59 protein-coding genes, 4 pseudogenes and 1 other annotated feature are annotated in these 47,288 nt (G+C 38.4%); of the genes and pseudogenes, 23 read left to right on the top strand and 40 right to left on the bottom strand.

All coding sequences use genetic code 11. The annotated features are described in order from the left end of the window. The first annotated feature begins 140 nt into the window (after positions 1-140). The 3 genes from ACFFHF_RS15525 to ACFFHF_RS15515 all read left to right on the top strand — a co-directional run bounded on the left by ACFFHF_RS15525 (position 141) and on the right by ACFFHF_RS15515 (position 1,764). A complete protein-coding gene (locus ACFFHF_RS15525) occupies positions 141-416 on the top strand; it encodes a thioredoxin domain-containing protein (protein ID WP_377058550.1) in 276 nt (91 codons plus the stop codon). 110 nt (positions 417-526) lie between these two features. Continuing rightward, on the top strand, positions 527-1,105 hold the full coding sequence (locus ACFFHF_RS15520) for a CBO0543 family protein (RefSeq protein ID WP_377058549.1): 579 nt from the start codon (positions 527-529) through the stop codon (positions 1,103-1,105). After that, positions 1,102-1,764 carry a phosphatase PAP2 family protein gene (locus tag ACFFHF_RS15515; RefSeq protein ID WP_377058548.1) on the top strand — a complete coding sequence of 221 codons (663 nt, stop codon included), beginning with the start codon at positions 1,102-1,104 and terminating at the stop codon, positions 1,762-1,764. The genes ACFFHF_RS15520 and ACFFHF_RS15515 overlap by 4 nt, the downstream gene beginning before the upstream one ends. Before the next feature lie 17 nt (positions 1,765-1,781). On the opposite strand, the gene guaC is transcribed toward ACFFHF_RS15515, so the two are convergent. After that, positions 1,782-2,765: a GMP reductase gene (gene guaC, locus ACFFHF_RS15510; RefSeq protein WP_160546111.1), complete on the bottom strand. Its 984-nt coding sequence runs from the start codon at positions 2,763-2,765 to the stop codon at positions 1,782-1,784. A gap of 169 nt (positions 2,766-2,934) precedes the next feature. Between guaC and ACFFHF_RS15505 the strand changes: the two genes are divergently transcribed. Both ACFFHF_RS15505 and ACFFHF_RS15500 read left to right on the top strand, forming a co-directional pair. Next, positions 2,935-3,747: an EcsC family protein gene (locus tag ACFFHF_RS15505; RefSeq protein WP_377058552.1), complete on the top strand. Its 813-nt coding sequence runs from the start codon at positions 2,935-2,937 to the stop codon at positions 3,745-3,747. 212 nt (positions 3,748-3,959) lie between these two features. After that, positions 3,960-4,721 (top strand): YqcI/YcgG family protein, encoded by a 762-nt coding sequence (locus ACFFHF_RS15500; protein ID WP_377058547.1) that lies wholly within the window; start codon positions 3,960-3,962, stop codon positions 4,719-4,721. A gap of 28 nt (positions 4,722-4,749) precedes the next feature. On the opposite strand, the gene ACFFHF_RS15495 is transcribed toward ACFFHF_RS15500, so the two are convergent. Next, a complete protein-coding gene (locus ACFFHF_RS15495) occupies positions 4,750-5,322 on the bottom strand; it encodes a cysteine hydrolase family protein (protein WP_377058546.1) in 573 nt (190 codons plus the stop codon). A gap of 124 nt (positions 5,323-5,446) precedes the next feature. Between ACFFHF_RS15495 and ACFFHF_RS15490 the strand changes: the two genes are divergently transcribed. After that, on the top strand, positions 5,447-5,641 hold the full coding sequence (locus tag ACFFHF_RS15490) for a gamma-type small acid-soluble spore protein (protein WP_377058545.1): 195 nt from the start codon (positions 5,447-5,449) through the stop codon (positions 5,639-5,641). Between the two features lie 13 nt (positions 5,642-5,654). On the opposite strand, the gene ACFFHF_RS15485 is transcribed toward ACFFHF_RS15490, so the two are convergent. Both ACFFHF_RS15485 and ACFFHF_RS15480 read right to left on the bottom strand, forming a co-directional pair. After that, positions 5,655-5,981, bottom strand: coding sequence for an antibiotic biosynthesis monooxygenase family protein (locus ACFFHF_RS15485; RefSeq protein WP_377058544.1), 327 nt, complete (start codon positions 5,979-5,981; stop codon positions 5,655-5,657). A 19-nt stretch (positions 5,982-6,000) separates the two neighbouring features. Then, a complete protein-coding gene (locus ACFFHF_RS15480) occupies positions 6,001-6,255 on the bottom strand; it encodes a hypothetical protein (protein WP_377058543.1) in 255 nt (84 codons plus the stop codon). 237 nt (positions 6,256-6,492) lie between these two features. Between ACFFHF_RS15480 and ACFFHF_RS15475 the strand changes: the two genes are divergently transcribed. Further along, positions 6,493-6,618 (top strand): hypothetical protein, encoded by a 126-nt coding sequence (locus tag ACFFHF_RS15475; RefSeq protein WP_340903577.1) that lies wholly within the window; start codon positions 6,493-6,495, stop codon positions 6,616-6,618. A 74-nt stretch (positions 6,619-6,692) separates the two neighbouring features. On the opposite strand, the gene ACFFHF_RS15470 is transcribed toward ACFFHF_RS15475, so the two are convergent. Continuing rightward, a complete protein-coding gene (locus ACFFHF_RS15470) occupies positions 6,693-7,109 on the bottom strand; it encodes a hypothetical protein (protein WP_377058542.1) in 417 nt (138 codons plus the stop codon). On the opposite strand from ACFFHF_RS15470, the pseudogene ACFFHF_RS15465 reads away from it, so the two are divergent. Further along, a pseudogene (locus ACFFHF_RS15465) lies at positions 7,079-7,378 on the top strand (YhcN/YlaJ family sporulation lipoprotein); the annotation flags it as partial. The gene ACFFHF_RS15470 and the pseudogene ACFFHF_RS15465 sit on opposite strands and share 31 nt — an antisense overlap. A 68-nt stretch (positions 7,379-7,446) precedes the next feature. Here ACFFHF_RS15465 and ACFFHF_RS15460 read toward each other — a convergent pair. From ACFFHF_RS15460 to ACFFHF_RS15450, 3 genes are all read right to left on the bottom strand, one after another. Then, on the bottom strand, positions 7,447-8,178 hold the full coding sequence (locus tag ACFFHF_RS15460; RefSeq protein ID WP_377058541.1) for a ZIP family metal transporter: 732 nt from the start codon (positions 8,176-8,178) through the stop codon (positions 7,447-7,449). 204 nt (positions 8,179-8,382) lie between these two features. Further along, on the bottom strand, positions 8,383-9,846 hold the full coding sequence (locus tag ACFFHF_RS15455) for a potassium/proton antiporter (RefSeq protein WP_377058540.1): 1,464 nt from the start codon (positions 9,844-9,846) through the stop codon (positions 8,383-8,385). Positions 9,847-9,860: 14 nt separating this feature from the next. Further along, positions 9,861-10,415 (bottom strand): tyrosine-type recombinase/integrase, encoded by a 555-nt coding sequence (locus ACFFHF_RS15450; RefSeq protein ID WP_377058539.1) that lies wholly within the window; start codon positions 10,413-10,415, stop codon positions 9,861-9,863. A gap of 141 nt (positions 10,416-10,556) precedes the next feature. On the opposite strand from ACFFHF_RS15450, the gene ACFFHF_RS15445 reads away from it, so the two are divergent. After that, positions 10,557-11,441, top strand: coding sequence for a YitT family protein (locus tag ACFFHF_RS15445; protein WP_377058538.1), 885 nt, complete (start codon positions 10,557-10,559; stop codon positions 11,439-11,441). 42 nt (positions 11,442-11,483) lie between these two features. On the opposite strand, the gene ACFFHF_RS15440 is transcribed toward ACFFHF_RS15445, so the two are convergent. Next, entirely contained in the window at positions 11,484-12,155 is a 672-nt protein-coding gene (locus tag ACFFHF_RS15440) for an SOS response-associated peptidase (protein WP_377058537.1), read from the bottom strand. Positions 12,156-12,299: 144 nt separating this feature from the next. Here ACFFHF_RS15440 and ACFFHF_RS15435 point away from each other — a divergent pair, with 144 nt between their 5' ends. Next, a complete protein-coding gene (locus ACFFHF_RS15435; RefSeq protein ID WP_377058536.1) occupies positions 12,300-13,049 on the top strand; it encodes a PAS domain S-box protein in 750 nt (249 codons plus the stop codon). A gap of 71 nt (positions 13,050-13,120) precedes the next feature. On the opposite strand, the gene ACFFHF_RS15430 is transcribed toward ACFFHF_RS15435, so the two are convergent. Further along, positions 13,121-13,627: a GNAT family N-acetyltransferase gene (locus tag ACFFHF_RS15430; RefSeq protein ID WP_340903586.1), complete on the bottom strand. Its 507-nt coding sequence runs from the start codon at positions 13,625-13,627 to the stop codon at positions 13,121-13,123. A gap of 176 nt (positions 13,628-13,803) precedes the next feature. On the opposite strand from ACFFHF_RS15430, the gene ACFFHF_RS15425 reads away from it, so the two are divergent. Further along, complete coding sequence (locus ACFFHF_RS15425) at positions 13,804-14,910, top strand: CAP domain-containing protein (RefSeq protein WP_340903587.1); 1,107 nt, start codon at positions 13,804-13,806, stop codon at positions 14,908-14,910. A 37-nt stretch (positions 14,911-14,947) separates the two neighbouring features. On the opposite strand, the gene ACFFHF_RS15420 is transcribed toward ACFFHF_RS15425, so the two are convergent. After that, positions 14,948-16,306 carry an amino acid permease gene (locus tag ACFFHF_RS15420; RefSeq protein ID WP_377058535.1) on the bottom strand — a complete coding sequence of 453 codons (1,359 nt, stop codon included), beginning with the start codon at positions 16,304-16,306 and terminating at the stop codon, positions 14,948-14,950. A 154-nt stretch (positions 16,307-16,460) separates the two neighbouring features. Here ACFFHF_RS15420 and ACFFHF_RS15415 point away from each other — a divergent pair, with 154 nt between their 5' ends. Beyond that, positions 16,461-16,595: a hypothetical protein gene (locus ACFFHF_RS15415; protein WP_377058534.1), complete on the top strand. Its 135-nt coding sequence runs from the start codon at positions 16,461-16,463 to the stop codon at positions 16,593-16,595. A gap of 45 nt (positions 16,596-16,640) precedes the next feature. On the opposite strand, the gene ACFFHF_RS15410 is transcribed toward ACFFHF_RS15415, so the two are convergent. Beyond that, a complete protein-coding gene (locus ACFFHF_RS15410; RefSeq protein WP_377058533.1) occupies positions 16,641-16,919 on the bottom strand; it encodes a hypothetical protein in 279 nt (92 codons plus the stop codon). A gap of 172 nt (positions 16,920-17,091) precedes the next feature. Here ACFFHF_RS15410 and ACFFHF_RS15405 point away from each other — a divergent pair, with 172 nt between their 5' ends. Then, positions 17,092-17,757, top strand: a complete 666-nt coding sequence (locus ACFFHF_RS15405; RefSeq protein ID WP_377058532.1) for an HAD family hydrolase — start codon at positions 17,092-17,094, stop codon at positions 17,755-17,757. Positions 17,758-17,842: 85 nt separating this feature from the next. Here the strand turns inward: ACFFHF_RS15405 and ACFFHF_RS15400 are convergent, their stop codons facing one another. The 4 genes from ACFFHF_RS15400 to ACFFHF_RS15385 form a co-directional block, all read right to left on the bottom strand. Next, positions 17,843-19,720 (bottom strand): penicillin-binding transpeptidase domain-containing protein, encoded by a 1,878-nt coding sequence (locus tag ACFFHF_RS15400; protein WP_160546126.1) that lies wholly within the window; start codon positions 19,718-19,720, stop codon positions 17,843-17,845. A 393-nt stretch (positions 19,721-20,113) separates the two neighbouring features. Further along, entirely contained in the window at positions 20,114-20,518 is a 405-nt protein-coding gene (locus ACFFHF_RS15395) for a hypothetical protein (RefSeq protein WP_160546127.1), read from the bottom strand. After that, entirely contained in the window at positions 20,515-21,042 is a 528-nt protein-coding gene (locus tag ACFFHF_RS15390) for a hypothetical protein (protein WP_377058531.1), read from the bottom strand. Before ACFFHF_RS15390 ends, ACFFHF_RS15395 begins: the two co-directional genes overlap by 4 nt. 424 nt (positions 21,043-21,466) lie before the next feature. Further along, positions 21,467-22,174: a DNA alkylation repair protein gene (locus ACFFHF_RS15385; protein ID WP_340906217.1), complete on the bottom strand. Its 708-nt coding sequence runs from the start codon at positions 22,172-22,174 to the stop codon at positions 21,467-21,469. A gap of 212 nt (positions 22,175-22,386) precedes the next feature. On the opposite strand from ACFFHF_RS15385, the gene ACFFHF_RS15380 reads away from it, so the two are divergent. The 5 genes from ACFFHF_RS15380 to ACFFHF_RS15360 all read left to right on the top strand — a co-directional run bounded on the left by ACFFHF_RS15380 (position 22,387) and on the right by ACFFHF_RS15360 (position 24,825). Continuing rightward, on the top strand, positions 22,387-22,815 hold the full coding sequence (locus ACFFHF_RS15380; protein WP_160546129.1) for a MarR family transcriptional regulator: 429 nt from the start codon (positions 22,387-22,389) through the stop codon (positions 22,813-22,815). Between the two features lie 20 nt (positions 22,816-22,835). Then, complete coding sequence (locus ACFFHF_RS15375; protein WP_377058530.1) at positions 22,836-23,462, top strand: nitroreductase family protein; 627 nt, start codon at positions 22,836-22,838, stop codon at positions 23,460-23,462. Between the two features lie 117 nt (positions 23,463-23,579). Continuing rightward, on the top strand, positions 23,580-24,128 hold the full coding sequence (locus tag ACFFHF_RS15370; RefSeq protein WP_377058529.1) for a TetR/AcrR family transcriptional regulator: 549 nt from the start codon (positions 23,580-23,582) through the stop codon (positions 24,126-24,128). Positions 24,129-24,133: 5 nt separating this feature from the next. Continuing rightward, positions 24,134-24,460 (top strand): DMT family transporter, encoded by a 327-nt coding sequence (locus ACFFHF_RS15365; protein WP_160546132.1) that lies wholly within the window; start codon positions 24,134-24,136, stop codon positions 24,458-24,460. Continuing rightward, on the top strand, positions 24,457-24,825 hold the full coding sequence (locus ACFFHF_RS15360; protein ID WP_160546133.1) for an SMR family transporter: 369 nt from the start codon (positions 24,457-24,459) through the stop codon (positions 24,823-24,825). The genes ACFFHF_RS15365 and ACFFHF_RS15360 overlap by 4 nt, the downstream gene beginning before the upstream one ends. Positions 24,826-24,828: 3 nt before the next feature. On the opposite strand, the gene ACFFHF_RS15355 is transcribed toward ACFFHF_RS15360, so the two are convergent. From ACFFHF_RS15355 to ACFFHF_RS15325, 7 genes are all read right to left on the bottom strand, one after another. Further along, positions 24,829-25,290 carry a DUF4231 domain-containing protein gene (locus ACFFHF_RS15355; protein ID WP_160546134.1) on the bottom strand — a complete coding sequence of 154 codons (462 nt, stop codon included), beginning with the start codon at positions 25,288-25,290 and terminating at the stop codon, positions 24,829-24,831. 56 nt (positions 25,291-25,346) lie between these two features. Beyond that, the gene (locus ACFFHF_RS15350) at positions 25,347-25,925 is read right to left on the bottom strand and encodes a hypothetical protein (protein WP_377058528.1); all 579 of its coding nucleotides are present in this window, start codon (positions 25,923-25,925) and stop codon (positions 25,347-25,349) included. Positions 25,926-25,934: 9 nt separating this feature from the next. Beyond that, on the bottom strand, positions 25,935-26,846 hold the full coding sequence (locus ACFFHF_RS15345) for a ParA family protein (protein ID WP_160546136.1): 912 nt from the start codon (positions 26,844-26,846) through the stop codon (positions 25,935-25,937). 120 nt (positions 26,847-26,966) lie between these two features. After that, complete coding sequence (locus tag ACFFHF_RS15340; RefSeq protein ID WP_377058527.1) at positions 26,967-27,848, bottom strand: DMT family transporter; 882 nt, start codon at positions 27,846-27,848, stop codon at positions 26,967-26,969. Between the two features lie 268 nt (positions 27,849-28,116). Next, on the bottom strand, positions 28,117-28,542 hold the full coding sequence (locus ACFFHF_RS15335; protein ID WP_160546138.1) for a hypothetical protein: 426 nt from the start codon (positions 28,540-28,542) through the stop codon (positions 28,117-28,119). 140 nt (positions 28,543-28,682) lie between these two features. Next, positions 28,683-29,402, bottom strand: coding sequence for a CAP domain-containing protein (locus ACFFHF_RS15330; RefSeq protein WP_377058526.1), 720 nt, complete (start codon positions 29,400-29,402; stop codon positions 28,683-28,685). Positions 29,403-29,741: 339 nt separating this feature from the next. Further along, positions 29,742-30,239, bottom strand: coding sequence for a hypothetical protein (locus ACFFHF_RS15325; protein WP_377058525.1), 498 nt, complete (start codon positions 30,237-30,239; stop codon positions 29,742-29,744). 340 nt (positions 30,240-30,579) lie between these two features. Here ACFFHF_RS15325 and ACFFHF_RS15320 point away from each other — a divergent pair. Continuing rightward, a pseudogene (locus ACFFHF_RS15320) lies at positions 30,580-30,762 on the top strand (DinB family protein); the annotation flags it as partial. Between the two features lie 256 nt (positions 30,763-31,018). Then, positions 31,019-32,338, top strand: a complete 1,320-nt coding sequence (locus ACFFHF_RS15315; RefSeq protein WP_377058524.1) for a prolyl oligopeptidase family serine peptidase — start codon at positions 31,019-31,021, stop codon at positions 32,336-32,338. 45 nt (positions 32,339-32,383) lie between these two features. Here the strand turns inward: ACFFHF_RS15315 and ACFFHF_RS15310 are convergent, their stop codons facing one another. Continuing rightward, entirely contained in the window at positions 32,384-32,803 is a 420-nt protein-coding gene (locus tag ACFFHF_RS15310) for an RrF2 family transcriptional regulator (RefSeq protein WP_377058523.1), read from the bottom strand. 152 nt (positions 32,804-32,955) lie between these two features. Between ACFFHF_RS15310 and ACFFHF_RS15305 the strand changes: the two genes are divergently transcribed. Beyond that, positions 32,956-33,912, top strand: a complete 957-nt coding sequence (locus ACFFHF_RS15305; protein WP_377058522.1) for an alpha/beta hydrolase — start codon at positions 32,956-32,958, stop codon at positions 33,910-33,912. Between the two features lie 32 nt (positions 33,913-33,944). Here the strand turns inward: ACFFHF_RS15305 and ACFFHF_RS15300 are convergent, their stop codons facing one another. The 7 genes and pseudogenes from ACFFHF_RS15300 to ACFFHF_RS15270 form a co-directional block, all read right to left on the bottom strand. Further along, complete coding sequence (locus tag ACFFHF_RS15300) at positions 33,945-35,198, bottom strand: diguanylate cyclase domain-containing protein (protein ID WP_377058521.1); 1,254 nt, start codon at positions 35,196-35,198, stop codon at positions 33,945-33,947. A gap of 219 nt (positions 35,199-35,417) precedes the next feature. Beyond that, positions 35,418-35,534 (bottom strand): annotated as a pseudogene (locus ACFFHF_RS15295) (histidine phosphatase family protein); the annotation flags it as partial. A gap of 154 nt (positions 35,535-35,688) precedes the next feature. Further along, the gene (locus ACFFHF_RS15290; protein WP_377058520.1) at positions 35,689-36,720 is read right to left on the bottom strand and encodes an NADH:flavin oxidoreductase/NADH oxidase; all 1,032 of its coding nucleotides are present in this window, start codon (positions 36,718-36,720) and stop codon (positions 35,689-35,691) included. A gap of 36 nt (positions 36,721-36,756) precedes the next feature. Then, positions 36,757-37,071, bottom strand: a complete 315-nt coding sequence (gene trxA / locus ACFFHF_RS15285) for a thioredoxin (protein WP_377058519.1) — start codon at positions 37,069-37,071, stop codon at positions 36,757-36,759. A gap of 16 nt (positions 37,072-37,087) precedes the next feature. Continuing rightward, a complete protein-coding gene (locus ACFFHF_RS15280) occupies positions 37,088-37,450 on the bottom strand; it encodes an IDEAL domain-containing protein (protein WP_377058551.1) in 363 nt (120 codons plus the stop codon). Positions 37,451-37,501: 51 nt separating this feature from the next. Further along, positions 37,502-37,801 carry an iron-sulfur cluster assembly accessory protein gene (locus ACFFHF_RS15275; protein ID WP_377058518.1) on the bottom strand — a complete coding sequence of 100 codons (300 nt, stop codon included), beginning with the start codon at positions 37,799-37,801 and terminating at the stop codon, positions 37,502-37,504. A gap of 61 nt (positions 37,802-37,862) precedes the next feature. Next, positions 37,863-38,282 (bottom strand): RrF2 family transcriptional regulator, encoded by a 420-nt coding sequence (locus ACFFHF_RS15270; RefSeq protein ID WP_160546148.1) that lies wholly within the window; start codon positions 38,280-38,282, stop codon positions 37,863-37,865. An 817-nt stretch (positions 38,283-39,099) separates the two neighbouring features. Between ACFFHF_RS15270 and ACFFHF_RS15265 the strand changes: the two genes are divergently transcribed. Then, a complete protein-coding gene (locus tag ACFFHF_RS15265; RefSeq protein ID WP_160546149.1) occupies positions 39,100-39,315 on the top strand; it encodes a hypothetical protein in 216 nt (71 codons plus the stop codon). A gap of 66 nt (positions 39,316-39,381) precedes the next feature. On the opposite strand, the gene ACFFHF_RS15260 is transcribed toward ACFFHF_RS15265, so the two are convergent. The 6 genes and pseudogenes from ACFFHF_RS15260 to ACFFHF_RS15235 all read right to left on the bottom strand — a co-directional run bounded on the left by ACFFHF_RS15260 (position 39,382) and on the right by ACFFHF_RS15235 (position 44,690). Next, positions 39,382-41,073 (bottom strand): 2-isopropylmalate synthase, encoded by a 1,692-nt coding sequence (locus ACFFHF_RS15260; RefSeq protein WP_377058517.1) that lies wholly within the window; start codon positions 41,071-41,073, stop codon positions 39,382-39,384. 46 nt (positions 41,074-41,119) lie between these two features. After that, positions 41,120-41,343 (bottom strand) — a binding site (T-box leader). Positions 41,344-41,443: 100 nt separating this feature from the next. Next, positions 41,444-41,776 carry a nuclear transport factor 2 family protein gene (locus ACFFHF_RS15255; RefSeq protein ID WP_377058516.1) on the bottom strand — a complete coding sequence of 111 codons (333 nt, stop codon included), beginning with the start codon at positions 41,774-41,776 and terminating at the stop codon, positions 41,444-41,446. Between the two features lie 55 nt (positions 41,777-41,831). Beyond that, the gene (locus ACFFHF_RS15250) at positions 41,832-42,929 is read right to left on the bottom strand and encodes a D-TA family PLP-dependent enzyme (RefSeq protein WP_377058515.1); all 1,098 of its coding nucleotides are present in this window, start codon (positions 42,927-42,929) and stop codon (positions 41,832-41,834) included. A gap of 82 nt (positions 42,930-43,011) precedes the next feature. Next, positions 43,012-44,225 (bottom strand): annotated as a pseudogene (locus tag ACFFHF_RS15245) (amino acid permease). Continuing rightward, positions 44,122-44,430, bottom strand: coding sequence for a hypothetical protein (locus tag ACFFHF_RS15240; RefSeq protein ID WP_377058514.1), 309 nt, complete (start codon positions 44,428-44,430; stop codon positions 44,122-44,124). Before ACFFHF_RS15240 ends, ACFFHF_RS15245 begins: the two are co-directional and overlap by 104 nt. Before the next feature lie 110 nt (positions 44,431-44,540). Continuing rightward, positions 44,541-44,690, bottom strand: coding sequence for a hypothetical protein (locus tag ACFFHF_RS15235; RefSeq protein ID WP_377058513.1), 150 nt, complete (start codon positions 44,688-44,690; stop codon positions 44,541-44,543). A 360-nt stretch (positions 44,691-45,050) separates the two neighbouring features. On the opposite strand from ACFFHF_RS15235, the gene ACFFHF_RS15230 reads away from it, so the two are divergent. Next, complete coding sequence (locus ACFFHF_RS15230) at positions 45,051-45,443, top strand: DUF2243 domain-containing protein (RefSeq protein WP_160548050.1); 393 nt, start codon at positions 45,051-45,053, stop codon at positions 45,441-45,443. A gap of 59 nt (positions 45,444-45,502) precedes the next feature. On the opposite strand, the gene ACFFHF_RS15225 is transcribed toward ACFFHF_RS15230, so the two are convergent. The 3 genes from ACFFHF_RS15225 to ACFFHF_RS15215 form a co-directional block, all read right to left on the bottom strand. Continuing rightward, on the bottom strand, positions 45,503-45,883 hold the full coding sequence (locus tag ACFFHF_RS15225; protein WP_160548051.1) for a VOC family protein: 381 nt from the start codon (positions 45,881-45,883) through the stop codon (positions 45,503-45,505). An 88-nt stretch (positions 45,884-45,971) separates the two neighbouring features. Beyond that, a complete protein-coding gene (locus tag ACFFHF_RS15220; protein ID WP_377058512.1) occupies positions 45,972-46,367 on the bottom strand; it encodes a VOC family protein in 396 nt (131 codons plus the stop codon). Between the two features lie 107 nt (positions 46,368-46,474). Beyond that, positions 46,475-46,933, bottom strand: a complete 459-nt coding sequence (locus tag ACFFHF_RS15215; protein ID WP_377058511.1) for an SRPBCC family protein — start codon at positions 46,931-46,933, stop codon at positions 46,475-46,477. Between the last annotated feature and the right edge of the window lie 355 nt (positions 46,934-47,288).

Below are 47,288 nucleotides of genomic sequence, written 5' to 3'. Positions count from 1 at the left end.
CAGGTCTAATTGTAAATAAATTTCCAAATGGATGGAGCCACCTTTGTTGGGTATTTACTTTTTTGGCTCTAAATAGAGAATATAATTAAACTGAAAATTACGAAATTATTTATGCAACACTAGTGGATTTAGATGTAAATATGTATATTGTTAGTGGCGATAGCCCTGATCAGCAATTACAGTTATATCAAGCATTAGTGGACATGTTCGGTAGTAGCATCCCTTTCCTATCTGATCCTCAATTAGAATTGATCAATTTATTTGGGATGAAAAATGGTGACATGGCTTATAGAGGCTATGGAATGTTGAACAGTGATGGTGAGGTCGTATTTCATACGATTAATGACCTTTGGGGTGAGGAGTTTGACAAAACTTTAAAGGAAATTAAAAATGAGTACGCAGGTATCTCAAACTAGCTATTTTTTGACCGTAGATGTTTCTACGGTCTTTTTATTCGTCTTTAATATTAAAACATGAAATTGGGCAAAAATAGAATCTATAGATAGATGAGCAGGTGGTGGTTTTTATGGAAACTATTGAAGAAAACCTGGAAGACGTACGGTTCTTAGAAGATGAGTTATTTATGCTTGATGCTAGAGGATGGCTAGAGAATGAATTTTTAACTTGGGAATGGTGGATCTTACTCTGTTTTTTTGTTGTTCCATGGATTTTCTGGTTTATTATGAAAAAGAGAAAATGGTTTGTGGAGTCTCTCCTCTTCGGTATGATCGTGATGAATGTGACACTTCTTTTGGATACTGTGGGAATGCAGTTGTCCTTTTGGGAGTATCCGGTGGAGTTTCTGCCCGTCATACCAAGGGGATTTCCATTTGATGTTTCCATGGTACCTGTAGCTTTTATCCTATTATTTCAATATTTTCAAACATGGAAGTCCTTTATTATTGCTCAAATCATCATGGCAGTCGCTTTCGCCTTTATCGGTGAACCCTTTTGTGAATGGCTTCAACTCGTTCGGTATTTCAAATGGAATTACTTGTATTCATTCGTTTATTACATTATTCTTGGTATTGTCGTCCGAGCACTTATTTTAAAATGTATGATGGTTTCAAAGCGCTATTATGAAAAAATATGGAGTCCTTCATGAAATTAAAAACACAACTACTCATCGCATTGATAATCAGCCTATTTTCTTTACTAGCATTTAGTGTAATGGCTCTTTTAGTAAGAAGAAATACGATTGTTTCTTTTGATAGCAACATCATTTCGTATGTTCAAGGTCTTGAGGCTCCTTGGTTGACCACGATTATGAGATTTTTCACATTTATCGGGGATACCATACCAGTGATCCTCCTTTCACTTGTCAGTCTCTTTCTTCTATATAAGGTTCTGAACCACCGAGCTGAGCTTATTCTGTTTATCGCCGTTATTGGAGGGGCAAATATCCTTTTTCTTACCTTAAAAATGTTCTTTCAACGGGCAAGACCTGATTTGCATCGCCTAGCGGAAGCGACTAATTATAGCTTTCCAAGTGGTCATGCGACAATGGCTTTCGCTTTATATGGAGTATTGACCTTTCTTTTATGGCGTCATATCAATACTTCTTTCAAAAGGACGATTCACATAATTGTGAGTAGTATCGTGATCCTTTCCATAGGTATTAGCCGAATTTACCTTGGTGTTCATTATCCGAGTGACATTTTGGCGGGGTATTTTATTAGTGCTTTTTGGCTTACGTTAGCCATTGGATTTTTTCAGCGTTATATGGATAAAAGAAAAAGGAAAGTGAGCAGTCCCTCTGGGTAATGCTCACTTTCCTTTTGTTAATAAACCTTATCTCCGTTAAAGATCGAATTCTTCACGATCACATAATCGACCGTTCGAATGGCTGACAGCTTGTTTCCTCCTGCATAGGAAATGGATGATTGTAAATCTTGCTCCATTTCAATCAACGTATCTTTTAATGCGCCTCTGAATTCCACGTGCATTTTCTTTCCTTCGACATTTTTTCGTTCACCCTTTTGAAATTCAGAGGCAGAACCAAAGTACTCCTTATACTTTTTCCCCTCTTTCTCTACCGTTTCCCCCGGTGATTCTTCATGTCCCGCAAAGAGCGAACCTATCATGACCATGGATGCACCGAAGCGAACCGATTTAGCAATATCTCCGTTAGTCCGAATGCCCCCATCTGCAATAATGGGCTTGCTAGCGGCTTTCGCACACCAGCGTAAGGCCGCTAATTGCCATCCCCCTGTTCCGAAGCCTGTTTTTATTTTTGTTATACAAACTTTCCCTGGTCCAATCCCAACCTTTGTCGCGTCTGCCCCTGCGTTCTCTAACTCTCTAACTGCCTCTGGAGTTCCCACATTGCCTGCAATCACAAAGCTAGCAGGCAAATGCTTTTTAATGTGGTGAATCATATTGATTACTGCATTCGAATGACCATGGGCAATATCAATCGTTATAAATTCAGGAGACAGATGTTCCTTTGCTAGTTGTTCAATAAATGGATACTCCTCTTCCTTCACTCCCACACTGATCGAAGCGTACAAGCCACGAGCCTTCATATCTTTAACAAAATCCATTCGCGTTTCTGGTTGAAATCGGTGCATAATGTAAAAATAATTATTTTCTGCTAGGAAAACAGATATTCTTTCATCAACAATGGTCTGCATGTTCGCAGGCACCACCGGCAATCGAAACGTGTGACCTCCAAACGTCACACTCGTATCACACTCCGTGCGACTGTTCACGATCGATTTGTTTGGGATCAATTGTATATCTTCATAATCAAATACGTTATCCATCACTATCACCTCTATGTATTGAATAAGCTTAGTATGACCTTTCCCCTCTTAATCATGTTTCTTGGAAGATCGTTTTGAAACCTTTTTAGAGGTAAACACGTATCAAATGTTTAGAATCATGTTGAATATGAAAAACTGAGAAAAATGGAGAAGAATAAGGATGATTATTTTGGAAAAAAAAGAAGAGTTAAAAAAAGAACTTGCTATTATTGAAAAATGGGAAAAGGACCAAGGGAATTTGTGGATTTGGGAACGGCTTGGAAGACTTCCTTTTAAATTACTAGACAAAATTACCCCACAGTTTGTTCATAATAAAGTAGGAGTATTATTAGACGAAATTGGAAATTACATTCAAACTGGTGGAAAATATTTAGTCTCGGATAAACAATTATTTGAACTCATTGGAAAAGAAACAAATCTAACAATAGAGAGTATTAATGAGGTTAAAGACATCCCTCTTTCCACCATGAATACAGTCAGTCAAAAATTAACGGAAAACCGTAAAAAGGTTGCAACGGTGCAGGGTGCAACAACAGGAATCGGAGGAATCTTCACCCTCGCGATTGATGTACCAGCGCTATTAGCCATCTCATTAAAAACACTGCAAGAAATCGCCATCATCCACGGATATGATCCAAACGAGAAAAGCGAGCGAATCTTTATCATTAAATGCTTACAATTTTCATCAGCTGATATTGTTGGAAAAAAGGCCATTCTCAAGGAGTTATCCGGCTATTACCAAAACGGCAGTCAATCGGGTGAAATGATGTCCCAGCTACAAGGTTGGCGTGAGGTTGTGTATACCTACCGTGATCAATTCGGCTGGAAAAAACTATTTCAAATGGTCCCTATCGCTGGTATGATCTTCGGCGCTTTCACCAACCGTTCGATGATTAGTGACTTGGCAGAAGTCGGAGTTATGCTGTATCGGAAAAGAAGAATTATGGAGCGATTGGGAGTTACGGCTGAGGGTCAGATCTAGATGTAGTTAGATTTTGAGGTTGAACCCTTGATCGATGGTTTGCAGATCATTTATTTATGAAATATTGTTTTAAATGGTCTTCATTTTCATGATGAAGACCAATTTAGTTTTGTAAGGAGTCTTCGAAGTTTGGTCATCCACATTCGCCCAATTTCATTAGGACATTCATCCAGCAAACGCTTTTAGGAATATTGTATAGAAGCTTTTGTGAGGTGATCATTATCAAAGGTTTATATAAAGATGAAATGATATTACGAGAACAACTAGCCCCATGGGAAAGAAATGTTCTCGAAAAATTCGAAGCAAAAATGACGGATAGAGAAAGACCATTCCCTTGCATACCAGCCACTATTGGCTTTTCCACGAATCAACTCCGCTATGGTTTTGTAGGTGATCCGAGAAAGAAGTCCTCCATTCAAGAACTGGCACACCTATTAAAATCGTTCACAGAGAAATCAAAAGGATTTGGGAACTATACGTCACTGATTGTTTTTTATGATATTCCAAAAGATATAGAAAAAACATATACAGTGGAACAGTTCGAACAACTGTTTTGGCAGCAGTTAGGTGGTCTTTCTGCGATTGACGGGCTCGAGTGGCCAAAAGACATTCCCACTGATCCTCATGACCCGGTTTGGGAGTTTTGTTTCTACGGGGAAAAATACTTTATGTATTGTGCTACCCCGTCACACCAAAATAGACAAAGTCGTCATTTTGATACGATGATCCTCGCGATTACCCCCAGATGGGTGTTACAACAATTTGGTAAAAATGAAACTTATGCCCAAAATATTAAAAAGCAAGTTCGTAAACGCTTGGCAAAGTATGATTCTATATCGATCCACCCGGATTTAAATAGCTATGGGTCAGAAGATAATTTTGAGTGGAGACAGTATTTTTTACGAGATGATGATACATCATTATCCAAATGTCCATACCATCGTTTTTTAAATTTTTTTAAGTTAGATAAATAGCGCAGAGCCCCTGCGCTATACATAAATATTAAAGATGATCGAGTTGTTTAATCATTTCATCGGTTGTTACAATCGTAGCAAATTCCTTTTGGAGCATCGCTAATTCAAGCTCCTGAACGGTCTCAGCCGAGTGTTTTTTTCCATTATGATCGGTAATCTCGAATGCCGCGATCGCATCTGAAACCAGATAGGTTTGATAACCGAGATTTCCACTCATTCTTGTAGTTGTTGAAATACAATGCTGTGTAGATAGACCAGTAATAACAACCGTTTTTATTTGCTGCTTACTTAAATACGTTTCCAACTCCGTTCCTATAAAAGCACTGTTTACTTGTTTTGTAAAAACCGTTTCATTTGGTTCTGGTTTGATTATGTCTTTAAACTCTGTTCCTTCATTGTTTGTATGGTGTAAAGGTGATTGGGGCTGAATGGATAGATGTTTGGAGTAAATGATCGGCCCCTTCCTCTTCCTCCACTCGGCTTGCAAACGAGCCATGTTTTCCTCTGCCTCTGGATTGTTTCTATTCCCCCAATAAGGATGATCAAACCCTTTTTGAACATCAAGGATGAGTAAGGCTGGTAACTTGATTAATTTTGTCATGAGCTAACTCCTAACTGATAAACTTCTTCTACCACTTACATTGTTAACATGTGAAGTCCCTTTCATTACATAATTTTATCGTTAACAAGAAAGAGTAAGAAGAATGTCGTCAGGAGGTTATTATATGGATCACAAGGAATATACAGAAGTTGGAACGGATATTAATGAGGTCAAAAAGAAAAATGCGGAATCTGGCTTGTCTTATAATGAAGTAAAAGCGTTACTGGCTCAAACAGGCAGCAAAGGTACTAGTCAATACAGTAATACAGATGTAGAGGAAATTAGAAGTGGAATTCATGGACAAGACATCCAATCTTAGTCGGATGTCTTTTTTACATTTCAAAAAAACTTTGTCTTTCAACTTTGCACACTCTTAAAGAGAAAGACTGATACCATTCGGATTTCCCCTTTTCCTGGGCGATGATGTGTGCGGAATGCTCTTTCCACGCATGGATCGCATCTATGGAGTCCCAGTAAGAAACCGTAATTCCCAATTGGTCATCTCGGGCACTTTCTACGCCTAAAAAACCTGATTGCTTGGAGGCCAATTCGACCATTTTATTGGCCATTGCTCCATATCCATTTTCTCCATCCGTTCTTTGCGAGGAAAAAATCACCGCGTAATAAGGTGGTTCCGGTGTTTTCATTATTACACTCATACAAGTTACCTCCTTCTATCTAACCCATAAGATGAGAAAGAAAATATTGAAAGCCGTAAAATCCAATCGAACTCAGGCTCGTCACTAATAATGCAATCAAAATGTACGGTTTTTCTTTGTTTGCTTTTAACAAATAAAAAATGGATAAACCTAGTCCAATGATAAAAAATACCAGCCAATACCATTCAAGAAAGGTATGTTCAAAGTTTACTAAAAAATTGACAATGTAAAATAAATTAATGCCTAGCAATAAGTAAATGCTGGATTTCTTCAAAGTAACACCTTCTTTTTTATAATTAAATTTATATGTTGTGAAATTTGAATAAATGAGATTGGCATGTGCGTGGTAGGACTCCTTTAAGACTTGAGATCCGTTGAATAGACGTTTTTATATTGTATCATATAATGGGAAATGTTGGGGTGTTTGGAGGACGTTCTAAATATGAATGGTTAATATATAGGATGAAAATAGCCAATAATAATTCCGACTACATAGAAAGGAGTGAAACTCTTGACCAACCGAAACGATAACCGCGAACGTAAAAATAAGTATCCGAACAATAAACAGCAAGATACAGAATTCTCAAAGGAAAAAGATATTCGTAGCGAAATCACCAAGAAAGACTTAAATAAATAAAACAAAAACGCTTGGGTTTACCTAAGCGTTTTTTTGAATTATATTGTGTCATCGATATGTGAGACAACTAGGTTTTAGTGATTTTTAAACCAGACAAACCAGCCGCTCTCTTCTTTTTTGGCAATAAAGATCTGGCCTTGGCTTCCACTGGTAGCCTTCACTTTTGGAAAATGCAAACGGACGAGCCAGGATCTGTCTGCCACCTCTTTTCCGCAAAAGTGTTTAGCCATACCGTAATAATTTTCTTCCTCACTTTTACCCACTGTCCTCGGAAAAGGTTTTAGTGAAACGACCTCCCATTCTGAATAAAGCTCTGGAAACTCTCCCACTTCATAAGCAATCGGAACAAGAACCCGCAACGCTTTTTCCACTTCATGAATGTTTTCAATGGATACTACTTCGAGTGTATGGGAATCAGGACATTCCTTTGGCTGTGCATAGCTGGTATTAGAAGTAACGAATCGAAAATATGCAGGAAGTTCGCCACGCAAACGTGATTGTGACTGAGAATAATGCTTATGTTGCAGTCGTGTTAGAGGACAACACAAAAGGTGATGTTCGAGAGGACTTAGAAAAGAAAATTTCGGATCAAGTAAAATCAACCGACAAAGGAATCAATAATGTTTTTGTTTCAAGTAACCCAGACTTCGTTGATCGTATGGGAGATTATGGAGACAAGATCCAAAAGGGTGAACCGGTTAAAGGATTGTTTGAGGAATTTACAGAAATGGTTCAGCGTGTTTTTCCTAGTGGAAGATAAAAGATAAGGGCGAAGCTGACTTTGTGTGATCCAAGTGTCATCTTCGCCCTTCTTGGTGATTTTAATTCTTATCGAAAAACCTCTGTCAAGAGTACCATAGACACAAACCCAATGATAAATGCCCAGGTGGATGCCCTTTCGTTTCCGTCTCCATGGCTTTCTGGAATTAGTTCCTTATAAACCACAAATAGCATGGAACCAGCTGCAAATGCTAGTCCATAAGGAATCAACGGCTCAAATGTCCCCCCCAAGAGTACGCCTATTAAACCTGCAGACATTTCAATAACTCCAGTTAAAGTTGCAAGTAAAATAGCACGTATCACACTTACATTTTGACTCAATAAAAACAATGCAACCAAAAATCCGTCTGGGACATTCTGTAACCCTATGGCAAACGACACAAGCGAACCAACCTCATAGTTTTCACTTGCATTACTGATCCCTACCGATAATCCTTCTGGTACATTATGAAGACACATAGCTACAAGAAACAATAAAACCACTCTCTTTTTTCTTGAGGATTGCTCCGAATGGTTGAGGTCAACATGCGGAATCATACTTTCCAACAAGGTTAGAACGAGTGTTCCAAATAAGATTCCAACCACCAAAACCATTACATTTGATAGCTGAATAGCATTTGGAATTAACCCGTAGGCAGATGCAGCGACCATGATTCCCGCTGTGGAAGCTAATAACATATCTTTTCCTTTATGAGAAACATCTCTTACGAGTAAAATAGGCAAGGCGCCTAAACCGGTACATAATGATGAGACAATAATTGGGAGTAAGGACATGGACAACCTCCATTAGATTATATACCCATCATATGTATAACTTTGCCAAGCATTCTTGTAAAAAAATAGACAGCTATTCTTTCATGAATAACTGTCCGTTTTTTATTAAGGCTATTTTCTTAATCTTTGTTCCTTTTTGGAACCTAATTTTAATAATTGTGCTAAATTTCAGCAGAAAATAGAATGAATTTAATACGAAAACAGCCTTTATTAAAACTCATGGTCCTTAAACATCTCTTTTAACTTCCCGATGCTGCTCCTTGGTGTGAGGATGTATAGAATATCACCTTCAAGCAAACAAGTATCCCCTCTTGGTGTGAGCAATTTATCCGAGCGAATGATGGCGTTGATTAGGACATTTTCTGGAAATAAAATGTCTACGATTTTTTTATTCACTAACAGATCTTCTTTATGGATTTCGTACTCAATGATTTCCGCATTGGCTTTTCCGATAGAGACAAGTTCCAAAGAGTGTGCAGGGGTGGATTTCTTTGGTCCCGTTAGCCCTAGTTTCTCAGCGAGTAAAAGAATGGTTGACCCTTGAATCAAAGCAGATGTAAAAACGACGAAGAAAACGACATTAAAGATCGTCTGACTATCGGCAATTCCCGCAAGCATAGGGAATGTTGCCAAAACGATCGGCACCGCTCCGCGTAATCCTGCCCAAGAGACAAAGATCTTTTCTTTATGGTTAAAATCCATCTTTATCGTTGAGAGGTAAACTGCGATCGGACGTGCAACAAAGATTAAAGCTACTGAAATAAGGATACCTTTTATCATCACATCAGAAGTAAAAAGCTGAGATGGGAAAACCAACAATCCTAGAAGGATAAACATTAAGATCTGCATCATCCAGGTAAACCCTTCATTGAATCGGAAAATGGACGTTTTATAGGTTAAGTCAGAATTTCCTATAACAAGGGCTGCCACGTATACGGCTAACAATCCACTTGCATGTGCCAACGCTGTGAAACTATAGGTTAGTAAGGCAAAAGCTACTGCAAAAATGGGGTAAAGTCCACTAGAATCTAGATTAATACGATTAATTGCCATGGTTGCTAGTTTCCCAAAGATAACCCCAATAAGTAATCCCATTCCCATCTGCCAAAAGAAAGATAGGATAAGTAGGAACACGTTCGTTTCCTCAATCGTCAGCAATTGAATAAACATTAATGTTAAGAACATGGCCATAGGATCGTTCGTACCAGATTCAGCTTCTAGAGTTGATCCAAGTTTAGGGTTAATGTTCTGCCCTTTTAATACAGCAAATACAGCAGCCGCATCGGTAGAACCTACGATAGACCCAATTAAAAATGCTTCAAGCCAAGGTACATCAAATAATAAATTAACAACAACAGCTACCACGGAAGTCGTAATTAATACTCCTATGGTTGCAAGAGATAACGATGGCTTCAATACCGATTTTACTGTTGTCCATCTTGTCTGCAACCCACCCTCAAACAAAATGATAATCAGTGCTAGTACACCAATTAACTGAGCGTATGTGGCATTATCGAAGTAGATGATTCCTAACCCATCACTTCCAACAATCATCCCTACGGCTAAAAAGAGAATAAGAGCTGGCATGCCAAGTCGACTTGAGAATTTGGTCGTGATGATTCCTATAATCAGAAGTAACGAACCTAGTAAAATCGAGTAATCAATATTAATCATGTTTTTTCTCCCCCTTATAAATTCACATCGATTTCTGTTTTGATTTCTTCCTCCTTTTTGATTCCTAAATATTTTAATGTCTCAGAAGAGGATGTATGGTGAAAAATCTTTTGTAGAAGTGCAATGGCGATTCCTTTTTTGTAGGCGTGATAACCAAAGGTTTTTCTCATGGAGTGTGTTCCAATATTCCCTTCAATCCCCACATGTTTTGCCGCTTTGTTGATGATTCGATACGCCTGTTGTCTCGTAATGGGGTCATTCGTTTTAGAGGATTTAAAAACATAATCACTATAATGATAGGAAATTGAGGAAAGATAAAGAGATATAGCGTATTTCACCTTTGAATTCACATAAATGGGGATTTCCTGCTCTTCTCGTTCCATGAAATTCTTAGTACTACCATTTTCGTTAAGGATGTCACACCACTTGATGGTCAATATTTCACTAATTTTCAAGCCTGTATTTATTCCAAGAACAAATAATAAATAATCTCTAGCCGACTGGTCTTTTAGATGCTTTTTAAGAGCTTTTATTTTTGTCGTATCACGAATCGCATCTACATATTCCATAGTGTTTGATTCCCTTCTTCTGAGCATATAATTGGTAACATAACCTTATTATATTATATACTTATGTTACATACAAATATATTGCTTACAAGGCTCTTAATTTTATATTTATTACATTTAATAGAAAAGGCGTGATGGGTTTTGACAGATTTAGCATTAGAAAAAAGACAACACCGTAGATTATCTGTACGAAGAATTGTACAAAGAGGTGTATTTATTACCATTGGGGCTTTGTTAATGGCTGTAGGGTTAGAGATATTCTTGATTCCTAACCAGGTTATTGATGGTGGTGTAACCGGGGTTTCGATTATGCTTTCTCATATCACTGGAATTAAATTAGGGATCTTTCTTTTCATACTAAACTTACCTTTTGTATATCTAGGTTATAAGCAATTTGGAAAAACATTTGCGATTTCCACCATCTATGGAATTATCATGTTATCCTTATTTGCAACATTTTTTCATCCAGTCGATCCATTCACCGATGACATTTTACTAGCTACGATATTTGGTGGTATTTTCTTGGGAATTGGCGTGGGACTAGTTATCCGTAATGGGGGAGCACTTGATGGAACTGAAATCCTTTCGATAGTAATCAGTAAAAAGGTTCCTTTTTCCGTCGGTGAAATTGTAATGTTTATCAACTTATTCATTCTTGGTTCAGCCGGTTTTGTGTACTCGTGGGATCGTGCCATGTATTCGATTTTAGCGTACGTCATTGCTTCAAAAGCGATTGATGTTGTAATTACGGGGATGGAAGAATCCAAATCGGTATGGATCATTAGTGACTTTGCTCATGAAATCGGAGATGCCATTACCGACCGTCTTGGTAGAGGGGTTACCTTTTTACACGGAGAAGGTGCTTATACTGGTGATGAAAAGAAGGTCATTTTCTGTATCATCACAAGGCTAGAAGAATCGAAAATGACTAGTATTGTTGAAGAAATTGACCCCTCTGCCTTTTTAGCCATTGCAGATATTGCGGAGGTTAGAGGCGGAAGATTTAAGAAAAAAGCCATCCATTAGAACAAAAAGACCTCTCTCATTTTTCCTGAGTGAGGTCTTTTTTTACTGGCTATTCATCGGTTGAAGAATTTCTGGAACTTCATTTTTCGGACTATTTACTAATGGAGAAATCTCATACTTCACCATTTCGTCGGCTGGATAAGGTCTTAACAACGATTTTAACATTGTGGTATCTTGGTTATTCGGGTCTAACCAGGTGTCGTAGTCCTCTTTTTTTAAAATAACTGGCATTCGATCGTGAACATCCTCTGTCACTTCGTTTGGTGTGGTTGTGATAATCGTACAAGTGACAATTGGTGACTGCCCTTCCTTTTTCCAAACATCATAAAGCCCTGCTAGTGCAAATGGCTTGTGATCCTTCATGACAAATCGATACGGTTGTTTCTCTTTCCCATTCTTCTTCCACTCATAGAAGCCATCGCTCAAGATGAGGCATCGTCGCTGTTTGAAAGGTTGTTTAAATGATGGTTTTTCATCGATTCCTTCACTTCGAGCATTAATCATTTTATACCCTATTTTCGGATCATCCGCCCAATATGGGACCAAGCCCCATTTCAAATACGCTCCTTTTCGTCCCCCTTTGTTTTGACCGATCGCAAGCACCATTTGACTGGGAGCTATATTATACCTTGGTCCAATTTCCTCAAAGAATTCAAATTCAAACTGCCTCTTTAAATTATATATTTCTTCGGTTAAGGAAAATCTTCCACACATGGAACGCACACCTCTCTTGCTTGAACTTTATATATGTATCATTATAACGATTTGCCATCCATTTTATTATTATTCTAAATTATCTTAATTTCCTTGAAAAATTTTCTATGAACCTTTACCCTTAATGTCAAGGGAGTGAACATCATGAGTGATCTATCAAATGTCAATTACAGCCAGATTGTTGAATATTCGCTTGACCCCATTATTATTCATACCAATTTAAAGATCATTTACATCAACCAAGCAGCTGCAGCTTTTTTTAGAACCACCATAGAAGAGGCGATTGGCCTTAGCCCGCTTGATATTTTTCAAGAATTCTCCAAGGCTGCCATTGAAAAAAGAATCCAATCTGCTTACGAGCAACCAATGCCAGTCATTGAAGAAACTGTTTTCCGAATGGACGGGACCACGGTAGATATTGACTTGTATTGTCATCCTGCTCCGATTGGGAATCAAAGGGCTATTCAATTCATCGTATGGGACATTACAGAACGAAAAGAAAACGAAAACCAACAAAAGGAAATGCAAAAACAAATTAATGAGTTATCATTAACTCTAGTGCCTTTTACGAATGAGATATCTGTCCTCCCACTTGTAGGATCAATCAATGAGGAACGAGCGAGGCAGCTTCTTGATACGATACCGATGAAAGTGCAAAAACAAAAGGTAGAATGCCTCATTTTCGATTTCTCTGGGATCTTTAGTCTAGATAACTTAGTTGCTGATACTCTTTTTAATATCGTTCATGTTATGTCACTTTTAGGTGTACGTTCTGTTATTACTGGACTAAGGCCACAATTGGCTAAGCTCTCGGTCGATCAAGGACTAAACTTATCGTCCACTCACTCGTTTGCCACTGTTAAGGATGCGATTGGATATTTTCAAGGAAGATAAAAAGAGCTAGAGATAGTGAGGTTTTTATTTATAGGGTGTAAAAATGGTTTTACACCCCGAAGGTAGCACTCCTAAATAGACTCTCCCCTATTCATGATTTTTTCATATTTGCAATGATCGTCGGTTATTCCTTTCAACTCAAACCCATTATTTTCGTAAAATCGGTTCAATTTTTCATTTTCTGCAACACAATCCAATCTTACTCTGTCTATCTCTCTCGTAGAAAGCCACTCAATCACTTTTTGACCTATTCCCTTCCTCATAAAGGCTGGAGAAATGGCGAGTCTATGCAAATAAGAGGTATTTGCTGGAAGATCATCTCCCCAAATATGTTGGTCCCATTCCCCTGCCTCCGGTAAAAGAGTGAATGTAGCTATAAATGCTTCATCTTTTTCGACTATATAGGTCAGTCCGTTGGAGATCCACTCTTTTAGCTCGTCATCTTCTCCCTCTAATAAAAAACTCCATTGGTTGATTTTTGTATCCTTCATCCATTGTGCAAGTGTATTTAGTAAGTTATGAACTTGATCACTGTCATTAGTGGTTGCAACCCTAATATGTAAATCTGAAATTCCCATACAGACCCTCCTCTTTGCTTCCTTTTAATAATACAACAAATTTTTCCACTTTCCTGCAAGTTCGTTTTACTATCATGAAGAAAAGAACTTCGTATAGAATGGTATTACGTATGAGTGATTAAAGTGATAGATATAATGGAAAAGATGGGATTTTTAATAGAAAGTGAGGAGAAAACTTGAGACGACTTTTTCTCTTAGTCATATTATTATTTGGTCTGAATTATTTGTGGAATACCTACGGAAAAGAAGTGGAAATCGGAGCAATTGCCGAGGATCTTAACATACAACTTGATAATTTCGGGCTATCTGAGCTTTTGGATGACTTAGCTGGCAGTATCGGGTTTCTTGAGGAAAAAGTAGAAGAATTAGCTGAGGAACAGTTACCTTCTGAATTAGAAGTCCCTTCTCCCGATCTGGTGTCTCCTACGAATCAAATGTTTTCAATATATAATATAGAACTTGGTGAATCAAAGGCAGATATCGAAAATATGTTGGGAGCACCTAAGCGGTCAGAGATGAATGAGTATGGAACGGAATGGCATACGTATCATGAAAACTACCATAACTTTGTCAAAGTCATGTACAATGACCAGCAACAAGTAATTGGATTGTACACGAATCAAGATTTAATTTCATCTACAAACGGAATCAAGTTAAATAGTCTAAAACAAACCGTTCGTGACACATTAGGGCAACCAATCACTCGATTGCAAAAAGGATTAGTTTTTTATCAGTTACAAGAAGACAGTGATTATGATATGTTCGAACTTGATGACTCTTACGTGACAATCTTTTATGATGTGCATGAAGAAAATACGGTTACCGCCATTCAAATTTTAACCGAAGAGGTAGAAAACAATAAAAGATCGATCTATTCAGAGCCAAGTGACGCATTAAAAGAAGGATTTGAGTTACAAATGTTTGATCTAGTCAATGCCACAAGGGTCAATCATGGACTTCAGGTCCTTTCATGGGATGAACATGTGATGCAAACAGCCCGGAAACATAGCTCGGATATGGCGGTCAATAACTATTTTGATCATACGAATCTTCAAGGAGAGTCTCCTTTTGACCGAATGGAAGAAGACGGAATACGGTACACCTTGGCTGGAGAAAATCTTGCGTACGGTCAGTTTAGCAGCATTTTTGCACATGAAGGATTAATGAATTCTTTAGGACACCGAAAAAACATTGTAAAGTCAGGTTTTGAATACTTAGGTGTTGGAGTAGCCTTTAATGAGGAAGCTCAGCCTTATTACACACAAAATTATTATGCTAACTAAAAGAAGCGGTCTCCGTATTTGAGAGACCGCTTTGTTGTTATTTTCTTGTTTTCATTCGATAGCCAACGTAAAGGATAAGAAACCATACAGGTGCTACGTATAAGGCTTCTCTCATGCCGTCCATGAACGCCATTAACACAATCACAAAAGCTAAGAACAATAGAGCCACATAGTTCGAAAGTGGATGAAGAGGCATTTTAAATGCTAATTTACCCACCTCATCTTTTGTCTTTGATTGTCTAAACTTTATTTGTGTGAGTAGAATAATCGTCCAGCTTGTAATTACTGCCACTGTTGCAACAGACGAAATAAACATAAATACTTTTTCTGGAATAATATAATTTAGAAATACAGCGACTAGTAAAAACGAAGCCGAGAATAGAATTCCACGTCTTGGTGTTTGATGCTTGTTTAACTGACCAAAGTATTTAGGGCCATTATTTTGTAATGATAAATTGTAAAGCATTCTCCCTGTGCTGAACATCCCGCTATTAAATGCGGACAAAGCAGCCGTTAACACGACAAAATTGATAATATGTGCAGCGCCAGGAATCCCAATTTTATCAAAAATCAAAACAAACGGGCTGCCATTGGAACCAACTTCATTCCAAGGGTATAAAATCATCATTATTCCTAAAGCACCAATATAAAAAATCAAAATTCGCCAAACGACATTGTTAATCGCAGATGGAATCGATTTGTGTGGATCCTTCGCTTCCCCAGCTGTGATCCCTACTAGTTCTACACCGCCAAACGAGAACATGACCAAAACCAAAGATAATAAAATTCCCTCTATGCCATTTGGCATAAAGCCGCCATGAGCCCAAAGATTGTCTAGACCCATTGGTTGTCCACCATTACCAAACCCAAATAAAATAATACCCAAGCCAACTAAAATCATTCCAATAATCGCGACAACTTTAATCAATGCTAACCAAAATTCAAACTCTCCAAAGGCTTTTACATTCATCAAATTAATCAATGTAACGACGATTAACGTAGCAAGTGCTGTCACCCACTGAGGGATATCTGGAAACCAGTAATTCACATAAACGCCAATGACCGTAATTTCGGCCATTCCGACAACCACCCACATAAACCAATATGTCCAGCCTGACAAGTATCCGGCAAACGGCCCTAAGTAACGATGAGCGTACGAGCTAAAGCTACCAGAAATCGGTTCATCTACCGCCATTTCTCCTAAAGCTCTCATGATCGTAAAGATAACGATCCCTCCGATTATATAAGAAAGAAGAATCGAAGGACCAGCCATTTGAATCGTTGCGCTTGATCCATAGAATAAGCCAACTCCAATAGCCCCTCCTAGCGCAATCAGCTGGATGTGCCTGTTGTCTAACCCGCGCTGTAACTTCTCACTTTCGTGATGTTTCCCCACAAAATACTCCACCCTTCAAAACTGTTTATCTTATCAGAATATACAATCAACCCGTACTTTTCCATACGAAAGAAAATTGCTAATATTCTTTTATTATTATTTTTGTATAGAATTTTCCATTTATAAAAATCTATAATAAGGAGGTGTTTTTTAGATGACAAATAAAAAACAAAGCTCGAATGACATTAAGTATAGTATTTGGGAAACTCGTACGGATGAAAAGCATTCCTATAAAAGTAACAAACAAAAAGAAGCAATTGATTTACCAGATCGAAAAGAAAACAAATAATACTAACGAAAAAGCCAAAATCTTTATTGGATTTTGGCTTTTTTATCATTTACTTTCTAACCTGTGACCCTGAAAATGGTCATACCTTTTCATTTGATCAATGGTAGATTCAATCTGTTCCATTAATTCATGAAAGAGCTCTACTTCGTTTACCTTTTTAAAATTCCCTTGATCTACCGAATGTAAGAGGGCAAGGACAGCTTTTAATTTCATATCATCTTGACCAGGAATTCGAAACGAACCTTTAACCTCTCCTTCCACTTCAACCTTACCCGAGGCGCTTTCCGATCGAAACTGAAAGGATTGTTTCTCAACCGTCATCATCGTACACCACCAAATCATGTTGATAGTAGTTAGGGTAACCATTTTTCGAAAACAAGAACCAGCAAAAGTTGCCCATCGAAAATTGTTGTGAAATGGTTAGTAAATAGGTTTCTTTCACTTACGAATATAGATATAATGTATTATAACCTATTATCAAAAACAGGAGGGAATTATGTATAAAGCAATCATTTTTGATTTTGATGGATTAATTGTAGATACCGAGTCTGTTTGGTATGACGTGACCAAGGAGGTTATGCTTGACTATGGCTGTGATTTAAAGCTAGAAAATTTTGCAAAATACATAGGAACAACAGGCGGGGGCCTGTACGACGAATTGAACGCTATGTCCAATCAACCAATTGATAGGGAGTTAGTGAAATCAAGAACAAATGAGCTGTATCAAAAAAGAAAGGATCAATTTACTCTTCGTGAGGGTGTATTAGATTATCTTCAAGCTGCAAAAACGCATGGCTTAAAGATTGGTCTCGCTTCAAGCTCTCATAGAAAGTGGGTCGTTGAGTACCTAGAACGATTTGAAATTCTGGATTATTTTCAAGTGATAAAAACCGCCGATGATGTTGATAAGGTTAAACCAGATCCCGAGCTGTATGTAAAGGCTCTTCAAGAGCTAGGTGTCGAGGCAAACGAAGCACTTTGCTTTGAGGATTCCTTAAACGGACTAACCGCAGCAGTCGGAGCCGGACTTCATTGTGTCATCGTTCCTAACCCTGTTACACAATACTTAGACTTTAAAGGCCATGTTCATCGACTAACATCCATGTCTGAACTGTCCTTTGACGATTTACTAGACCATCTCGCGAAAAAGCATCATAAATAACATGGAATAAGCCAGTTCCTTTTGAAGGTAAACTGGCTTATTGATTTTTCACTCGAAAAATATCAGCAGCCAATTGGAAGCCGTCTTACTTATTTTCAAAATAAAAATCAAGTATTCTCTTTCCGATATACTTATTAATTCCACTGCTATCATTTTCTGCATTGGGTACAACGATCGAGATGGCAATTTCGGGATTGTCATAGGGCGCATATCCAACTAATGTTAAGTTATAGTTGTAGCCACCCTTGCCATCTGACACCTGAGCCGTCCCTGTTTTACCTGCTGGATCATACGTAACCCCTTTAAAGTAAGATGCGGCGGTTCCTTTTGATCCGGTCATCACTCGGCGGAATCCTTCTTGTACACGTTCAATATAGGGTAATTCCATATCCACCGTGTTTAACACATTCGTTTCAAATTCCTCAATCACTTCAGCTGACTCACCACTTTCATGGTCTGGCTCGCGTACCTCCATCATCAAATGAGGCTGCACTCTTTTTCCATCATTCGCAATGGTCGAAACATATTGTGCTAGCTGAAGAGGCGTGTACGTATCAAATTGTCCGATCGCAAAGTCCATTAAGTTCCCTAATTGCTGAACCCCACCATTGTATCCCGTTGCTTCACTTGGAAGATCAATTTCTGTTTCCACACCTAAACCGAATTGGTTAAAAAATTTTCTCATGGTTGCATATGCTTCATCAGGATCGTGAAATCCTTCTTTCTTCCCATAATCATAGTTTCCTATTTTCATGGCAATATGGAACATATACACATTTGAAGATCTTTCAAGAGCCGTTAGATCATTAATCGTCCCCATATTCTGGTAGGACTTCTTCGTTGGAGTTCCGGCAATTTTTATCGGACTATCGAGGAAGGTATCACCTGGGGAAATCACTCCTGTTTCATAACCCGTTAATACAGTCGCCCCTTTCACCGCCGAACCCATCGCATAGGCGTTATATAGTGCACCGTACGTTTCATCACTGATCGCACCATTTTCTTCACTTTTCCCAGCAATCGCAAGAATTTCACCTGTTTGTGGGTTGGTTACGACCGCATACCCTTCACTCGCACCACTGTCCTTTTTCAACTCTTCCTCTATGATTTTCTCCGCTTCCTGCTGGAGGGCTAAGTCAATCGTGAGAATCAAGTCCTTTCCGGATTCCCCTGGGGTTACTTCCCCTTCAATAAGGTTACCCGTCTTATCTTGAACATAGGTTTGAGTTTCCTTAGTCCCGCGAAGCCAATTCTCGTATTGTTGCTCAATGAAGCTTGTACCTACGAGGTCACTTAGTTGGTACCCGTTACTTTTATACGTATCGCTAGCTTCTTCTGGAATTTGACCCACATTACCAAAAAGCTGACGAAGCGTATTACCGTATACATATTTTCTGGTGGAGTCCACTTTGACCTCGAAACCAGGAAGTTCTTCAAGTCGCTCATTGATGATGGCCATCTCTGTTGTTGTTAATCCCATCTTGATTCTTTTAATGGAAGAGCTATCCACATCCATTTCTCTTTTAATCGCAAGTACTTCCATTTCCGCAGCTGTGATCGTCTCTAACTCTTCTTCGGTAATTCGCTCTAAAATCAGTTGATATTCTTCATTATCATCCAAGTTCGCTTGTTCTTCTGCAGTCACCTTCGCATATGCATCTTCTTTTCTAGTAAAAATCCAATAATCTTTTTTGTCGCGTTCTTTTACATTTTCTGTACTTACTTCTATTAGTCCAGCAATCTTTTGTGCCAATTCAAGCCGTTCCTGCTGGCTGTGCTCATTCGAAGGATTGATGTACGTCAATGTGAAAATGGCCTCGTTTTCCACCAAAACATTTCCATCACGGTCATAGATCTTTCCGCGAGGAGTAGTCCAGGTATAAACAGTGGTCGTCGTCTCTTCACTTTCCTTCGCGTATTCCTCTCCTTGAACAATTTGAATTTTTCCCAGTCGAATAATCAACGTCGAAAACAACAAAAAGACTATAAAAAAGAGAATATTCATCCGAGTAAAGAGTATTTTATTTTTCCTCTTCTCCCTCATAACAGCTTGTAAGTGCTCCTTTCCTAAAAAAGGGAATCATGTCCCAATTTATCATTCATACGTGTATGATATCGTGAAAATATGAACAAATTATGACGAAACTTTTACTGAAGAATGAAGGTTTTGTGTGGCTGGCTTAATTAATAAGATAACGGTCTTCATAGCGTGAATGAAGACCGTTACCATTCAATTTTTAATAAGAAGTGGTCTTCTTCTACCTTATGAAAACCACTTGCAAGGAGAAGCGTTATAATAACAGTCATCAGTATCTAATAATTAGAAAAGTCTCTCAGCACTTCACGGAGAGACCGCTTAAACAGCTACATTCCGCAAATACATCTGCAATTTTTCCTTCATTTCATTTGAGTCGTTCATTTTCTCTGTGAAATTCATAAAAGATATTTCATCAGCCTCATCGAGAGCTTGGTTGATTTTAAATTGATAATAGTTTATCTGAAGATCTACATCTAGCATGGATATCAGTTGTTCTTTTGTAAAGTACCATTCGATATCTTCCACAGCCATATAAAATGAAAAGCTTTGATTGATAATCACTAAAGCATACCAACCATTAATAACCGTGTATTTCCGCTCAGGAGTAATTTCGAGTATGTCTCCCCTTTGAATCGTAATTACCTCGCTATGATCCGCATCTGGGCAGAAGCAGTCAACTTGATGGTCAAATGTTTTTACAGCAATATAAGGTGTTGGTTTCATAATCTTCTCTCCCAGCTTTCCTGTTTCATTTTAGTTTTCTTCAAATCCTTCACGTACTGTTGTCCAAGAATGAGATCCTCCGCTGTCGGAGAATATTCATGCGTCTTTCCGTCCATCAAGGTTACTATTTGAACCTTGTCAGGTAATATTCCATATACATTTACCGAATAAGCTGACAGCATTAATTGAAAACGTGTAATTAAATCATCATCTGCAAGTAATAAATATTTCTTCATACTATACAATTTACTTGAATATTCTGTCAACTCTATGTTTATGGGAAATGAATGTACCCCTTCTTGTTGATGGTAAAAATAGAGCTGTGGTACGTGCTTAGATTCACTTGAAAGGAAAGCAAGTAACTGATCGGTAATCTTTGCCATTACCACACAGTAATGAGTGACAGACTCAAATCCTTCTATTTGCAAATTCTTTCGATATGTATCAATTAATTTCATGATGCTAATAGAATTTTGTATGTGTCTAGGCAGTTGAAAATAATGCTGAACAACCTGATTAATCATAAGTTGAACCTCATGTTTCCAACAGGGCGTAGTACTAGAATCCTTTACATGATAGGGGCTCTGGATACACCACTCTAATAGACGTTTGGTCAAAAGAAGTCCTCCTTTTTAATTTTCTACCTCATCTACAAATAAACCGCAACATGGACAAGGTTCCATGTTGTCACATGTTTCTGTTTGTTGTTCTGTAAAACCGCACCATTCACACGTGAGGATCGTCATTGATGTAGTTCCCTCCCGGTTATAGGGTATAGTCATAATTGAAAATGATTATCATTAACACTAATTTAACTACATGATAATTGATAATGATTATCAATGTCAAGAGAGGACTGTTTTATTCATACAAAAAAACCAGTATACTTTGATACTGGCCATTCCATATCTTATATGAATGTAACTTCTTTCATTTGAAAAACATTCATCAACAAATGCAGGTCTTCCGCTTCAAACCGACTCGGTTCTTCGCTTCCACCTTTTCAATATAATCAAAAGCCAAGGGTACTTTACATGCCGTATTCCCCACATCTACATGTACCTTTCCAATATGCTCGGCTACTTGCTTTGCTTCCTCATTTAATTCGGTGACATAGGTACCTACTCCAATCACAAATCCATTCATGACATACCGAACGCGGTTTCTTTCGCTATGAATGGTATTTTTGACTACATTCAATAACTCTCTAATTTCTGATATATTTAATTTCTCGTCCGGAGTGATGGATAAAAAGTTTGCGTACGTACTCCATCCGCAAACCGCGATCATTTCATTTTCAGATGTCATCCACTCTCTAGCAAGCTCAACCGCAAATTCACTTTCAGCAGCTACACCCGCTACGGTATACTCTGCAATCATATACCAATATGCCTTCTTTGCCCAATCTTGTAAGGTTTCTTTTGACATTAGCTTTGGGTTGATGGAAAGTCCAGCTAAATACATCGCATCATGATTCCCTGAATAGTATAATTGAAGAGCCAATTCATGATCCTTTTTCACATACTTTACTAATTTTTTCAAATCACCTATCTTGACCCCAAAATACGGTTCCTGTACTCCATGATTTTCATAAATCCTCTTGGTTTGCTCAGATCCTAATTCTTTTAGCCTTTCCATAATTTCTTCGTGTTTGATTTCTACCACCATATCACTCCCCTACTTTTGTAACTCTTCTACAATACTGTTCACTATTCCTGCTCTTTGGTTAGGTACATATGCTTTTTAAAATAAAAATAATATTTTCTGAAAAAATGCTTATGTCTTGATTTCAAAATATATTTCTATTATGATTGACAGGTCAATAATTGATACCTCAATGAATTTATTTTCGTAATGGAGGCTTAGACATGACTCATTCCATACCCGATCAAGAGCATATTTTGTTTTTGCTAAAAGAGCTAAGTAATCAAATGGGCCCGAAGTTTGAGCGTAATACTCAGATTAGCTTATCTAGATATGAATTGTTGCATCAATTGTATCAGGTGGATGAAATCAAACAGTCTTCCTTGCAAAAGGTGGTCAATATTGATCATGCAGCCATCACAAGACATTTGAAACAGTTGGAATCGGAAGGAATGGTTTCAAGACGAAGAAATCCGTCTGACAATCGAGAAACATTTGTCCAATTAACCCATGAAGGACGCGAACGCATAGTTACCTGCCAATCAGATAAGCTAAGCTTTATTAAACAAATGTTTCATGATTTTTCAGAGGAAGAATTACGTTCATTAGTAACCATGCTAATCCGTGTTCAAGCGAACATAAAAGAATATTAAAAAAGGAAAGTGATTACAACATGAAACAAACAGATTTTAAAGAAATTTTACACGGTCGACGTTCAGTAAAAAATTATGACACAAATGTAAAGATCAGCCGCGAGGAAATGGAAGAGATTTTAACAGAAGCAACTACTGCTCCGTCTTCGATCAATATGCAGCCATGGAGATTTGTGGTAGTAGATACTCCTGAAGGGAAAGAAAAAATGTTGAAGCTTGCTCAATTTAATTCCTCCCAAGTGACGACTTCTTCTGCAGTCATTGCCGTATTTGGTGATATGAACAGTATTGAGTATGCGGACGAAATTTACGGAAAGCAAGTAGAACACGGATTTATGCCAGAAGATATCAAGGAGAAGCTTTTAGATATGTACGCTCCTCTTTATAAAAACATGCCAGATCAATCGATGAAAGAATTGGTATTAATAGATGCTAGCCTTGTATCGATGCAAATCATGCTCGTTGCCCGTGCACACGGATATGATACAAATCCAATCGGTGGTTTTGATAGAGAATTGATCGCTGAAGCATTCGGTTTAGATAAAGATCGCTATGTTCCTGTTATGCTAATTTCTATCGGAAAAGCAGCAGTTGAAGGTCGCCCTTCTTATCGATTACCGGTAGATGCGGTTACTACTTGGAAGTAGTTTTATGTCACCAAACCTGTAATGGTTTGGTGTTTTTTGTTTTGAATTTTTCTTTTGACAATAAAACCGTCCAGACGGTACAATAAATTTACTTCATACTGTACAAGGAGATAAACGATGGAATCAAAAGCGAGTCAAAAACGACAGCTGATCTTACAAACTGCCATTCAAATCATACTCGAGCAGGACTTTAATGCCCTCACATTAGACGCGGTCGCAAAAAAAGCGGGCATTAGTAAAGGTGGATTGTTATATCATTTTCCAAATAAAGATAATTTAATAAAGGGGTTAGCACAATTTGTGTTCGAGGAACTTTATGTAAACTTTGATCAATTTGCGGAAAGAGATCCACAGAAGTCAGGGAAATGGACTCGGGCCTTAATTGAAGCGTCCAAAACAGATTTGGAGCAAAATGCCGAGTTAAATGTGGGGATTTTCGCGGCCTCTTACCTAGATCCCGATTTAGCAAACGATATTTCAAAGGGTTATATGTCGATTCTAACCAAATTAGAAAACGACGGAATCGATCCAGTGACGGCCACCATTATTCGCTTAGCCTTAGATGGTCTGTATTATTCAAAAATGCTAAACATTGCTCCCTTAGAAAAAGAGAGACAAGATGAAGTATTTCAGCAATTATTTGCGATGACGGAAAAAAAGGAGTAACCACTATGAATGCATATGTTCTTCTGATCGTTTCAATCGTCTGTGAAGTGTTTGGCAGCTCTATGCTTAAAGCGACAAATGGATTTAAAAAGCTTCTCCCTACCCTTGGGCTCGTGATTGGTTATGGATTGGCTTTTTATTGCTTATCCCTTTCTCTTCAAACCCTATCACTCGGTGTCGCCTATGCCATTTGGGCTGGATTAGGTACCGCTCTCACCGCACTTGTGGGTGTCTTGGTTTACAAAGAACATTTTAATAGGAAAAAAGTTTGGGGAATCCTGCTCATTATTGGTGGAGTGATACTATTAAATATGGGAGGAGCTCATTCATGAAAGGTTATCTATTTTTATCCATATCCATTATTTCTGAATTAGTAGCTACTTCCTTGCTGAAACTGTCGGATGGAATGAGTAACTTACTTCCTTCTGTGGGTGTTGCTGTTGGTTATGGGCTCGCATTCTATCTATTATCTCTATCATTAAAAACGATTCCTCTTAGCTTGGCCTACGCGATTTGGTCTGGTGTAGGGACCGCTTTGACTGCCTTGATAGGTGTCGTATTTTGGGGTGAAGTTCTAACGGTCCTTATGTTAGTGGGTATTGTTTTTATTATCGGTGGAGTTGTTCTGTTAAATTCTTCGACAGAGACTGAAGAAGTTAGTGAAGATGTTAATACCATGGCCACTTTGTCTAAATAATATCTACCCATCTGATGGTTCGTCCTTTTGATGTTCGTGAATACTGGACCATGAACGGACATCTTCCATCAAGATTTCTTGAAGCATATCTTTATATTGTGTGAGAAGAGTGATAGATATCGAGTCTTCTTGTTCTCCTGAAATGAGAAATTCTATCTCTCTTTTTAGCTGTTTAAGACGAATTAGCGTATTTGTATCTTTATACCACAGGGCCCTATGATTAAAAAAGCCTTCGATCCCATTGAATATCGTAACTAACGCAGCAAAAAATAAAGCGATATTCGAAAAAAGGGTCAGATTAACTGCCTTTAATCCTAGTAACAGCGTGACAATGGATGAGGCTATAATGGATAACAACTTTAACCAGTAGGCTCGCTTTTTATGTTTGTCTTTTCTTTTTTCAAAGAATGAAGTATTCTCGTTAATTTCCTGAAGTAAATACTTCAACTTACTCTCCATACTCATCTGGTCGCCTCCTATAAAAACAACCTGAGTTAAGTCTCAGGTTGTTTTTATCATTCTTACACTCTTTCTCTTATTCCCTTTCCCCTTAGTCTGGCACCGACAATGGACTCCACGATTCTTGATTGAATGTCTTTCTTTTTATTGTTCGGATCAACATACACATTTAGTGACTTGGCTAGCTTTATTAAGTTTACTTTGGTTTTAAGAGTAGCATGGTTATTGATGAATGTTTTTCCATCCTTAATCGTTTCTATTTTTTCAAGTTGTTGCTGGATGTTTTCGAACTCGGTTGACTCCTCCGGTATTTTTTTCGTAGATTTCCCAAAATGAGTGACTATTTTATTTGTTAGGATCGCTTTTGTATCTGAAGATTTTGTTGGAATTTGATAATATTTAGAAATGGACAGCAAAGACTTTTTGGTATGAGTTGTTAATATCTGTTCAATGTCACTTATTGAATGTGCTTGTTGAATTTTATCTCTAATTTCTTCATAAGGATGCACTTTTTTTGTAGTAGTTTCGGTGTATTTTAGAGTTGCACTACCACTACTTAGGTTCTCAACCTGTTCCTCAGACAATTGCTTCAAGGTATCCAATATCAATTGAAATATTTCTTCAACATTCTTTTTAGACATATTTTCCTCCTATAAATTTGTCAATTTCTGTATTTCTATCGCAAGGTTTTTCACTTCCTTGATCACATCTTCTTGTTGCCTTTTGACCTTCTTTAACACCACAGGTATGCCTGATTCAGGGGCATCTGCATACAGTGTCTTATTTTCACGCAGAAAAGAGGTAAAGATATGAAAATCATTTCTCACTTGTCTCATGTATTCTTGTTGAATGGTTATTGGTTTTTTTCCATTGGTGGAGATCATCGTAAAAACCACACCTAACATTTCTGGAGAAATCTCAGTTAACTGGTAAGCGTCCCCCTGACGAAGATGGTGGTTGTATTTGTCTTTTAAAATATGGATATGTCGTATAAGAGTATGAATGCCGAGGGTGGATAAATAATCTGCTTTCGCAGGGACTATGTAATAATCGCTTGCGACCATGGCGTTCTGCGTCACAATATTAAAATTAGGTGGGCAATCAATTAAGATTACATCATACTCCCCTCTAAGAGAATCTAGATTTCTTTTTAAAAGTGATAACACACGTAAATAATTCCCACGAATGGCTCGATCCGTCGGTCCACCGAGTCTGCTTGATAGCTCCATATCCACATGAATTAATTCTAAATGAGAGCAAATAAGGTCAATTTTTCCATCCTGATTAAAAAAAGAATGAAGCCGATTGTTCACTTGATAAGGAGTAATAATGGAATTTCTTAAAGGTGCGTTCGTGTTGTGGTCTAAAAATTCGTCATACCAGTCCTTAATCGTTCTTTTCTGTTGGTCCAAATTTCGCCACTCTTCAAAACTGACAAACGAAAGAGTTAAGTTTGCTTGAGGATCTAAATCTATAAGTAGAACTCTCTTTCCTTGATGTGCGAGTTCCGCTGCTAGGTTTGATGTAACCGTTGTCTTCCCTACTCCACCCTTATAATTCATGACTGAAATTATCCCAAATGCATCTCCTCCTGTGGTCCGTTCGTTGTCTCACAGTTTATGTATATGCGAGGGATTTTTTCTATATGTAAAGAAGACCTAGCCTTTCATTGGTTAAGTCCCTTAATAACCATTTTCAGAGCTGGGCATATCCTTTGGTTTAAAAGTCCAGTTCACAAAGAAAATGCCTAGTATTATAAAACCACCACCGATGCACACGTACCAATCCACTACCTCGTCCAATAACAGCCAACCTGTGAGCACTCCAAAAAACGGTGCTAAAAACAGAAATGCACTCGTCTTGCCTGGATCGCTTTGGTTTAAGAGGTAAAACCAGACGGCAAACTGGACGATCGATGCCATGATCGCTAGCCATAGGATGATAAAGACGGACGTCGGATGAAAGACGAGTTTAGGAGTTTCCATCGTTACCCCCATAATTAAAAGAAGAATCCCTCCAAACAGCATCTGATAAGCCGTTAAGACCCATACATTAAAACGTTGTCCCCACGCTTTGATTAGTACAGTCGCTGTAGCCCATGAGATGGCCGATCCAAGTCCAAGTAATGTGCCCTCCTGTATTTGTAGATGAAAGCCTAGGGTAATAAACACACCGGCAAAGCCTAAAATAATCCCAAGCCACTGTAGGACTTCGTATTTTCCACCTAAGAAAAGAGTACTTAGAATGACTACCATTAACGGATTACTAAAGGTGAGAATCGATGATTCACCTGCTGTGATCGTTCGTAGACTTAGGAAAATACAACCCATGACTCCCGCAGTTTGGAAAAAACCTACTAGAATCACTCGACCCCAGTCGAGAGTTTTGCGTGGAAGTGGCTTTTTCATTACGAATAATGCCATGATCATGCCTGCGATCGTAAACCGTAGGCCCACTAACAAGAGTGGAGATACATAGGCGAGTCCGATTTTTCCCACTGCAAAAGAGGAACCCATTAGAAAAGTGGTAAGGATGACAAGGCTACCGAATAGGATGGGATTCATATGTAAGGTCACTTCCTTTTGGTATTAAAGCTATTCCCTAACATTATATAGTAATCTATTCATTTTTACCGGGATTAGGTTGATGACTACCTATGGATTGTTCGTAGAAGCGAGAAATGGTCTTCTGGCGTTATGAAGACTGTAACGGTAGTTTCTATTCAGACAAATGGTCTTCATCTGAATTTTGAAGACCATTCGCAGAGTTAGGAACTACAAGAACGGTCTTTATTTTGGATATGAACGTCCTTCTTTTCGGCCAAACCACCCATTACCCAGACATCAACCCTTTCTTACTCCGATATAACGCTGGAACGATAGTATGAGATTCCTCGATTCCATAAAGATCTTCTATATAAGGGACCATCTGTTTTAGCTGGTCATTTAGTTGATACAGTAATTGCTTGCGTCGTTCGATTTCATCGCTGTCTGCGCTATCCATCCACGTGGATGCTCGTACCCATGAGCGCATGAGTCGGTCCAATTCTTCGACGTTATGATAAATTGCAGACAACGAGTATTTAAGTTGTTTTTTTGCTAAGGGGAATTGTTGCAAGGTTGATAGCGTGGAGAATAATACCGTGTTTGCACCATTCAGCAGAGGGGTCATTTGTTGTTCTATAGGGGTATGACTAACCGGAAATTCTTTAAGCAATTCTTGAATCATTCGATAGCTTTTCCACACATGCTTTAACATGTAAACACCCTCCTAATATTGACTACTCGTCTGAATGACCATCTAATTCTTTTATTGTATGTTTGGGACAATCATTCTTATGTCAATGAGGGGCTACTAAAAAGAGCGTATCCATTTAGATACGCTCCACAAATCATCTTTTATTTACCGATAAACATTTGCGTCCAATAATTCCCTGATTCTACATACCCAACGCCAATGTAGTTGAAGCTTGCACTTAAGATATTTTTACGATGTCCTTCACTATTCATCCATGCTTGTACCACTTCTTCAGGAGTTCTTTGTCCCATCGCAATGTTTTCACCTGCATATTGATAAGAAACGCCAAACTGCTTCATCATATCAAAAGGTGAACCGTACGTTGGGCTTGTATGACTAAAATAGCCATTCTTTGACATATCAAGTGACTTTTCACGAGCCACTTTGCTCAAAGCTGTATCCACTTTTAAAGCCGCTAAGCCGTATTTCGCACGCTCTTGGTTCGTCAGTTCAACTACTTTTTGTTCATACGCGCTTAATGCGCTTGTTGTTTGAGTAGTTTGAGTTGGTTCGGTGGTTGTTGTTGGCTGCTGAGCCGGTTGTGTGGTTGTTTCTGTTGGTTGCTGCGTCTCAACTGTTTGTTGAGTTGGCTGTTGCGTCACTGTCGTTGTTGTTGTATTTGTATTGAACTTGATTCCAAGATTAGCAAAATACTTTTGTAGGTAACTATTTAATTCATTTACATTGGAGCCCTGATACACGTATACCTTCTGATGAACAGTCGTCGTGTTTTCAGCAGCACTCGCTTTTTGTGCCATTGGACTTGCTACGACTAATGCTGCCGCAGCAGCAACTGTAAGAATGACTTTTTTCTTAATCATGTGTTCTTCCTCCTAAAATCAATTGGTCGTTCATGACAAATTCATCGTATCATACGATTTTTGTCATATTTCAGGAAGGAATTTACAGTTCTAACTATTACCTTCTAAAAACTCGTTAGTAAAACTTCGTCGGCCTTTTCCGTATAAAGGATTTATTGCTTTAAAAAAGGTTGTTACCAAATTTCTATAAATCTACTATTTTTTTCAAGTTGTACCAATAATTATAGTGAAAATGAATATTGACAGGTTTTATTTGTAAGTAGTTGTATAACAAATATTTCAATATAATTTCTATCTTTACGAAAAAACTCGTTATGATTAACGAGTTCCAGGATAGAACTATTGAAAACACAAAACGATGACCCGATACGGTGTAGTTTGAGCAGGAATACTCATAGTGGAAGGTCCATAGATGACAATTAAATCTCGATTCGCAGGGATACTAGAAAAAGGTTGACCATTCGTTAATAAGATTGGCGTATATGGTGAGAGATTTAACTGCAATTGTCCATCGCTACTTACCAACTGATTATTAAAATAATCGACTTTGACATTTCGATTTGTTGCTTCTTTCACCATAACCAATGCTTGATACTGTGGAGGATAAATAAGAATAGTTGGTGCATTTCCATCATAATAACCCGTTACACGATCTCCGATGGCCACAATAGCCTGATCAACGAAATAAGTGCTTGGAGAAACGACGAAATTAACCACTGCACCCGTTTCATTCACAACCGAAATGAATTTATTACATCCTGCTGTCTCCCCATTTTGTCCCGTGTAAAAATCACTAATCATAGTAACGGTACCTTGGAAAGAATAAAAATTAATCATATTCATAACCTCCATTGAAAAATAGCACATGATGAACAAGGACCCTACACACAACTGTGACCTCGATAAACATTTTTCTACCTAAGTCTATGAATGATGAACGAAGAAGATGATTATTTACAAGGTAGAACCCCAACTAATGAAAAAGCTGTTAAACAAAATCCAGGTGTTTAACAGCTTTTTTCCTTTTTTTATGATTCATAGACTTTCGTTGCTTCAAATTGAAAGTCAATCAAGCTCTTTATGTCATCAAGGATTTCTCCCCAGCTGGAAAATAAAACTTCACATGCTTTTGGCCATTTTTTACATAAAACTCTCGTAAATATTTTATATCACGTAAGAGGTACATCTTGAGTTAACTGGCATCCATCCTGCTTTTGGTGTGGTAAAGGTAAGAGAGTTGATTTCCACATGGGTTGTACATGATCTAACCCATATGGCACAAATTGTACGTGTGATGGCCAAAAGATACCAAAGCGATGTTGGTCCGTGGAAGGAATATTTAGGGATTTTGAGAAAATAATTCGCTTGATCTTCATTATTAGGTAATACGACTCTTGTGAATTTAATATTTATCTTAATTTTCTGAATATAATAAAAAAATACTCGTAAACACAAAAAATTTCTATACATCAGCCCTTATCCTATCGTCTTTTTCATGATAATCTTTAATTTGTAAGGGCTTACATAAAAATATAATAGAGGAGGGATCATTTTTTTTTCCTAATGTAGTGTTTCTATGCCCATGACTTGTTCACACAAAGGAGGAAAATGAAGACATGTTAAAAAAAATGAAAAAACGTGTAAAATCCGCTATGATGGTAACCTTTGCTGCTGCCATGACTTTTTCATTCACTATCGATGCATCTGCTGCTAAACAATTAGACACAAACTCGTCCACTTATCGAACCGTCACAGAAATTGAAGACTGGGGCGCCGCTATTACAAAGGTCATCGTCGATCTTAACACCCCTATCCCCCAGAATTCGGTCACCAAAGATACATTTAACGTTCACGTAAAAAGAAGTGATAGCAGATTAACTAATCCATTTTTAGAGGAAAGAAATCGGAAGGTCACCAACGCTTATGTTTCTGATGCAAAAGGAAATCCTGCAGTGAGAGGGAAATATGTTGTATTAGAAATGGAGATTGGACCAACTGTTTCATTAGGATCCGCTCTGAATTATTATCGATTTAACGACTGGGTTGAAAGTGACTATACCATTACGCAAGTGAAGGATATTGTATACAATTCTGGAAAGATTTCAGGATTAGTTGTCACTTCAAGTGATGGAGGAACGAGAGAGTTGGTTGACGATTTCTCATCTGGAAGTTTCACACATGAAGATACGACTTTAACATTTGCAAACTATGAACCTCAAAAAACAAAAGGAAAAGAAAAGAATTCACTAGTCATTTGGCTGCACGGTGGCGGTGAAGGTGGAACTGATACCACCATCCCTCTTTCAGCTAACAAAGCTACTGCCTTTGCGTCTGAAGAAATTCAATCCTATTTTGATGGTGCTCATGTGTTAGTACCTCAAACACCAACTAGATGGATGCAAGGTGTTTCAGGCTCTGCTGATGGAACGTCCATTTATCAAGAGTCTCTTATGGCTTTAATTGAAAATTATGTGGCGAATCATAAAGATGTGGATCCAGATCGCATTTACATTGGCGGAGCTTCGAACGGCGGATATATGACCATGTTGATGGTTCGTGATTATCCAGGATACTTTGCGGCAGCCTACCCTGTCTGTGAAGGTTTAAATGATACGTTAATTACGGATAAAGATATTCAGGCTCTGAAACAAACGCCAATTTGGTTTGTACATGCGGAAAACGACACCACTCTTCGCCCTGAACAAAACACTATACCAACGTATAAACGTTTACTTAAAGCTGGTGCTACCAATGTCCATTTATCATTATTTAAAGATGTTCATGACACATCGGGATTCTATAAAAACGCAGATGGTACTCCATACCAATACCCTGGACATTGGTCGTGGATCTATGTTTACAACAACGAACCAACTACCTTAATCGACGGGAAAACAACTACAATTATGGAATGGATGGCTGCCCAGTCTAAATAATATTTTCAAAGAAGAATGCATTCTATTTTTATAGAGTGCATTTTCTTATGTCTGATCCTTAATATCTAGGATATCTTGAATGGTATATGCATTTAGCTCATCTTGAAAACTTTTTTCTGCTTTATTGATGATCTGTGATATATAGTACTCTACTCCCGTAGAAGGAACGGTATAGAATGGTGTGGATGAACTATCTCCTAATGCTCGATAAACATCCTTTACGGTTAGTTCATTAGGCGAAATATTTATACTATATCCCCCATATCTGCCTCCGTGAGATTTCACATAATCAGATTTTGCTAACTTTGATAAAATCTTTCGTACAAAGGTTGGGTCCTCACCCAATCGTTCAGCTATATAATGACTTTTTAACATCCCTTCTGTGGAAGCAAGTAGTACGAGCGTTCTTAATGCCACATGAAACCACTTAGGTCCTAAGTCCCCGGCTTGTATGATTAGTTGCATGAAACTTCCCCCTAAAAAAGTTTTAATTTTTTGAATATTACGTTGACTATTATAACATAAACGCACTATAATTTAATTGTGATGATTTTATCACAATTAGACTTCCTAGAATACACTTCATTTTTGAAAACGATTACAAAAGGAGTGTTGAAATGAAGAATCGAGTAAATCCCGAGTTATTAGCAGGCCTAGACATGTTTCAAGACCTTGTTTTACAACCTGAGTATTTACAAGCCATCAGAGAAGGCGCTGCTCAGATGAGACCACCTGCAAACGTTGATGATTCCCTTTCATTAACAGATGAGATCATTGTAGGACCTGATTCAAATCCATTACCCATAAGAATTTATCGTGAAAAATCAATTGATGAAACCTTACCTGTCCTTTTATGGATACATGGCGGCGGGTATATCTTAGGATCAATTGATGATAATGATGATCTTTGTATGAGGTTTGTAAAAGAAGCCCAATGTGTGGTTGTTTCGGTGGACTACCGATTAGCACCCGAACATCCTTACCCAGCACCAATTGAGGATTGTTATGCGGCTTTAAAATGGATCGCTGATCACGCAGAGGCACTAAATATTGATCCGAATCGAATCGGTGTTGCAGGCGCAAGTGCTGGCGGAGGTCTAACCGCTGCTTTGACTCTATTAGCTCGCGATCGACAATACCCTTCTATTTGTTTCCAAATGCCGCTCTATCCTATGATTGATGACCAAAATAATACCCCTTCTACCAATGAGATTAAAGAAGGATTTGTTTGGAATCAAAAAACAAATGAAGCCGGCTGGAAAATGTATTTAGGAGAATTATATGATACCGAAAAAATCCCTGCCTATGCAGCACCTGCTCGCGCAGAAGATTATCGTAATTTGCCATACACCTACACATGTGTCGGTCAATTAGATCCATTCCGTGATGAAACATTAACGTATGTGACTAAACTTGCACAAGCTGGTGTTGATGTAGAATTTCACTTATTTCCTGGGGCCTATCATGGATTCGAAGCTATAAACCCTAACGCCGACATATCTGTTCGCGCGATGAATGAATATGTACAAGCCGTTAAAAAAGGCTTCGAAAGAGTCGTGAAGGTAGAGGCTTAATTATTCTCTAACAACAACAGAACCCTCATAGCTTAATGAGGGTTCTTCTTTTGTTCCAAGAGTTTCGCTTGGTTCTTGGCACGATACATTCTCTCATCCGCATTTTTTATGAGTGTCTCTGCTGTATCTCCATCTTCAAGAAAAAATGAGACTCCAACACTTGCAGTAATGTAAAGTGTATTGCCTGCAATCATAATTGGTTCGGCGATTAATTCTTTTATTCTTGTCATTAAGGCTGTTGCATCAGCCTTGTTTTCTAAATGCGATTGAAGGACCGTGAACTCATCTCCACCCCATCGAGCCACGAAATCGTTGTCTGCAACTACGTTTTTTAATCTGTTTGCCACTTCCAAAAGAAGAAGATCTCCTATGTCATGTCCAAAAGTATCGTTCACATATTTAAACCCATTCAAGTCTAATAACATTAAACTGTGAAGTTCATCTTTAGACTCTTGTAATTTTTCCGTTACATGTTTCTTAAAAAAACGTCGGTTCGGCAAATTCGTTAAGCTGTCGTGGTAAGCTAGGTGTGCGATTGTCTCTTCTGCTTTTTTACGATCGTTAACATCACGTCCCACACAAATCGTTTGAATGATGTTTCCAGTTTCATCACGGATATACTCAGCCGTAGTTTCATACCAGCGGTATTCCCCAGACTTATTCCGACCACGACCGGTAAATCGCACCGTGTTTTGATCGATAAACAACGAGTTGCGATGCTCTACAAATTTTTTATTCGTATCCGGGTCGTTGAAAAATGCAGCTGGTTTCCCAATCACCTCTTCTGGTGTATAGCCCAGCAATGCCTCTACAGTTGGTGAGATATAAGTGAATACACCATCGGCTGAAATTGAAGAGATGATGTTTTGGGACTTTTCTGAAATTAACGTGAACATTTCCTGAATATCGAATAATTCCTTGGTTTGTTCGACTTGTTGAGAGATATCTTCAAATCTGATGAAACTTCCGAATTCTAGCCCATCACTAACAAGGGGAATACTCGTTAATCTAACATAAACCAAGTAGCCTTTCTTATGATTAATAGCCAGTTTAGAACTGCTTTTGATATTTGTAACATTATTACTTATGTTCGCTCTTGGTGAATTTAGTAGATGATTCAACGATGTTTGTAATATCTCATCATGTGTGTAGCCTAACATCGTGATAATCGATTCATTTACGTATAAAAACCTACCGTCCCCATCTAAAATACATATACCGTCTGGATGATTGTCAAAAAGACACTTTAATGCATCAGGTTGTTCAAGTATATTTTTTTGTAACACTAGTAGTATCCACCTTTTAAATCTTTGAGTTTCTATCATTTCATATTTTAGTTGAACAGATTAAGATTTTTTATCCACTCATTATATTTCTTTTTTATAGGAAAAACAAACGGAAATATCAAGAAAGATTCGTTAATTGAGAAATCTAAGTGCTAGTGGAATATCTTGGGATATAAAATAAAAGAGGAGGAGAATATATATACCAGTATTACTACCCTCCTTATCCTTACGGGTATGGAGGATACTAATAGAATAGCCTTTTTCAGACAAAGGCCTTTCCACTTCATCAGGTGTATAAGTAGAGTGTGCATGTCTCACAAAATATAAGGTTGTCATCAAGGCTCCCCCTCTATCCAATTATACAAAAATGTAAAAATATACCAAAATAAGTATATCGTAGATTTAAGGGGATGGCATTTAATGGAGTAATTTTTATCTACAAATAAAAAGTCCACTTAGCTAGCTATAGCTAAATGGACTAAAGTGGATCTTAATTTCTCGGAAAACCGAATTCATACTGTTTCGGTAATGCTACTTCTTTCTTTAATACCGTTGCTGCTTCAATGGCCCAGTAAGGATTTCTTAGCATTCCTCTTCCCACCGCAACAAGGTCGGCGTCTTCATTTCCAATTACGGAGTTAGCAAGTGCTGGTTCTTCTAAGCGGCCCACGGCAATCACAGGGACATTCAGTTCTTCTTTGATGGCTCTAGCTAATGGTACTTGATACGCAACATGTGTGCCAGGTTTGCCGGCAGCAGCAATGGGTCCTTCTCCACCCGCACTTACGTGGAACATATCTACGCCCGCTTGCTGGAATACTCTTGAGAACTCGATGCTTTCGTTAATACCATATCCACCTTCCACATACTCCCTAGCAGAGATTCGCATGATTAGCGGCATATCTTCAGGCATTTCGCTTTTTGCAGCTTCTATGACTTCACGGCCAAATTTGGTGAGCTCTTGACCATATTCATCGGTTCTTTTATTCGTGAATGGAGAGGTGAATTGATGGATCAAATATCCATGTGCCCCGTGAATTTCAATCACGTCAACCCCCGCCTGTACAGCACGGCGAACGGCTAGACGGAATTTTTCAACCATTTCTTTTACTTCCACGGTGGAAAGTTCTCTTGGTGTTTTTGAATTCCCATCAAACGGAATAGCAGATGGTGCAACGGGTTCAGCTGCATCCTGCGCTTTACGTCCAGCATGCGCAATTTGAATGCCTACCTTTGCACCGTACTGATGACAAGCTTCCACAATGCGAGCAAGTGCAGGGATTTGTTCGTCGGACCATAACCCTAAATCGTAATCACTAATGCGGCCGTCTGGCTCTACGTCTGTCATTTCAATAATGATTAGGCTGGCACCACCAATGGCGCGGCTTACATAATGCACATAGTGCCAATCGGTAGCAATACCATCCTTATTCGTAACGGAATATTGGCACATAGGTGGCATAACAACACGGTTTTTTAATGATAGTCCTTTGATTTCATAAGGGGTGAATAAATGATTCATTGATAAACTCCTTTTTGGTGCAGGGCACGTTTTTTATTAAAGATGTTTAGATAGTACATCTACTAGATTTTCCTTAGGCTGGAATCCTATAACCTTTTCGACCACTTCCCCGTCTTTAAATACAAGCAGGGTTGGAATACTCATGACTCCAAATTCAGCTGTTGTGACTTGGTTATCGTCTACATTTAGTTTAGCAATTTTTACTTGGTCTCCCATTTCTTCGTTGATTTCTTCTAAAACAGGCGCGATCATTTTACATGGTCCACACCAAGGTGCCCAGAAGTCAACAAGGACTAACCCGTTGCTTATTTCATTTTTAAACGTATCATCATTAATCTTCACAATGCTCATGTTTATCCCTCTTTCTTTAGATGTTCTGTCTTTTTTCTATGCGATTGATCGCTGATTTATTAATCATTTGTGCTTCAAGTATGGTTGGCTTCGTTAACAAGGAGGTAAGTTCCATAAACCATTCTTTGTCCTTGATTAAAAGGGCAATATCAATTAGTGCAAGGATTGAATCCTTGGAATAGGTTGCGGATGTTTCTAAGCGTCTCATTTTAATAGGATTCGCTGAGATCACCTTTCCCTCCATCTCTTCATTGTCGCTCTTGATGACTCTGACTTTCATGTTCTGTGAGAATGGTTCATCGCTATGAATATAACCATGAAACAACTCCCCATAGTTTGTTTTCCCTCTTACCCAATCTCCCACTTGGAAAGGTTTCATCACGTTGCACCACCTTAACTGTAATGTTTTATTTTACATTTTAACTAGCGATTAATGCTGGTGAAATCCTGTGGATGGATTCGTAATCATAAATTCTTCCTTTGGTAGAAAGAAATATTGAATCCATACGCCATCTAAAAAGCTTTCACGACGATCTAACAAAATCTCAATATCTTTATCTGTTTTTACAATTTCATCATGCTCGGTTGGAGTGTCCAGCTTAAGATCAAAGTGAGCGTGATTCACATGGTTTTCTGTCACGAATACACGAACCATTTTTCCTTGTGCCTCTTCACCTTCCAACATTTTCTTTAATACCTTTGCTGCATTACGATTGATTTTTACTTTCATGGGTCGGTCTCCTTCTTTATCTGTAATGATTTTTATTACATTTATTCGAAAAAGAAACGTGCTAATAGGTTTCTTTTTGTTTCACCAATTCAACGACTTCTTTTATCGTGTATTCTTTCAAATATTCACCCAAATGTGCTTCCGCCCCCATAAAGATGGAGAACAGAACACTCTTCATATTCGCTCCAACAATGCACTGACCGTTAGACTCTGTACATTTTGGCTGGAGAGCACCTTCAGAAGTGATTTGATAAATATTCCAAAGATTGACCTGATCCAAGTCCAAGGCAAAAATAAATCCGCCACCTGTACCTTCTTTGGATATGATAAAACCATTCTTCTTTAACAAGCTAAGCACTTTACGAATTCGAACGGGATGTACTCCTGCACTCTCCGCGATATATTCACTGGTTGACATTCGGTCCGGCTGCAACGCCAGAAGAGTTAAACTGTGAATCGCAAGGGTGAAATCACTATTCATGGGTTGCCTCCTACGAATTGTTTTTAAATCTTACTGTAATAATATTCATTACAGTAAAACATGTCAAGTGCAAAAGCCTATTTCCACAAAATATTTAATGCCTATCTACTTTTTAACTCCTCAAAATACCTCCCTGAAACAAGATAATAACCAATTAGAAAAATGAAGAAATGGATAGGAAATGAATACAGATGGTTCCAGTTTTTACCATATTATTGATTTATATTTTCCAAAGGTATTGGTAATTATCCTATAGTCAACTGATTCTAGAGCAGCTGGTTAAATGCCTTTCCACTATCTCCATTTCGTTTTTGGAATTTGTTATAAGATTCCATTTTAATTCATTTATTTTTTTGTAAAATTAGTCTATAATAAGGTTAGATATTCCAAATAATAAAAATAAGCGCAGTGCTCGGAACACTACGCTTACCTTGACAACGCATAATCGCAGAATGATGCGATTGGCATGAACATTAGTGTTTACTAAGTAAGAGCCCACCTGTCCGCCAAGATCAGGGTGGGTTTTACTTTTTTATTTTATCAATCAAAAGTACGATTAGAGTTACCAGCGCGATCATAAACATTGCGGTATTCAAATCTACGATACTTATCACCTCCCATACGGAAGGCTCAATCGCCCCACCCTGCCTTATGCAATTGTCTACTCTATTATACCACATCGAAAAGGATCATTTTTCCTTTGTAGGTAAATTTTAGTTTAAAACTACATTTCTTGTTGTACTTCTTCCAATAAATGCAATAACATAAAATAGTTGGTAGTATAGATAGACGATCTTAATTAGGAGGGTACAGACTCATGTTTAATAAAAAACAATATTCTACCAAAGAGGCGAAAAATCTGTCTCTGCTATACTTTCTTACCGGAGGATTTTTACTTGTTGGAAATGGAATGGTCTTTCTGTTTAAGGGTGGGAGTGTAGCCCTCTACCTTTCTTCTCTAACCGGGGTATTGTTTGCTTTAACAGGAAACATTCACAGAGTAAGAGCAAAAAGAGAATCCTTTCATAAATAAAGATTGAAACTCTCACATTAAATGAAAAAAGCCTAAATCAGCATACGATTTAGGCTAGCTTATCTGTTACTTATGAGCAATGGCTTCCATTTTCCGATTTCTTTTCATCAAAGCATTCACGGCACTAAATAATGCACGGATGGATGAAGTCATAATATCTGTATCAATTCCACAGCCCCAATGGACGGTGCCGTTTTGATCTTTTATCCCAATATAAGAGACAGCATTTGATTTAGAACCCATTTCCTGTGCGTGCTGTTTGTACTCTAGATCAGCAAACTCTATACCGAACTTGGTTTGTAGTGCATTGCTCACTGCATCCAATCGGCCATTACCTACACCTGGAATCTCCAATTGACTTCCTTCGTATTTTACCGAAACAATCGTATCATAGTTTTCATTTTTAGCCGATTTCGACTGGATGAACTGAATTGGATCAGCAATATTCACATAGCCATTGATAAAGATGTCGTAAATTTCAATAGGCATAAGCTCTTTGTTTTCATGATCAGACACATTTTTGACGGCATACCCAAAGTGTTCACGCATTTTTGGTGGAAGATCAAAACCGTATTGCTGTTCAAGAAGATAACCAATACCACCTTTACCCGATTGGCTATTAATTCGAATAATATCGCCCTCGTATTCTCTACCAATGTCCTTTGGATCGATCACTAAGTAAGGAACATTCCACGCAACATTTTCTTTTTCCTCACGCCATTTGAAGCCCTTTGTGATGGCATCTTGATGGGAACCAGAGAACGCTGTAAATACTAGTTTCCCAGCGTATGGATGTCTTTCATGAACCTTCATCTTAGTTAAACGCTCGTACGTTTCCATGATTTCGATGACATTTTCGAAGTGTAGCTTTGGATCCACCCCGTGAGAGTATAGATTCAGAGCTAGTGTCACGATATCGACATTCCCTGTTCGTTCACCGTTTCCGAACAATGTTCCTTCAATTCGTTGTCCTCCCGCTAACACGGCTAATTCGGCATCAGCAATTCCGCTGCCACGGTCGTTATGCGGGTGAATCGATAGAATGACGTTGTCTCGGTAGCTTAAGTGATCACTTATATACTCAATCTGACTCGCATACACATGTGGCATCGAGTGAGAGACTGTTGCTGGTAGATTGATAATTACCTGGTTTTCAGCTGTTGGCTGCCAGACATCAAGGACTCGATTACATATATCTAGCGCGAACTCCATTTCCGTTCCAGTAAAGCTCTCAGGCGAATATTGGAAAACAAACTCCCCTTCTGTTTCCGCCGCATACTTCTGAAGTAGCTTCGCACCTGTTACGGCAATATCTACGATTTCTTCTTTTGATTTTCTAAACACCTGTTCCCTTTGAGCAACAGACGTTGAATTATATAAGTGGACAACAGCTTTTTTTACTCCTTGAAGCGATTCGAACGTTTTCTTGATGATATGATCTCTGGATTGTGTTAACACTTGGATCGTCACATCGTCTGGGATTAAGTTTTGTTCAATCAATGTACGTAAAAATGTATATTCCGTTTCAGAAGCAGCCGGGAAGCCAACTTCAATTTCTTTGAACCCAATTTTCACGAGCAATTGGAAGTACTCTAGCTTTTCTTCAAGTGTTAACGGAACAACCAACGCTTGGTTTCCATCCCTTAAATCCACACTACACCATAAAGGTGCTTCGGTAATGTATTCCTTCTCCATCCACTTCATGCTTTTGACAGGAGGGATAAAATAACTTCTAGAGTACTTCTCAAATTTTTCCATTGTCACAACGACCTTTCATCAGAAAATATAAAAAGCCCATCATCTCATAAGAGACGACAGGCTTTGCCTACGTGGTACCACTCTTCTTGGTTTGTTTATCATGCAACAAACCCACTTTATGACTTGATTACGGTTGTCATCCGTTAAGGCCTACTACCACTTCAGCCTTACCACTTCTGGGCGAGTTGGGGGATTTATTGACTGTCTTTCACCAACCGACAGCTCTCTAAACAATAAATGAACCTTAATATTCCCATTCACTGTGTTTCAACTTTTTTAAATTTTCTTAATTCTATTATGAGACAGGAGATAAGTCAACCAATTTTCCGAAAAATTTCATTTGTGCAAAAAAAGATTATTAATAAAGCCATTATTCTCTTATAAACCATACTTTTGAAATGAGGTTGTTATTCACCTCGTAAATGGCCATTAAGCTTACCGTCTCACCTGTTAAGCCATTGGTGGCAAACTCCCAATCAATTACTTTGTTTCCGACGATCGACCGATTTTTGATTTCTGCGTGCATGTTCTTTTTGAAGGTTTCTGTATACCGTTCGATCAGGGCTTCCTTACCGCTCAGTGTGACCGTGTTGTCTGGAAAAGTATAGACAATGATATCATCAGCGTATGTACTTGCAAAGCCTTCAATGTCTCCGGCGTTGTAGAATTGTATTTGTTGTTGAACGATGTTTTCTATGGACAATGAGTTCACCTCTTTTATAATTAAAAACTTATTTTAACATAGTATTACTTGTCACTTATTTTACCATCCCCCGAGCATGTACCTTCCAAACATCTATCACTCGACCATTCTCGTGTACCACATATTCATCAAACTGGTTAACCACTGTACATGCATGGTTTGGAATGATTTGCACTTTATCATTTAGCTTTAATGTCGTTTCCTGTGATAAAACTGCTACTCCATGTTCTTCCGACAAGCGTTCGATGACGATTTCCGGATGTCCGATTACATGTCCAAAGCCAGTAACGGTCTGATTCCCATGTGCTCCTTTGTCTAAACAAAGTGTTTTGCTTCCTGTATCAAAAATAACTCTGTCCTTGTAGACTCCCACAACTGAAGCAAGAAGTGTAAGTGCACAACGGTCAATCGATGTCACATCCAACCCAGCCTGAATAGCATCGAAAAATACTGCATTTCCTGGACGGATTTCGGTCACCCCTGCTACTTTTCCAGCCCTTTTATAGGTTGGTGTTGAACCAACACTGCGAACAGGAATTCGGATCCCCTCTTTTTCGCACTCTTTGGCACTTTCCACCACGCTTCGTCCTTCGTAATGTCCAATCCTTTCAATCTCATCCATTGTTTTTGCAGCATACGAATGCCCTGCATGTGTAAAAATACCGCCAAGCTTTAACTTGGAATGAGTCATGATCTCCTTCGCTAAGATGACCGCTTCCTTCCCTGGTTCCACTCCGCAGCGGTTTAATCCAGAATTTACTTTAATCCATACCTCAAGTGTAAAGGGAGTATGTTCTAACTCTCTTTGCAAATACGATAAAGCTTCTATGTGATCAACAGCAATCTTTATATGTACTCCTTGATCAAGAAGTTTCACTAATCGTTTAATTTTATCAGGACTAGAAATAGGATAAGCGATTAAGATATCTTTGATTCCACCAGCAGCCATCACTTCAGCTTCACCAATTTTTGCCGTTGTAATGCCAACGGCACCTGCTTCCATCTGTAGCTGGGCAATTTTTATGGACTTATGTGTTTTAATATGTGGACGGTAAGCGATTGCTTGCTCTTTTGCAAAGGATGATATTTCGTTTATATTTGTTAATAGCTTTTGATAGTCAAGAAGCAATGAAGGTGTGTCTAACTTGTACATAAATGCTCTCCTTTATGTCGTATTTACCTTCATTATACAAAAAGAAACTCCTCTTGAATGGATGCAAGAAGAGTTCAATAGATTATTTTTTATCCTTATCTCCATATAGTTCCTCAGAAAACTCCGTTGCAAAATTCGATTGCAGCGTACCTCTTACTCTCTCGTCGCTACCTTGTAGACCACCTCTTCGACTCATGGCGAAATACGTTAAGGAGAAGAACACCACTATACTTATACCAGTCACTAAGCCCGCGGTTTGCCCAGGAATTAACGGCATACTGAGTAGCACAATGATTAAGCTAATCAACGCATTCCACGATGTATAAGGAAATCCAGGCATCTGACAAATACCTCCTGGAGGACAGCCATTTCTTTTCCGATATCGAATATGGCTGGCCATGATTACGGCATAAGTGAAGATTAAAGCAAATCCACCTGATGTGATTAATACCAGGTACGCTCTTGGAAACATAAGTCCGAATAATAAGCCGCCGAGCATCGCAAAGCCAGAAAATAATATTCCCCGATAAGGAACGTCAGTATTGTCTTTTAATCTTTGTGGTGCATGACCTTCAATCACCAAGGACCGAATCATTCTACCTAATCCAAATACAGCTGACAGCATGGCTGAGAGGATAGCTGAAATTAACACTAGGTTCAATGCGGTCCCAGCCCAATCAATTCCCCATCGAGTGAGTGATGCGACCATTGGACTGACATTTTCACTTAAAACCGCTGTCGGGATAAGTGGCAGTAACACAAGCACGTATAACAGATACAGCCCAACCAAACAAGCACGGTATTACGAATCGCTTTCGGAATGGTGTCGGTGGGATTGTCGGCCTCGGTTGCAGCGAGGGCAATAATCTCAAATCCAGCGTATGTAAAAATGACGAGTAACATACTTCCTGCAATACCGCTGATACCTCCTGGCATGAAGGGCTGTCTCGTGACTTCACCTAACCCAATCGCAGAAGCACCAGGGAACACTCCGAAAATTAACCCTAATGCGGTAAGGATAAAGAAGATAATCGCAAACACCTTAATTGCGGATAACCCACTGGTAAGCTTCCCAATCTTGTCTACTCCTAATAAATTGATCAGGGTAATTCCTACTATGATTGATCCACCAAGCCAAGCGATTGACACGTTTGGATACCAATTGCTAATAAGCATGGAAATCGCTGTCGCTTCACTGGACATCGAGAGTATCGTACCCGTCCAGTATAGCCAGCCAACGACAAAGCCTGTCCCCTGACCAAGTTCTCGGGCTGCAAAACGTACTAAATGATCCAATTGTTGGACTTCCTACCGTCATCTCTGACAACGCATAAAGGATAAAATAAACAAGTGCTCCCCCTAATATAAACGATATCAAAATCGCAGGTCCTGCCGCATTAATGGCAACCGAGGATCCGAGGAAAAAGGAACCCCCAATGACACTTCCTAGCGCCATCATCGTCAGCTGCCAAGCAGACAACCCTCTTCGTTCTTTCTTCATTCACTTTTCACCCATTTTCTTCATGATGTCTCCGTTATTATTTGCGCAAATGGGGAAAGAATACTTTTTTCAAAAAGTTGTTAAATATAAACAAAAAGCTGACCTCACCTTCAGTCAGCTTTCTCCGATTTTTGCATTTCCAGTTCGTCTCTCATTCGCTCTTCCTCTTCATCCACACTGATTCGAGCGATTTGTTCAATGAGTTGGTGGTGGACTTGATCCATGTCTTCTTGGCACTGAAACGCGTCTTTTTTAGTCAAGTTGGTTACACTCCTCTTATGACATACGGGTTACGAATATTATCTAATAAGTGGTATGATTTTATTCCCAACTGTTGATCCGAGGTTCGGCATACCTTGTTTGAAAATCATCACATGAGAAACACTTTTTTCAGCTAATTCCTCTCCAATAATGACAATCCTGCATTGGGAAAAGAATATAGGGTTGTTTTTAATGTAAAATTAATAGATTTATGCCTTATTATAAGAATATGTTTTTCATTTCATCTATAAGCTAGTAATATTTTCTAACAAGGAACTTGGCTACTTCATTTTCCTCAACAGTTGGATCGATTACGAGGTATAATGAATTAGACTTTTGGATAGAAACGGAGTGTTTATATGCGAATTTTAGGAGCTGTTGTAGGGTTTTTTACAGTGGATTTTCTTTTTCATATTATAGATGCGTTAGCATTCGGGTTGAAGGCCGATACAGGACCAGAGCGAATTGGCGCGGTTGGGTTTGGGATCCTTATCCTTCTTTTACTCATGACCTTGTTTTATCGACTATTTTCAAAATCCTTTTTCCATGGTTTTATCGTTGCCACCGGTCTTTTCTTAAGCTTTGATATTGTGGTGTTTCATTGGATTTTTCAACTTCACCGAATAACGAGTGGTCCCGAGGCGAATTGGTTGGAGCCTTTGTTTGTGATTGGGGGAACGGTTTTACTGTTAGAAGGGATTAGAAAAGAAAGAGCTGTAAGGATCAAAGATGAACATGGGTTGAATATGTAACAAAGGTTATAAAAGGACAGGAGTTATTTCCTGTCCTTTATAAAATCTTGTCATATTCCCTATTTATCTTCCCTTAATAAATACTCATTGTTATCCTGATCGTAAAAAGTGAACATGGTACCAAACGGCATTCTTAACATTTCTCCTACTTTCACACCATTTTGGTTCATTTTCTCATATGCGGATTCAATATCAGTTGTGCTGAATAGAACGGATGGATGTGCCACTTTAGAAGGTTGTTGCTGTTCCATAGCTGATTTCGAATAAAGAATTAAAGTGGTAAATTCATCATCACTCGGACCTACCTCTATCCATTTCATATTGGGCCCCATTGGTTGTTCCAGTTTTAAAACAAAACCAAGTTTATTTAACCAGAAGTCTTTTGCTTGTTCTTGGTCTTCTACATATACAGAAATTTTGCCAATTTTATTGATGATCATGTATATCTCCTTCTTATCCGTTGTTTTACCTATTTCTCAACTAAAAACAATAAAAGACAGAAGAATGCCCTGGTCTCTCACATGCCGGTTACTTGGCATTCACGTCTGGTTGATGAATCCCGAAGATGTTTCCTTCTGTATCCAGGTAATACCCCTGCCATGCCATGCCAGGAAGTGCGTGTTTGGGTAAGGCTACCGTACCACCATTCTCTAGAATTTTCGCTTCAATCGAATCGTAATCTTCTACTCCCATGGTACAAGCATAGCCATTCATCGCTTGGTTTGGTTCTGGAGGCGGACCTTGACGTTGCATTAAGGCTCCGTTAATTCCTGGTTCACTTTCCGTGCCGGTCACAGCCCCAAAATAGGGCATGCCTGCATACTCACTCCAGTCTTGAAAGGTCCAGCCAAATACTTCTCCATAAAAATTGGTTGCTCGCTCCATGTTATCAACGTGAATTTCGAAATGAATGGGTCTGCCCATAATTTCCTCCTATTTTCGATGAAGTTTTTTGTCGAATCTATTATGTATTCTAGTGTAAATAAGGATACTCCTTCATTATTGTGACAAATAGACTAATTTATTCTTTTCTATGACTGCTCTAAAAAGTTTTTTAACCTGTCCAAATCCTTCTCACAGGCTTTCTTAAAAGTCCCCGCTATCAATTTCCCGAAAAATCTGGTTAATCCTGTGAGTCCATTAATCTCTCCATTTAGTGTCACCTCTGTATGATTTTCAGTGGCAGATAATAATGTGTAAGTAAACACAAATTCTCCTTTACCCGTTGTCCCTTTTGTTCCATCACAACGCAACACGATTTTTTGAGGTTCGATAAGTTCGACCACCTCAAAATATTCAGTTGCCTCTTTTCCAAACATCTTTCTTGTTTCTTTCCACTGACTTCCCACGCGAATGGGACCTTCATCCAGTCGTTCAATTCCCACTAACCCTTGCATCCAGAGCTTAGCCGAATCCAGATCGAGTAACCCATTATAAGCAATTGATTGGGTTACCCGAATCGTCCTTTTTACTTCAAAACGAATACTCAAGTGAATCTCCTCCTTTCAAATCAAATGCGTATACCTATACATTCAACATATCAATGTCAAGTCCTTCATAGGTAAGGTTTTTATTCCTACTATCGGTGTAAAATTGTATATTAAGAACTACTCCATTATACTAAAAATAGGAAATGTATAAATCTAACAAATACTATATTAAAAGGAGATCAGAAGGATGAAACTTGGCGCTTTTTCTATTAGTTTAAATGTAAAAGATATCACTAGTGTTGCGTTAATTTAATTTGACTATTGGAAATACTTAAAATGTTCAATTTTATTATTTTGTGCAAAGAAAAAGTCCTTTATAATGGATAAGTCAGGTGGTAACCCGTCCAAATCCACT

Origin of the sequence: Robertmurraya beringensis, assembly GCF_042433785.1 — a bacterium.
GTDB lineage: Bacteria > Bacillota > Bacilli > Bacillales > Cytobacillaceae > Robertmurraya_A > Robertmurraya_A beringensis.
The sequence above is the reverse complement of the archived record's forward strand: the minus strand, read 5'-3'. Positions and strand labels throughout refer to the sequence as shown.

Bases quoted from the DNA above. Each gene is read 5' to 3' on its own strand.
- ACFFHF_RS15525 (WP_377058550.1), top strand. From the start codon at position 141: ATGTATATTGTTAGTGGCGATAGCCCTGATCAGCAATTACAGTTATAT.
- ACFFHF_RS15520 (WP_377058549.1), top strand. From the start codon at position 527: ATGGAAACTATTGAAGAAAACCTGGAAGACGTACGGTTCTTAGAAGAT.
- ACFFHF_RS15515 (WP_377058548.1), top strand. From the start codon at position 1,102: ATGAAATTAAAAACACAACTACTCATCGCATTGATAATCAGCCTATTT.
- guaC (WP_160546111.1), bottom strand. From the start codon at position 2,765: ATGGATAACGTATTTGATTATGAAGATATACAATTGATCCCAAACAAA.
- ACFFHF_RS15495 (WP_377058546.1), bottom strand. From the start codon at position 5,322: ATGACAAAATTAATCAAGTTACCAGCCTTACTCATCCTTGATGTTCAA.
- ACFFHF_RS15490 (WP_377058545.1), top strand. From the start codon at position 5,447: ATGGATCACAAGGAATATACAGAAGTTGGAACGGATATTAATGAGGTC.
- ACFFHF_RS15485 (WP_377058544.1), bottom strand. From the start codon at position 5,981: ATGAGTGTAATAATGAAAACACCGGAACCACCTTATTACGCGGTGATT.
- ACFFHF_RS15455 (WP_377058540.1), bottom strand. From the start codon at position 9,846: ATGATTAATATTGATTACTCGATTTTACTAGGTTCGTTACTTCTGATT.
- ACFFHF_RS15450 (WP_377058539.1), bottom strand. From the start codon at position 10,415: ATGGAATATGTAGATGCGATTCGTGATACGACAAAAATAAAAGCTCTT.
- ACFFHF_RS15440 (WP_377058537.1), bottom strand. From the start codon at position 12,155: ATGTGTGGAAGATTTTCCTTAACCGAAGAAATATATAATTTAAAGAGG.
- ACFFHF_RS15435 (WP_377058536.1), top strand. From the start codon at position 12,300: ATGAGTGATCTATCAAATGTCAATTACAGCCAGATTGTTGAATATTCG.
- ACFFHF_RS15430 (WP_340903586.1), bottom strand. From the start codon at position 13,627: ATGGGAATTTCAGATTTACATATTAGGGTTGCAACCACTAATGACAGT.
- ACFFHF_RS15415 (WP_377058534.1), top strand. From the start codon at position 16,461: ATGACAAATAAAAAACAAAGCTCGAATGACATTAAGTATAGTATTTGG.
- ACFFHF_RS15410 (WP_377058533.1), bottom strand. From the start codon at position 16,919: ATGATGACGGTTGAGAAACAATCCTTTCAGTTTCGATCGGAAAGCGCC.
- ACFFHF_RS15405 (WP_377058532.1), top strand. From the start codon at position 17,092: ATGTATAAAGCAATCATTTTTGATTTTGATGGATTAATTGTAGATACC.
- ACFFHF_RS15395 (WP_160546127.1), bottom strand. From the start codon at position 20,518: ATGAAACCAACACCTTATATTGCTGTAAAAACATTTGACCATCAAGTT.
- ACFFHF_RS15390 (WP_377058531.1), bottom strand. From the start codon at position 21,042: ATGATTAATCAGGTTGTTCAGCATTATTTTCAACTGCCTAGACACATA.
- ACFFHF_RS15380 (WP_160546129.1), top strand. From the start codon at position 22,387: ATGACTCATTCCATACCCGATCAAGAGCATATTTTGTTTTTGCTAAAA.
- ACFFHF_RS15375 (WP_377058530.1), top strand. From the start codon at position 22,836: ATGAAACAAACAGATTTTAAAGAAATTTTACACGGTCGACGTTCAGTA.
- ACFFHF_RS15370 (WP_377058529.1), top strand. From the start codon at position 23,580: ATGGAATCAAAAGCGAGTCAAAAACGACAGCTGATCTTACAAACTGCC.
- ACFFHF_RS15365 (WP_160546132.1), top strand. From the start codon at position 24,134: ATGAATGCATATGTTCTTCTGATCGTTTCAATCGTCTGTGAAGTGTTT.
- ACFFHF_RS15360 (WP_160546133.1), top strand. From the start codon at position 24,457: ATGAAAGGTTATCTATTTTTATCCATATCCATTATTTCTGAATTAGTA.
- ACFFHF_RS15355 (WP_160546134.1), bottom strand. From the start codon at position 25,290: ATGAGTATGGAGAGTAAGTTGAAGTATTTACTTCAGGAAATTAACGAG.
- ACFFHF_RS15350 (WP_377058528.1), bottom strand. From the start codon at position 25,925: ATGTCTAAAAAGAATGTTGAAGAAATATTTCAATTGATATTGGATACC.
- ACFFHF_RS15345 (WP_160546136.1), bottom strand. From the start codon at position 26,846: ATGAATTATAAGGGTGGAGTAGGGAAGACAACGGTTACATCAAACCTA.
- ACFFHF_RS15340 (WP_377058527.1), bottom strand. From the start codon at position 27,848: ATGAATCCCATCCTATTCGGTAGCCTTGTCATCCTTACCACTTTTCTA.
- ACFFHF_RS15335 (WP_160546138.1), bottom strand. From the start codon at position 28,542: ATGTTAAAGCATGTGTGGAAAAGCTATCGAATGATTCAAGAATTGCTT.
- ACFFHF_RS15330 (WP_377058526.1), bottom strand. From the start codon at position 29,402: ATGATTAAGAAAAAAGTCATTCTTACAGTTGCTGCTGCGGCAGCATTA.
- ACFFHF_RS15325 (WP_377058525.1), bottom strand. From the start codon at position 30,239: ATGATTAATTTTTATTCTTTCCAAGGTACCGTTACTATGATTAGTGAT.
- ACFFHF_RS15315 (WP_377058524.1), top strand. From the start codon at position 31,019: ATGTTAAAAAAAATGAAAAAACGTGTAAAATCCGCTATGATGGTAACC.
- ACFFHF_RS15310 (WP_377058523.1), bottom strand. From the start codon at position 32,803: ATGCAACTAATCATACAAGCCGGGGACTTAGGACCTAAGTGGTTTCAT.
- ACFFHF_RS15305 (WP_377058522.1), top strand. From the start codon at position 32,956: ATGAAGAATCGAGTAAATCCCGAGTTATTAGCAGGCCTAGACATGTTT.
- ACFFHF_RS15290 (WP_377058520.1), bottom strand. From the start codon at position 36,720: ATGAATCATTTATTCACCCCTTATGAAATCAAAGGACTATCATTAAAA.
- trxA (WP_377058519.1), bottom strand. From the start codon at position 37,071: ATGAGCATTGTGAAGATTAATGATGATACGTTTAAAAATGAAATAAGC.
- ACFFHF_RS15280 (WP_377058551.1), bottom strand. From the start codon at position 37,450: ATGAAACCTTTCCAAGTGGGAGATTGGGTAAGAGGGAAAACAAACTAT.
- ACFFHF_RS15275 (WP_377058518.1), bottom strand. From the start codon at position 37,801: ATGAAAGTAAAAATCAATCGTAATGCAGCAAAGGTATTAAAGAAAATG.
- ACFFHF_RS15270 (WP_160546148.1), bottom strand. From the start codon at position 38,282: ATGAATAGTGATTTCACCCTTGCGATTCACAGTTTAACTCTTCTGGCG.
- ACFFHF_RS15265 (WP_160546149.1), top strand. From the start codon at position 39,100: ATGTTTAATAAAAAACAATATTCTACCAAAGAGGCGAAAAATCTGTCT.
- ACFFHF_RS15260 (WP_377058517.1), bottom strand. From the start codon at position 41,073: ATGGAAAAATTTGAGAAGTACTCTAGAAGTTATTTTATCCCTCCTGTC.
- ACFFHF_RS15250 (WP_377058515.1), bottom strand. From the start codon at position 42,929: ATGTACAAGTTAGACACACCTTCATTGCTTCTTGACTATCAAAAGCTA.
- ACFFHF_RS15240 (WP_377058514.1), bottom strand. From the start codon at position 44,430: ATGAAGAAAGAACGAAGAGGGTTGTCTGCTTGGCAGCTGACGATGATG.
- ACFFHF_RS15230 (WP_160548050.1), top strand. From the start codon at position 45,051: ATGCGAATTTTAGGAGCTGTTGTAGGGTTTTTTACAGTGGATTTTCTT.
- ACFFHF_RS15225 (WP_160548051.1), bottom strand. From the start codon at position 45,883: ATGATCATCAATAAAATTGGCAAAATTTCTGTATATGTAGAAGACCAA.
- ACFFHF_RS15220 (WP_377058512.1), bottom strand. From the start codon at position 46,367: ATGGGCAGACCCATTCATTTCGAAATTCACGTTGATAACATGGAGCGA.